Genomic DNA, 56,482 nt, shown 5'->3' with positions numbered 1-56,482 from the left:
TCGAGTTGTAATGAATTAAGTCTTTTCGTTTCTGACAAACTACTCATTCTCCTTGTTGGATAGGTATAGGTTGTGCAGATGCAATATTTTCAATTACTTGGTAGAGCATCGTTAGTTTAACTTTACCATTCGAGACGTTTTGTTGCCAAACTTTTTCACCATTAATTTTTGCGTCTTCTGGCAATTTTTTCGAAAGTTCCTTCTTCGCCATCTTTTTTCCTACTTCAATTGCTTCGGCTTTTGAATAAGAACGTTTTACTCCATCTGTTTCCCTGATCTCTTTTTTTATATAAGAAAACGGCATTTTCCATTTGGCTAGATAAAGAGGTGATTCATTTAGTGTTTCCGTTTTATCTTTAAATTCTCCTTCTGAAAAACCGTATACAGGAACATTCAGTCCAAAGAGTGAAACATAATGCCTGTTTTTATATTTACCGGTGTAGGTTTGAAATGAAGTATTTAATGGTACTTCAACTTCTGTTTGATACCAGACTTCTCCCCAAATTTCACCTTTCGCACTTACAAGCTGCGGCTTTTTTTCTTTTCCGATCAGACCTGAGACTAATAAAGATCCTTTTTTGACATAGTCGTTAACACCTACAATAGGTTGTCCCTTTTCAACGAATACGGAATGAATAACAGCCTCCTTTGTGGCAACAAGATGCCTCGGCCCTGTAACTTGCTTAGCTTCTGGAATCTCTTTTTCCACTACTTCAAACCGATAAGAAGTACCATGCTGAGTGACACCGATCCAAGTAACGTTATCCATCTTCTCTGTTAGATCTCGCTGTATCTCTCTAACATTCGGCAACAAGAAAATAAATTTACCTTTTGTTACTCCAAGTTCTACTGCTGCTTTTCTTAACTCGTATTCTGTCTTAGGATTTGCCCCCGTAACATTTATATTCCAAATCATATTAGATAATAAAAATAATAAAAAGATAAACGATAGCATACCAAGGATAAAACCGTTTCTCTTCCACATTCTTTTAAGAAGAAAAGGCGTCCCCTTCTTTTCTTTAATCCTAATCTTCAACTTGTTTTCTTTTAAGATCCCTCTTGCTTTTTGTACATCTGTGACAGATATGGAGACGAGCGCACGGTTGTTATCAAGAGGCTGGATATCCCATATGCTAATACCAGATTGAATACACGTATTGATAAATGAACTAGAATCTTGTCCAATAATCTCTACCCTTACATATCCTTTCAAATGGTTCCATTTCGTTTTCATCTTTTCCCTCCCTGTGCAATAAAGTCTTATTCGTTTTCGAAGTCGACAGAAGCGATCGTACCTTCTAATAAGATTTCTTCCGGTAAGATCGTTTTAATAACAAACTCGCTTCCTTTTATATGAAGCATGCCTTGTTTTAGCTTGAGTGTGAGTTGTTCATTCGAGAACGCTTTAACTCCTCTATGGTTCTCAATATATATGTGCAGCTGTCCGATCATCGTGATCCGGGGTAGATCCATCACTACATCTGCTGGTAGCTCAAGGTTTTGCATCATCCATTTATTCACTTGCTGCCGCAATTTGCCCATAAAAAAACCCCCTCTCTCCATTTTTATGAGAGAAGGGGGGAAACTATCACTCTAAATACAAGTATCTCTTTCTTTAAGAACGCTTTTGCAACGCTTTAGGCTTTGAAAGAATCTCTGACCATATGACTGCTTTTTGCAATTCTTGTTGATCTACTTTAAAATCGTTCATAATTTTATCTTCTTTATCTTGATATCGGTTAGAGACTTTTTCTGCCTGTTTAACCTGACGTTGATTGGTTCGGCGTTCATATACTTTGTCAGCCATTTTCGCTGTTCCTATTTCAATCGCCTTTTCCGCTTTTTTCATTTCGTTGGCTGTAGGTTCAGCTGGCAAACCAAAAGGAGAAACGGTTTGTTTTGGATTTTCTCTATTCCGTCGATTAGGTTCCGCACGTTTTGTTTCCTTCATTTCTTTTTGGCGTTTAAAGACACTATACAAGCCGCCTGCAATCAGAATAACAAAAGCGATATTTGCTAGTAAGAGTTCAATAATCGCTTCTATAATATTCATACTTACAACTTCCGTCCTTTATCATCATTCTCTTTATCAGGGTTTGATGATTTACTGATGGATTCACGCATCGTCGTGTCCGCCATTATGTTCTTCATGTTCATATAATCCATAAAACCCATGTTACCAGAACGAAGAGCTTCTGCTAATGCCATTGGAACCTCTGCTTCTGCTTCTACAACTTTTGCTCTCATCTCTTGTACTTTTGCCTTCATCTCTTGCTCTTTAGCTACCGCCATCGCACGTCTTTCTTCTGCTTTTGCCTGAGCGATATTTTTATCTGCCATCGCTTGATCTGTTTGAAGTTCCGCTCCGATGTTCTTGCCAATATCAATGTCTGCAATATCAATGGACAGAATCTCAAAAGCCGTTCCTGCATCTAATCCTTTTGATAAAACGGTCTGTGAGATCAGATCTGGATTTTCAAGCACTTTTTTGTGTGTCGCTGAAGAACCGATCGTACTAACAATCCCTTCACCAACACGGGCGATTATCGTTTCTTCACCAGCTCCACCTACTAGACGATCGATATTCGCACGAACTGTAATTCTGGCTTTTGCTTTCACTTCAATCCCATCTAATGCTACACCCGCAATAAAAGGTGTTTCAATTACTTTAGGGTTTACACTCATTTGAACGGCTTCGAGTACATCACGTCCCGCAAGATCAATGGCTGCTGCTCTCTCGAAGCTTAGTTCTATATTTGCTCGATGCGCTGCAATCAACGCATTTACTACTCTGTCAACATTCCCTCCAGCTAGGTAATGACTTTCAAGCTGGTTCGTACTTAAATCTAACCCCGCTTTTACCGCTTTAATCAATGGATTAACTACACGGTTTGGAATAACTCTTCTTAATCTCATCCCGACCAAAGTAAATATCCCTACTCTTACTCCTGCTGCTAATGCAGAAATCCATAACATAACGGGCACAAACGTAAATAATACAGCTAATGCGATTACAATCAACCCTATAACTACAATGCTGGCGATCGATCCGAATTCTAACATCTACACACTCTCCATTCGTTATTTATTCATTATTTTTTTCAATAGCTCTTACTACAACACGTCCACCAGAAACTTTAATGATTTTTACAGTCGTGCCTTTTTCAATATACGATCCTTCAGTTACTACATCTAAGAACTCATCATCAAGCTTTAAACTGCCAGAAGGGCGTAATGTTGTCGCTGTTACGCCAATCCTGCCTGTTAAATCTTCACGTTCTTTGTGAGATAGATAACCTTTTTCAGAGCTCGTTGAATCAAATAGTACGAGTTTCTTTAAAGAACCGTTATAACCAAATGATCGTAAGAAGAAGTAAGATCCGATGATTGTAACAACAATCGCAATTGCAATGGCGATTAAGATTCCTGTTAATGATCCACCTGCCATGATCAATCCTGTTAACACGGCCAACACCCCCAGTATACCGATAATACCACCTGGTAGAAACAACTCTAGGATCAGTAAGATCAGTCCAACACCAAATAAAATAATTGCTTCCCAACCGGCAAGACCGGCTATCATATGACCGTAAAAAAATAGCAATAATGATAATGCACCGATAGAACCTGCAATTCCAAAACCAGGTGTATAGAGCTCTAATACAAGACCTAGGCTTCCTAAAGATAAAAGAATAGGCACGACAACAGGATTTGTAACAAAACGTGCTATCTTATCCGCGAAACTAGGATTAGACTCTAAAATCTTAGCATCCTCCAAATTCAGATGTGCTAGCAGTTCTTGACGATCTTCTGCAATTTTTTCTGCATATCCTACTTTTAATGCTTCACTGGCTGTAAGAGTAAGCAGCTCACCTTTTTCTAAGCCAAGTTCAGGAATCTCAACGTCTGGGTCTACCATCGCCTCAGCATATATGGGAGTCCTCTCATTCAGCTCTGCTGCTGCGAGCATTTCCGCTTTCCAAGCAGACTCTGCTTTTTGTCCAGCGGTATTTCCTTGGCTATCGATCACAGCGGCAGATCCAATTGTTGTAGATGGCTTCATGACAATTTGGTCGGCATTTAAGGCGATATACGCTCCTGCTGAAAAAGCATTTTTAACCACGTAAGCTGTGATTGGAATTTCTGATTCTCTCATGACTTTTGCAATATGTAATGCTGCGTCTACTCGGCCACCAGGAGTATAGATCTCTAGAACGATATGATCCGTTCCATCTTTTTTTGCCTTTTGGATACTTCGATCTAAAAAAGCTTCAAGACCTCTTTCTACTTCATGTTCTACAGGTATGAAAGTAACCGTCTTTCCTTTACCTGCTGAGAATACTTGTGAAGTTGAAAGCACTCCATATATTCCCCAGATCAGACAAAGCATATAGATGAGCAGTCGAATCCTTTTCACAAACTAACACCCCCTCCACTCTATTTTACGTTAATTTGTGGAAAAAAGTTTCAAAAAATAAGAAAACGCCCTGTATAAATACAGAGCGTTTGTCATTTCAATTATGATAGTTGTTGCTGAACAATACGATTAACGAGTCCGCCATCGGCTTTCCCTTTAACTTTAGGCATGAGAGCCCCCATAACTTTACCCATATCAGCTTTTGAAGCAGCACCTATTTCAGAAATGGTTTGAGCAACGATTTCTTGAAGTTCTTCTTCTGTGAGCTGTTTTGGTAAATATGGCGTAAGAACAGCAATTTCATCTTGAAGTCCAGCGACTAAATCATCGCGGCCAGCTTTTTCGAATTCTTGGAGGGAGTCTTTTCTTTGTTTCATTTCGCGTACAAGAACGGTAAGCTCTTCTTCCTCATTTAATTCACGGCCTTGCTTGATGGCCTCATTTTGAAGTGATGCCTTAAGCATGCGAATTACAGAAAGCTTCTGCTTGTTCTTGTCCTTCATCGCTTGTTTCATATCTTGATTTAATTCATTAAGAAGACTCATATTACTAACTTACACCCCGCTTAGAACTTACGCTTTCTTGCTGCCTCAGCCTTCTTCTTACGCTTTACGCTTGGCTTTTCATAATGCTTGCGCTTTTTAACTTCAGCCAATGTTCCATCTTTGGAAACGGATCTTTTAAAACGACGAAGAGCATCATCAATGGATTCATTCTTGCGAATACGTGTTTCTGCCATTTGTATTTCCCTCCCTCCAGACCACCCTTACATAAAGTAAAGATGCGTCACATATCTTTTGCCATTATAATATATCCTTGCAATACGGTCAACTCAATTTAAACAAGTTGGTCGGAGAGAGCAGGTAATTATTCAAAAACAGATATTAATAGTCTGAAGTGGATGTTCCGCCTTCAACAATCGCGATTCCTGCACTAGCACCAATACGAGTCGCACCAGCTTCAATCATAGCTAAAGCTGTCTCACGGTCTCTAACTGCTCCAGATGCTTTTACACCAATATTTGGTCCAACAGTTTTACGCATTAATTTGATATCTTCTACAGTTGCTCCACCAGTAGAGAATCCTGTTGAAGTTTTAACAAAATCAATTCCAGCTTTTACAGCAATTTCACATGCTTTTACTTTTTCTTCATCCGTTAAAAGACACGTTTCAATAATGATTTTAGTAAGTGCTTTACCTTTAGCTGCTTCAACAACAGCACGAACATCTTGTTCAACTAGCTCATAGTTTCCATCTTTTAAAGCCCCAATGTTAATAACCATATCAACTTCAGTAGCACCATTTTCAATCGCATTCTTCGTTTCGAACGCTTTTACTTCTGGAGTGTTTGCACCTAATGGAAAACCAATTACAGTACAAACCGCTACATCTGAACCTTTTAATTGTTCGAATGCTGTATAAACCCAAGTTGGATTAACACAAACAGAAAAGAAATTATATTTTTTAGCTTCCTCACAAAGAGTTAAGATTTCTTTCTTTGAAGTTTCAGCTTTTAATGCTGTGTGGTCGATCATTCTTGCAACGTTTAAATTGCTCATTTCAACAAACCCTTTCTAAATAAAAAAATTAAACAACGTTAGTATCATAACAAATTTTTCGACATAAATCGAGCATCTAAAATATTTTTACAGAGAGGTACAATAAACACCCGAAACCCCTAGTATGTTTTTAAAAAAACATCCTGGTATGAACGCCAGGATGTTAGCTTGATACAGCTTGCTTTAGGATTTCTTCCATTTCTTGTTTTACAAAGACACCTTTATTATAAGGATACCCAGCTTCAGTAATTTTCACTTTTACTAATTTCCCAATCATCTCTTCGTTTCCTTCAAATAAAACTTTAAGATAGTTTGGTGTGTATCCTACGTATAGTTTGTTCGTAGTGTCTTCTTTAAAAGCCTCTTCAGGAATTACTTCAACAACTGTATCTTCATAGTTGGATGCATATTCTTTAGCTAATTGATCTGAAAGAGCGATCAGCTTGTGTACACGTTCGTTCTTAATATCCTCTGGGACCTGATCCTCCATCTTAGCAGCTGGTGTACCAGTACGCTTAGAATAAGGGAATACATGAAGTTCCATAAATTTATGTTTCTCAATGAATCGATACGTCTCCATGAACTCTTCCTCAGTCTCACCTGGAAAACCAACAATTACATCTGATGTAATCGCAAGTCCTGGAAGTGCTTCTTTAAGACGGTCTAATCTTTCACCGAACATTTCCATTGAATATTTTCTTCTCATTCGTTGGAGCACAGTGTTTGAACCGGATTGAAGTGGTATATGCAGATGAGGAACTACTTTGTCTGATCTGCCCATAACTTCAATCACTTCATCTGAGATCTGGCTCGCCTCAATCGATGAAATACGGATACGTTTTAATCCAGAGATGTTCTTATCAAGGTCATCTAACAGCTTCGCAAAAGAATAATCCTTCATATCTTCTCCGTATCCAGCTGTATGAATGCCTGTTAGAACGATCTCTTTGTAACCAGAATCTACAAGCTGCTGTGCTTGAGAAAGTACATCTTCAGGTTTACGAGAACGAAGGAGGCCTCTTGCCCAAGGAATAATGCAGAACGTACAAAAATTATTGCAGCCTTCCTGTATCTTAAGCGATGCTCTTGTTCGATCAGTAAATGCAGGAACATCTAGTTCCTCATATACACGTGCCTTCATGATGTTTGAAACTCCATTAATAGGCATACGTTCTTCTTTATATTGTTGAATGTAAGTGAGCATTTTAGAACGGTCTTGCGTGCCGACAACAACGTCAACTCCTGGAATCGCCATAATCTCAGCAGGCGACGTTTGAGCGTAACAACCTGTAACGCAAATAACAGCGTCCGGGTTCTTTCGAATGGCTCTCCGTATAACTTGTCTGCTTTTTTTATCTCCCGTATTCGTTACGGTACATGTATTGATCACATAGACGTCTGCTGTACTATCAAAATCTGTACGTTCGTATCCTTCAGCTTGAAAAAGCTGCCAGATCGCTTCTGTCTCATAGTGGTTTACTTTACAACCTAATGTATGAAATGCAACGGATGGCATATTGATCACCCCTTTAATTCAAAATGATAAGATATAGCTGATAATAGATACAACGGTGCTGTTTCCGTTCTTAATATCCTCGGACCCAGCCCGCACAATACAAATCCATGATCACTTAACAAGGTTACTTCTTTATCACTGATGCCACCTTCTGGACCGATCACACAAAGGATTGAGTCTCCTAAATCAGCTGAGCTTAAAGCTGAAGCAAATCTAGAGATTTCGTTCTGTTTTGCTTCTTCTTCAAATGCAACGATTTTTATCTTATACTGTTCTGCCATTTTTAGCAAATCAGAAAAAGAACCAGGATTCAAAATGACTGGAACCCGGTTTCTATGTGACTGTTCTGCTGCTTCTTTTGCGATTTTTTCGAGTCTTTCTTTTTTCTTAACTGCTTTTTTGTCATCCCACTTTACAACAGATCGGTCTGCAGAAAATGGAAAAAAGGATAAAGCACCAAGTTCGGTACCTTTTTGGATGATGTATTCTAACTTATCCCCTTTTGGCAGTCCTTGAGCAATGGTAACAGAGACAGGAAGCTCAGCACTCTTCTCAATATCATTGACGATCTTCGTCTCTACTTCGGTACCGTCGACCTCTATGATTTCACACAAAGATGTACGACCTTTGTTATCACAGCAGATGAAATGGTCTCCTACTTGCATTCTCATCACCTTTAAGATGTGCTTAGCATCGTCCCCTGTAATCGTAACGACGTCATCTTTCCAGTTTTCTGATGAAACAAAGTACCTTTGCATGAAATGCACTTCCTATCCTATTCCTTATTTTGAGCAACAATCGCAACCCAATCTTCCATCTCTAGTACTTCTACGATCTTGAATCCGTGCTCTTCCAATTTTGCTTTGACATCGCGTTTTTTCCCTTGAATAATTCCGGACGTTATAAAATAACCCCCTGGCTTTAACACTTTAGCTGTATCTTCAACAAACAAGAGTATGATTTCTGCTAAAAGGTTCCCTACTACAAGGTCAACTGGGCCTTCAATCCCTTTTAAGAGATCATTCTGATCAACCTGCACTTTTTGGTTTACTTTGTTCAATTTCACATTCAAACGGGCAGAATTTACTGCAACTTCATCCAGGTCATACGCCTCAACTTTGTTAGCACCTAACATAGCTGATGCAATGCTTAATACACCAGATCCTGTTCCCACATCAATCACTGAATCACCTTCAGCAATATATTTTTCAATAGCTTGTAAGCTCATAACAGTTGTTGGATGTGTTCCTGTACCAAACGCCATACCTGGATCAAGTTCAATAATAAGTTCATCAGAATGTACAGGTTTATAATCTTCCCATGTAGGAGTGATCGTGATCCGCTTTGAGATCTTTACTGGCTTATAATATTTTTTCCAAGCGGTCGCCCATTCTTCCTCATTCACTTCTGAAATGGAAATCGTGTTTGCCCCGATATCAATATCAAATTTCACAAGATTTGTGATCGATTGTTTGATTTCATCTACCGTTTCACCTAAAAAACTGTTAACAGGTAAGTAAGCTTTTAATATTACACCTTCAGAAGGATAATCTGAAGGGTTCAGCTGATAGATTTCGCCAAATACGGATTGACGCTCTTTTGAGAGGTCATCTACATCCTCAATCACAACTCCGCTAGCTCCTGCCTCATGTAAAATATTCGATACTGGTTCAACAGCTTCCTGAGTAGTGTGGATGCTAATCTCTGACCATTTCATCATATCAACTCCGTTTATTAGTTTGGCTTTTAAAAATTTCAAGCTATTCCTTTGGCACTATTGAGGGTGGTTGATTTCCACTCCAGGTTGCTCGCTTTCCGCGGGGCGTGCGGTGAGCCCCCTTGCCGCTCTGCGCCATAAGGGGTCTCACCTGGCCGCTCCTTCCGCAGGAGTCTCGCACCTTGCGTTCCAATCAACTTGTCAATGATGTTTATACACATAAAGCAACAATCTTTTAGAAAAAAACTTAAAGATTCCTTAATGCTTGTAGGAATATATTTAGGTATTTCATATGGGTTTTATTCGCCTTTAAATGCGCGTTTTACTTTGTCGAAAAATCCATCTTGTTGTTCATCTGGCATGCTTCCGCTGATTTCTGAGAAGTCGCGCAGAAGCTGTTTTTGTTTTTCTGTTAGATTTTTTGGTGTGATGACTTTAATTTGAATGTGCTGGTCACCTTGACCTCTTCCGTGAACGTTCTTAACACCTTTTCCTCTTAAGCGGAAATGAGTTCCTGTCTGTGTACCTGCTGGTATCTTCAGCTTAACTTTTCCATATAGTGTCGGAACTTCAATCTCATCACCTAATGCGGCTTGAGAGAACGTTAACGGCATCTCACAAAGGATATCGTCTCCATCACGTTCAAAGAACTCATGATCTGCTACTTGGAAGACCACATAAAGATCACCAGCAGGACCGCCGTTCACCCCTGCTTCACCGTGTCCAGACATACGAATCTGCTGGCCGTTATCTACACCAGCTGGCACTTTAACAGAAATCTTCTTGTTTTTGCGCACTTTCCCATTACCATGACACGTCTTACATTTGTCTTTTATGATTTTTCCTGTTCCACTACAGTGGTTACATACTCGGCGATTAACAATACGGCCAAACGGTGTGTTCTGTTCAACATTCAACTGACCGCTTCCGTTACAATGTGAACACGTCTCAGGCTTTGTTCCTGGCTTTGCACCCGATCCATGACACGTTTCACAAGATTCTTCTGTAGGAATCTGTATTTCGGTATCTTTACCGAATACCGCATCTTCAAAAGATAGTCTAAGACCATACTGAAGATCGTTTCCTTGACGAGGACCGTTTGGATTTCTTCGTCCTCCTCCACCAAAGAACATATCAAAAATATCGCCAAAGCCATCAAAACCAGCTCCGCCCCCACCGAATCCTTGGTTTGGATCGGTATGGCCAAATTGGTCATAATGAGCTTTCTTTTGAGGATCACTCAGTGTTTCATAAGCATCTTTTACTTCTTTAAATTTATTTTCCGCATCTGCCTCTTTATTTACATCTGGGTGATACTTTCTGGCAAGTTTACGGTATGCTTTTTTCACCTCATCGTTTGAGGCATTTTTATCTAATCCAAGTACTTCGTAATAATCTCGTTTACTCATATAGGACACTCCCGAATTCTCACATAAAAGTTATCTTACCATTGAATACCACCTGACTCAAGACGAAAACTGCAAAGGTTTTGTTACGTCTTAAGTCAAATTAACTAAAAAAGTCAACTCAGAAAAAAAGTCAAAGTCAAGATGACCTGACTTTGACTTTTATCTGCTAAGTGTTACTTTTTATCGTCGTTTACTTCTTCGTAATCAGCGTCTACGATGTTGTCATCGTTCTTCGTTGATTGTCCTTCTGCATCGCCCTGAGCTTGAGCTTGTTGAGCTGCTTGTTCATAAAGTTTTACAGAAAGTTGTTGAACGATTTCGCTCAATGCTTCTTTTTCTTTCTTAATCGCTTCGATATCGTCACCTTCAAGAGCTTTTTTCAAGCTCTCTTTTGCTTCTTCAGCTTTCTTCACTTCAGCTTCGTCTACTTTACCTTCAAGGTCTTTCAACGTTTTATCAACTGTGAAAACAAGTTGATCTGCTTCATTTCTAGTGTCGATCTCTTCACGTTTCTTCTTATCCGACTCTGCATTTTCTTCAGCATCTTTTACCATGCGATCGATTTCTTCATCAGAAAGTCCTGTAGAAGATTTAATCGTAATGGATTGTTCTTTGTTCGTACCTAGATCTTTAGCACGTACGTTTACAATACCGTTCGCATCGATGTCAAAGCTTACTTCGATTTGAGGCACTCCGCGTGGTGCTGGTGGGATCTCAGATAACTGGAATCTTCCAAGCGTCTTATTGTGTGCTGCCATTTCACGCTCTCCTTGAAGAACATGGATATCTACTGACGTCTGGTTATCAGCAGCCGTTGAGAACGTTTGAGATTTTGAAGTTGGAATCGTCGTGTTACGATCGATTAATCTTGTAAACACGCCGCCCATCGTTTCAATACCTAATGAAAGTGGTGTTACGTCAAGAAGAACAACATCTTTCACATCTCCTGCAAGTACTCCACCTTGAATTGCAGCACCAAGTGCAACAACTTCGTCAGGGTTTACGCCTTTATGTGGATCTTTACCTGTGAACTTCTTGATTGCTTCTTGTACAGCTGGAATACGAGTTGATCCACCAACAAGAATAACTTTATCAAGGTCAGATGGTGACATCCCAGCATCATTTAGCGCTTGACGAGTAGGTCCCATCGTACGTTCAACTAAGTCTGAAGATAGATCTTCAAATTTTGCACGTGATAAGTTTAATTCTAAGTGCTTAGGTCCAGAAGCATCAGCTGTGATGAACGGTAGTGAGATTTGTGTAGATGTTACACCAGAAAGGTCTTTCTTCGCTTTCTCTGCAGCATCTTTTAGGCGTTGTAGTGCCATTTTATCTTGAGAAAGATCGATACCGTTCTCTTTCTTAAATTCGCTTACTAGATAGTCGATGATCACTTGGTCAAAGTCATCTCCACCAAGCTTGTTATCACCAGATGTTGCTTTAACTTCGAAGAAGCCATCTCCTAGTTCAAGGATGGAAACGTCAAACGTACCACCACCAAGGTCAAATACTAAGATTGTTTGGTCTTCATCTTTTTCAAGTCCATATGCTAATGCAGCTGCTGTTGGCTCGTTTACAATACGCTCAACTTGAAGTCCAGCAATCTGCCCAGCATCTTTAGTAGCTTGACGCTGTGCATCATTGAAATATGCAGGAACTGTAATTACCGCTTTTTCAACTTTTTCTCCAAGATAATCTTCGGCATGAGATTTTAATTTTTGCAGGATGATCGCAGAGATCTCTTGTGGCGTATAATCTTTGCCTTCAACTGTTTCTTTATGATCAGTTCCCATGTAACGTTTGATCGACATGATTGTGTTCGGGTTCGTTACAGCTTGTCGTTTTGCTACTTCTCCAACTGAACGATCTCCATCTTTGAAAGCTACAACAGATGGTGTTGTACGGTTACCTTCCGGGTTTGGAATAACTACCGCTTCTCCACCTTCCATAACAGCTATACAAGAGTTTGTTGTACCTAAGTCAATACCGATGATTTTACTCATGTTTTTTCCCTCCATCATTCATATGTAGTTTTATCTACGCGTTTACTTTTACCATCGCAGGTCGAATAACTCGATCTTTTAACATATAACCTTTTTGCAGTTCCTCAATAACTGTATTGGATTCTGTTTCAGAATCTTCCACTTGCATAACTGCTTGATGCAGGTTGGGGTCAAACGTTTGACCGACTGACGGAATTTCTGTCAGACCTTCTTGTTTAAGTGCATCCGCTAGTTGACGATAAACCATTTCCATTCCTTGAATAAGGGTTTTGGTCTGATCGTTTGTAGCTTCAGTCTTCAAAGCACGCTCAAAGTTATCGAGTGCAGGTAATAACTGTTCAAGAAGACTTTGAGATTTATATTTAAGGCTCGCTGCCTGTTCTTCTCTTGTTCTGCGGCGGAAATTATCATAATCCGCTTGAAGGCGAAGATTTTTTTGGCTGGCTTCCTCAAGCTTTGCTTCTAGCTCTGAAATACGTTGTTGTTCTTCAGTTAGAGGTTCTTCCGTAGTAGATTCCACTTCTTCAACAACAACTTCTTCTGTTTCTGTTACTTCTTCATTCACATCAGTTTGTGTTTGATCTTGAGTGATGTCCTCTTTGTTCATGCTTTCACCTCCCTAAAGTAATCCACTAATTTGAAAAATCGTTTAATATGTTGGTCATTTCCTTTGACAATGAATCTAATAATGAGATGACCTTTTGATATTCCATTCGGGTTGGACCGATTAATGAGATCGTACCTATATGTTTACCATGCATCGTGTAAGAGGCATTGATAACACTACAATTCTTCATCGCTTCATGCTCATTTTCTGTTCCGATCCTTATGGTAAGCCCTTTTTCTGTAGATGACACGAGCTTCTCCATTAAGTCACGCGTTTCTAAAAAATCTAGAAGCGGTCTAACTTTATCTAAATCTCGAAATTCAGGCTGAGAAAGCATATTTGTTTTCCCGCCATAAAAAAGCTTTTCCTTCTTGCTCCATAAAAGAAGCTGATCTAAGAATACGCCCATGTTTTGATAATCTTTAAGGTGTTTTTTAAACACCGCCGAAAGTTCTTTTTGTATGCGTGTGTTCAATTCTATCAATCGAACACCTGCAAGCCTTTCGTTTAGAATATTCACGAGCTTTTCTAGTTCTGAAGGTTCGATCGTATCAGGCAGTACAATCTGTCTGTTCTCAACATGTCCCGTGTTCGTCACAAAGATTGCCACTGCGACTTGGGAAGAGATCGGAATGATCTGCATGTGCTTTAACTTCATGTCTAATGCGTTAGGTCCTAACACTACAGATGTATAGTTTGTCAGATCTGATAGAATCTTAGCTGATTGATCAAATAATGCCTCTGCCTCCTGGACCTTTTCTGTAAATAAAAATTCTGAATGACCTATCTCACTCTCTTTCATAGAAAGAGAAGGAAGCAGGTGGTCCACGTAAAATCGATATCCTTTTTCAGATGGTATTCTACCAGATGATGTATGGGTTTTCTCTAGAAAGCCAAGATCCTCCAAGTCCGCAAGTTCGTTTCGAATCGTTGCGGGACTGTAGGTAATGTCCTCTCGTTTAGAGATCGTACGGGAACCCACAGGCTCAACATGCTTAATATAGTCATCTATTAAAACACGAAGAATAAAGAGTTGTCGTTCCGTTAACATACCATCACCCCACTTGTTAGCACTCTTAAAGAGCGAGTGCTAAATCTATAATATAAGTTACCAAAAGGTACTCTCCGTTGTCAATCTAAAACTACACCAATAAATTCTTGGAAGACTTCGTTGCCTAATGGTCTTCCATCCTTGGTTAAAACGAGCGTGTCTTCTCGCTGTTCTAGCCAGCCTTTTTGAATGAGTCTTTGAATAGGTTCTTTATAAATATCAAACATGGATCTGCCATATCGACTCATAAACGTCTTATCAGAAACACCTTCCTGTTTCCGAAGGCCCATGAACATTTCTTCTTCCATCTTTTCAGATAGTGGAACCTGATGTTCTTCGATATACGGAAAACCATGTTCCGCGACCAAGTTCATATATTGTTTTAGTGGACCCGCATTTCTTCTTCTTGTTCCTTCAACATAACTGTGAGCCCCAGCACCTATACCAAAATATTCGTTATTGTTCCAGTATTGGAGATTATGCTTGCTCTCAAACCCTGGAATTGCAAAATTGCTGATCTCATATTGTTTGAAACCTTTTTTATCAAGTGCCTCAATTAAATATTCATACATGGCAGCTTCAAGCTCTTGCTCCGGAAGAGTCAACTTTCCTTTTTGAGCCAAGTTATAAAAAACGGTTTTCTTTTCGATCTGCAGCGAATAAGAAGAAATGTGAGGAACATCTAATGCTAATGCTTCATCTACCGATTCCTTAAACATATCCATCGTTTGGCCTGGTAATCCAAACATGAGGTCGATCGACATGTTATCAATACCTGCTTTTTTTGCCTCTCTAACCGTAGAATAGATATCTTCTTTGTTATGTGTTCTGCCTAATTTTTTTAACAAAGAAGACTGGAAAGCTTGAACGCCAACACTTAGCCTGTTAACTCCATTCTCTTTTAAAACTGCAATTTTTTCTTTTGTTGTCTGCTCTGGGTTCGCTTCAACAGTGAATTCTTTTAGAGATCTGTTACCTAGCACTTCATTCACATCACTCAAGAACGTCTGCAGCTGCTGTTCGCTCAAAGAAGTTGGTGTTCCACCACCTACGAAGATGGTTTCCATCTCATAATCCTTGAATCTCGTCGTTGTATGAATCATCTCTTTTTTCATAGATTGTAGATATTCATCCACTGGCTGCTGATGAATAAATATCTTGTTAAAATCGCAATAATGACAAATTTGTACACAGAATGGAATATGCAGATACGCCGCTTTTAGCAAGATGTTCACCGCCTTTTTGTCTCATAAATTAGGAAAGACCGCTAGAATTGCCTTCGCGGTCTTAAGTTGCTTTTTATTTGTTGTTATTATTTGTATCATCCATACGAAGAACCGCCATGAACGCTTCTTGCGGAACGTCTACTCGACCGATGGTCTTCATACGCTTCTTGCCTTCTTTTTGCTTATCTAAAAGCTTACGCTTACGAGAGATATCTCCACCGTAACATTTAGCCAAAACGTTCTTACGTAATGCTTTAATGTTTGAACGAGCCACAATCTTCTGTCCGATTGCCGCTTGGATCGGCACTTCGAACTGCTGACGCGGAATAAGCTCTTTCAGCTTTTCAACGACTACCTTTCCACGCTCATATGCAAAATCTTTATGAACGATTACAGACAGTGCATCGATCTTCTCGTTGTTCAGTAATATTTCCATTTTAACCAGCTTAGATGGTTTATAACCAATCAATTCATAGTCAAGAGATGCATATCCCTTCGTACTCGATTTCAACTGATCAAAGAAATCATACACGATCTCTGAAAGAGGAATCTCATATAAGACATTTACACGGTTGTTTTCTAAATAATCCATCGTCATGAAGATACCGCGTTTCTTTTGACAGATCTCCATAATCGTACCAACATAATCGTTCGGCGTCATGATAGATGCTTTAACATAAGGTTCTTCAACTACAGAAATCTTCTGTGCTTCTGGCATGTTCGCCGGGTTATCAACAATGATCTTCTCTCCATCCGTCATCGTAACATTGTAGATAACACTCGGAGCTGTCGCGATCAAGTCGATGTTAAACTCACGCTCGATACGCTCTTGGATGATCTCCATGTGAAGCAGTCCTAAGAATCCGCAACGGAAACCAAAACCAAGTGCTTGAGATGTTTCTGGCTCATATTGAAGAGCAGAATCATTTAACACTAAACGTTCTAACGCTTCACGAAGATCGTTATATTTCGCTGTGTCTACTGGATATAATCCGCAGTAAACCATCGGGTTCATCTTTCTATAACCAGGCAGAGGTTCAGAGGCGCCTTTTACTGCACTCGTTATCGTATCCCCGACTTGTGTATCTCCAACATTTTTGATCGAAGCGGTTAAGAATCCTACATCACCAACCGTTAAAAAGTCTTTTTGAACCGCTTTTGGTGTAAACACCCCAAGCTCAAGTACTTCAAACTCTTTACCTGTCGCCATCATCTTAATCTTATCGCCGACTTTCACTGTACCTTCAGCTACTCGAATATACGTAACAACACCTCTATATGGATCATAAAGAGAGTCAAAGATAAGTGCTTTTAACGGCCCTTCCGGATCACCAGGTGGCGCCGGTACTTTTGCTACGATCTGTTCAAGAATATCTTGAATACCGATACCCGCTTTAGCTGAAGCAAGTACTGCCTCTGACGCATCCAGTCCGATAACATCCTCAATCTCCTGACGCACACGTTCAGGCTCTGCACTTGGCAGATCGATCTTGTTGATAACCGGTAATATCTCTAGATCGTTCTCAAGTGCGAGATACACGTTTGCGAGCGTCTGTGCTTCAATCCCTTGAGCAGCATCCACGATAAGCAGTGCTCCTTCGCAGGCTGCTAAGCTTCTAGACACTTCGTATGTAAAATCTACATGTCCTGGGGTATCAATTAAGTGGAACGTATAAATCTCGCCATCTTTAGCTTTATATTGAAGCTGAACGGCATTCAATTTAATCGTTATTCCACGTTCACGTTCAAGATCCATCGAGTCTAACAGCTGCTCTTTCATCTCACGCTGTGTTAGTGCACTCGTTTCTTCCAAAATTCTGTCCGCTAAAGTGGATTTCCCATGGTCAATATGTGCAATTATGGAGAAATTCCTGATCTTAGCTTGTCTTTTTAATTTTTCTTCTCTATTCATTATACGTTCACTCCTACAATTTTAGGAAAAGTCACTAGCTTTGATTATAGCAATACAAAGTATCTGTTTCAATCACAACCTAAAAAAATAGGGTGAAGGCGCGTTTTACGTTCATAGTAACTTTTTACAAAATTTTATTCTGTTCATTTTGATCATTTTTAAATTCTATGGTGAATGGTGAAAGTCATTTAAACAAAAAGAACCGATAAAGGATAGAATCCTTTATGGTTCTAGGGTGAAAATACAGCTAGCATCTCACTAATGATAACACCAAATATAGAGATCATGACACCAAAAGCTGATGAAATCCACGATGTAAGTCTTTGTCCAAGTGCTGAAAACACATTGAACGAATCTATTTTACTTAACGTTTCTTGTTTCGCTTTTATATCATGACTTGTTGCTGAGGCAGGGTTTTGTTTCGTTTCTTCTTGTTTGATTGAAGGATTTGAACTTGATTCAACACTTTCTTGTGAAGAGCCTTTTAGCTCATCCATTTCAAAGTGTGCTTTTTGAATACCAAATAAAACCCCAAATAAAAGAATAGTTACCAGTCCGAAACACTTTAACATAAATTTTGTCATGATCATTCCTCCACGTGGGATATACGATTTCAATTTATGCACAAGCTTGTCCAAACATGACTAAAACTTAATGTGTATAAGCAGAAGTATTTCCTTGATCGATTCCACCATGAAGAGCTGTATTTAAACCATTCGCCAAAACATTAGCCATGTCCTCAATAAACACATCAACTTCTTTAGGTGTGACCATCAAGTTATGTCCGATCGGCGCGAGCACTTCACGAATCAATCGAAGCTTTTCATCTTCTTCTAAGACACCAACAATTCCTAAGAACGATTTACGATGATCTTCCTCTGGCAAATCATCGTCAGTAAGTACTTTCTTTTCCCCAAACGTCATACCCGCTGGCAAGAGGGATTTAGAAGGTTTATCCTTCTCATTCATCTCACGCCCAAAGTGCTTGAGGATAAAATCGATCGTATCACTTGTGATCGTTGCCGCATCAACAACTGTGGGAATGCCTATAGAGATAACCGGTATACCTAACGTTTCTTTGCTAAGCTCTTTACGCTTGTTTCCAACACCCGATCCCGGATGGATACCTGTATTTGAAACCTGAATCGTAGCATTCACTCTTTCAATCGAACGAGAAGCTAGCGCATCGATTGCAATGACAAAGTCCGGATTTGCCTTTTTTACGATACCATCGATGATATCACTCGTTTCTATACCAGTAATGCCCATTACTCCAGGCGAAATCGCACAGACCGGTCGAAAGCCCTCTTCAACGTTTTCGGGAGCTAACTCGAACAGGTGCTTTGTGATCGTCAAATTTTCAACAACTAAAGGTCCCAAAGAATCTGGCGTTACATTCCAATTCCCTAACCCCACAACGAGACAAGTGTCATCCTGTTTGATGCCTTGTTCTTTTAAGAATGAATTAAAATCATGCGCAAATACTTCTTGTACGCGTTCTTGAAGTTTTGAATCTTTTTCACGAATTCCTTGAACTTCAAAAGTGACATACACGCCTGCCTTTTTCCCGGTAGTCTCTGCTCCCTTTTCGTCGATCTCTACTCTAACGATCTTGATACCATCTCTATCTTTTTCATGTATAATGACACCCTCTAGCGTGCTTTTATTAACAACTTCATCTTCTTTTAATAGCATATCGTGCGCTTCAATAGCCAAATCCGTTCGCACTGAATAGGCTGACAAGTCTAAATCCTTACCCATAATCTACCACCTTCCTTTGTATTATTTTTGCCGCAACTCTTCCTTTTCATTCTTGTATTGCATTTAGAGGGCGATTTTGATAGAATACTTTGTGTCCTATTTTTTGCAACGGAAAGTAATTTTGTTGCTCATGGTTCATTTAGGGAGGTGAATGGATTGGCTAATATTAAATCAGCGATTAAACGTGTAAAAACTAACGAAAAGCGTCGTGCACACAACGCTTCACTAAAGTCTGGCATGCGTACTGCTATCAAAAACTTTGAAGCACTTGCAGCTTCAAACAATGCAGAAGGTGCTCAAGCAGCTTTTGTTACTGCTTCTAAGAAGATTGACAAAGCAGCAAACAAAGGACTTATCCACAAAAATGCAGCTTCTCGCCAAAAGTCTCGTCTTGCTAAGGCTTTAAACGGTGTTAACGCATAAATTGAAGGATGAAACCCGAAAAACGGCCTTACACCAATAGGTCGTTTTTTTATTTTGCAGAACTTTTTATAAAAGCCAGCTCATCTTAAGCAGATGAGCTGGCTTTTAGTATGTTTGTACATCGAAACTGTTACATTATGGAGTTCATTCATGTGCCACTTATAACTCATTAATTCTAGATTTTTCAGTATCAATTTTAGAAATTCAGGCGTTAATATGGCGAGTTTTTATGGTATTCCAGCGAGTTTTTTTAGCTTAATTCGGCGAGTCGTCATATCTAGTCAAATATTCAGCTTTTTATACCCTCACCCCTCACCTACAAAGTATGCAAAAATTTCTTATTCATAAAAAAAACCTCTTTTTCAACGTCCGAAAAGAGGTTTTGAGACACACTCATGAGCCTTGTGAGAGTTTTACGATTTCCAACTCCAGTAAAAGTACTTTGTCCATCTGGCCTGTTTTTAATTTATAATCGGTTTCTGCAAATTCATTCAGACAGTTACGAAGAAAAACTTCATGAAATCGATTGGCATGCTTTGCAGCCAACTTTACTGCGTAAGGATGTAATTTTAGTGAAGAAGCAATTTGCTTTTCTCCATATCCTTTCTTCTGCAGTTCTTTAACACCGTTAATCATTCTAAATTGCCTCGTAATCAAAGCGTGGATTTGAATCGGCTCTTGATTTTGTTTCATAAGATCATAAAAGCTTCTAAGAGCTTGTTCTGTTCTTTTATGCACCACATGATCAACTAATGCAAACACATCATCTTCAAGAGTTCTAGCCACTAATGAATCCACGGTTTCCTTTGTGATAACTCCATTCACACCTACAAAGAGTGCCATCTTTTCCATTTCTTTCGCTAATACAGCCATATGTGTACCTAGCCTTGATAGAAGCAGTTGTATCGCTTCTCCATCGATGGAGACCTCTAAATTCACAGCTTCTTTTTGAAGCCATTTTTCAGCGGTATCATTACTAAGCCCTGAAACCTGAATCACTTCGGCTTGCGCTTTTACCTGTTTTACTATCTTCTTTCTTTCATCGAGCTTTTCGTGAGGAACTACAATGACTAACGTTGTATAATCTGCAGGATTTTGTATGTATTGTTCAAAAACTTTGAAATCGTGTTCGATTTTTGTTTTTTCTTTAGCAGCAGTTAAAAATGTTGCGTTCTTTATAACGACAACGCGACGTTCTCCCAAGAACGGCATTGTTTCTGCGTCTTCCATTATTTCTTGAACCGAGATTTCATCCAAATTATGTACACTTAAGTTAAAGTCCTTTTCATCAGGAGACAAAAGGCTTGATATGGTTTGTATAGCTTCTTCCGCTAAATATGTTTCCGTGCCCCAAATCAGATAGATCGGAGATGTCTCTTTGTTCTTAATCTTCTTTTTTAACGTTTCTACTGTAAGCACCTTTTTCACCTCTATCTCTTATCCTATGAGGAACTAAGGGCATTTGCAAGCAAAAGAAGGAACAGCGCATATGTCTGTTCCTTCATTTATGATAAACACTAACACCAAAACGATATAATCGTTCGAGGCTAGCTTTAATAGGATATCCTATGCGTTTTTAAAATATTGGTGACAACGAATCTCATCTTTGGTAAGTTTTAGATAAAACACATAAAAGAAAGCATTTTCAGTATGGATTTTTTAAAAATGATAACGTATACTAAGGATGGATTAGGAGGGTTGTCACATGAACCATTTCGAAAAAGATGTACAGAGTAAGCGTAACGACCTTATTGATTCCGGCATGGGCTTTGTTGTATCATTTGGATTCTTTACGGTAATCTTCGCCATCGGAGTCATTCTAAAAGCAATCGCATAATACATAAAAAAAAGACCGAATTGTTTCGGTCCTTTTTTTATTGTGCAGTTATAACTTTTAACCCTGCTTTATCTACCACAAATGAAATATCACCATGTTGATCTGTCCGAAGAATGAAAATACCTCTTTCCCTTAACCTCTTCAAAACTTCTAGAGCAGGATGGCCATACATGTTATTTTCGCCTGCAGATATAATTCCATATCGAGGAGAAACACTGTCTAAGAAAGATTCAGTTGAAGATGTCATACTTCCATGATGACCGACCTTGAGGACATCCGACTTTATTCTTGGAAAACTATTTATTACCTCAGTCTCAGCTTCTTCTTCTATATCACCTGTAAATAAAAATGTACGACCGTACACCTTCACCCAGAGAACGATAGAGTTATTATTTGAGGTACTTTCTTTGACTCCAGGATGTAAAACTAAAAATAGCGTGTGTGCCGATTCCCACTGCATACCTTTTGCCAGCTTTACCACATTTATATTGTTTCTTGTTGCAGCGGCTTGAATAAGTGTCTCAATATTATTTTCTGTTTGTTTAAGGGGTAAAAAAACATTGTTAACTTTAATATTATCGAGCAAAAACTCTCCTCCACCAGCATGATCCAAATCTCCATGAGTAATTATCAATCCATCTAAATGTCGAATACCTCTCGCTTTTAAGAACGGATATACTACCTCTTTCGTAACGTCATATCCTACCTCTCTTTTTTCCCAATCCTCCTGATCGAAGGAGACAGAGCCGCCAGTATCAATCAAATATACTGCTCTTCTGTAGGGTAGCTCAACGAGAATACTATCGCCTTGTCCTACATTAATAAAAGATACCGTTGCTTTTGGATTCACATATGGCAGTCCCCAATGAATGAAACAGATCAAGAGAAACGGAATAGTGATCACTATGCTGATACGCTTACTTATTTCCCACTTATATAGAAAGTAGAATATCGCAACAAAATACAGTACAAATATCCAATGATCTGGTCTTCCTAAAACAATAGACATCTTAAGAAATTGTGCCTTTTCCATGAACAAGACTGAAAAATTAAACAAGTATTCTATAATCTCTTTAACAATCAGAATAGCTTTTGGTACAGACAGAGAAAGTATCAGAATAAAAAAAGAAATAGGAAACAAAACCATCGATACGAAAGGAATGTATATGACATTGAATGGAATCGACAATAAGGAAAACTCAAAAAAGTGATAAAGAATAATCGGAAAGGAAAATAAGGAACAGATAAAAGAAGTCATGATAAGCAATACAATAGCTGAAGAGTTTTCAAGAACGTATACAGAAGTGATCAAAACGAAGGTCATTAAAAAAGAAAGTTGAAATCCAAGGTCTAAAGCAAATGAAGGATCGTAGCTCAGCATCCCGATACATACAAATGACAAGAGGGTCACAGGGTGCACTCTTCTTCTAAACATCATGATTACTATTACAATCATGCCCATCATACCCGCTCTTATAATGGAGCTCTCAGCTCCTGTTAGAACAATGTAGATCGGCAAGAAGAGAATGATTAGGGTGTAGGCTACTTCTATTATCACCCCTAGCCGAACAAGCAATAAATACAAGAAGTAAGTTACAATTCCAACATTGAATCCTGAGACTGCTAATAGATGCGTCAGTCCTAGTCCTTGATAATGCTGAAGTGTTTCTGCTTCTATTCCATCTCTATAACCAAAAAGTAAGGCGTTCATCAACCCTGCTGTATTTTTAGAGAAATGACTTTCTAACTCTTTAATACTCTTGCTTCTCCAAGTATTTATTTGTTCAAGAACACTTGGATCATCTGCTTCTTTACAGTGATCCAAATCAAACTCAGTCGTTCTTAAGGTCCAATAGATATTGTTGTTCCTCAAATACTCACGATAATCCATTCCATAAAAATGGCTATTCCTCCTGGGTTCCTGAAGTTTCCCCTTTAAAGTGCACGTCAAATTTATACGTAGATTTCTGAGCTGGTCCTTTTCATCTGCTGATTTAATTTTATGATGAACAACAATCGTTTCATCAAAGGTTACAAGTTCAAAACTTAGTAGGTTTCCGTCTATTTTTGGGATTGATTTTACCTTGCCTGAGAATATCATTTGTTCCTCTGGAAGCTTTGAGAAACTTTTAGTGTTATCGTACTGAGAATAAATAAAGAAGATTGGGAGAAAAACGAGGATGTATACTGATTTTTTTCTGATCTGTAAAACCATAACGATAACCAGGAAAGCCGTAACAACTAACCCGGTTATCGAAGGGTTCTGAGAAAGCCAGATCCCATAAAATGCAGAGCATGCACTCAGGACAGCATGTCTAGGGTTCATGCTTTATGAGTAAGAAATGTTGAAGGTAAGAAGTTCATCTCCACTTTCTCAACGATTACTCCCGCTTCTTTAAACTGTTCAATGCTATAGGGATGATTTTTATAGTCCTGACCATAATAGATTTTTTTTATACCGCTTTGAATGATTGATCTGCAACAATGCAAACAAGGAAAGTGCGTCACGTACATTTCGGCACCTTCTGTCGGTACACCAAACTTCGCGCATTGCAGTAGAGCGTTCATCTCTGCATGAATGGTCCTTACACAATGACCATCTATTACATAGCAGCCTTCATCAATACAATGAACACCACCTGAGATCGAGCCATTATACCCTCCAGCGATAATCCGTTTATCTCTTACGATCGTTGCTCCTACAGCTAATCTGGTGCACGTACTTCTAAGTGCAAGCAATTGGCTCTGTGCCATATAATATTCGTTCCACGATATTCGCTGCAACGCTAAACGCCTCCTCTATTTCTATATCCTAAGTGTAGTATTCGTATTTTAATGGGTCAATAAAAACCCTTAATCAAAACGAATTTGATCTTTCCATTGTTCAATCGTCTTCTCTCCTATTCCTCTTACTTCTAATAACTGTTCTAAGGAGGTAAAAGGACCATTCTCTTCACGATAGGAGATAATGCTTTGCGCTTTTGCAGGACCCACTCCATTTAGAGTTTGGAGCACCGTTTCATCAGCAGAATTGATGTTAACTAGCGTGCTGTTTTCTTCCACAGGATTACTTGATGCTGGCTGCAACTCATACTTTTCACCTTTCTCAGCTACATACACGATCATCTCATCGGAAATTTTTAACGCTTGATTGACCGAACGAACCTCCGCTCCATCTTTAAAGCCCCCTGCCATCTGTATAGCATCCAACACTCGGTCTCCTTCTTTCAACTCGTATACGCCTGGACGCTTTACACTTCCCTGAACATCGACCATAATTTCAGCCTCTTTTTGGATCTTATCTTCCTTCTTTCGTTTAGGCTTATCAGTGTGAATTGGCGATTCCGGTTCCATTTGTATAGGTGTTTGTGAAGTTATAGGCATATTTGGTTCACTTTGAAAATAATTGAATAGAGATACAATTATTGCAAGGATGAGCAGTATACCACCACCAATAATCCAGTTCATATGTTGCTTTAACTTTTCCATAAATTCACCTTCTTAACTAGGCTTGAACTTGCAAAAAAACATATTTGATACACTGCGTGCATAAATTTGAACGTAGAGGAAGGAGGTTCAGATATGAAGGTTGGAATTATCGGAACCGGAAATATGGGAAGCGTTCTTGCTTCTTCTTTTATCGAATCTTCAGCCATTTCGCCATCAAGGCTCATGGTCACTAACCGCACTCTGTCTAAAGCTGAGAGGCTGCAGAATGTCTATCCAAAAATGAAGGTTGGAAATAATCCTGAAGAAGTTTTCCGTTTTGCTGAAATTGTGTTCATATGTGTGAAGCCACACGAGTTTTATTCGTTGCTATCCAGCAATAAAAGCTCCATCTCTAAACATCAGTTGCTCGTTTCTATTACGAGTCCTATTTCCTGTGAACAGTTGGAAGATCTACTAGATTGCAATATTGCAAGAGCTATTCCGAGCATCAATAACCGGGCACTAGCTGGATCATCACTTGTATCATTCGGAAAAAGATGCCACGCTGATTACAAAGAAAAGCTGCTTTCTTTAATGAGCTATATCTCTACACCTCTTGTTATCGATGAAAATATCACTCGTATCTCTTCTGATATCGCAAGCTGCGGTCCTGCGTTTATCGGTTATGTCCTGCAATGCTTTATTAACTCAGCAGTCGATCAAACTGAAATCACTAAAGCTCAGGCCACTCAACTGGCAAGCGATATGATCATCGGAATGGGGAAACTACTTGAGAAAGATATTTATACGTTGCCTACACTCATTCAAAAGGTATGCGTAAAAGGCGGTATTACAGGAGAAGGCATTAAGATTCTGAGCAATGAGGTCGATGAAGTATTCGATCATGTCATTAAACGTACACATGAAAAATATCATGAAGAATGTGATAAAGTGAGTCAGCAGTTTGAAGTGAAAGAAGAGCTTAAGTAATTTCTATCGTCATTATAAAACATCTAAAAAAAGAAAGCCGGGACCTAGATCCCGGCTTTCTAAAGTTCATCGAAACCATTTTCATCAGAAACTTTAGTATATTGTCTCGATTTCTGTTCAAAAAAATCACTTTTTCCAGAATTCACATCAGAATAAGCCTTTATCCAAGGAAGTGGATTTTTATTGTATTCTGGATAAAGCTTGTTAAATCCTAATTCGTTCAATCGTTTATTCGCCATGAATTTAATATAAGCTTCTAAATCGGATTCATGGATGCCTTCAAATGAATTTCCTATTATATACTTACTCCATTTGATCTCGAGCTCCGCCGCTCGCTGAAACGTGTTTTTCGCAAACATCTCCAGCTCTTCATCTCTTAAATGCGGATCTTCTTCTATTACGGCTTTAAAAATTTGCGTAAACAGATAAACATGCAGCTGCTCATCCCTATTAATATAGTTGATCATCGTTGAAGTCGAGACCATCTTTTGATTTCTGGCCAAATTATAGAAGAAGCTAAAACCAGAATAAAAATTTAATCCTTCAAGAATCACGTCGTAAATAATAGATTTCAAAAAGGATTGAGGCGTAGGATTATGAAGGAACTCCTCATAGCCTTCAACAATGAAATCATTCCTCTCTCTTAGCACAGCATCTGTTTTCCAGTATTCAAATATCTCATCCTGCTTGGACTTCGGTACTAAAGAGGACAACACATATGAATATGACTGATTATGAACGACTTCTTGAAACGATAGCGTGGCCATGAGTGCAGCAAGACTTGAATCTGTTAAGTAGGCTGCTACTTTGCTTGAATAATCCGTTTGAACACTATCTAAGAATGCCAATAACCCTATGATTTTATTAAATGTATCTTGTTCTTTTTCGCTCAAGCTAACATATTGTTTGCTGTCACTCGACATATTTATTTCAAACGGTGTCCAAAAATTGGCTAACATGTTCTTATATAAAGGGTAAGCCCATTTATATCTCACATCGTCCCAGTTTAGAATATTAGAACTCTTACCATTTATGATACCTGTAGATCGATTAGGAGCTTCCACATCATAGATTTTTCTCTCTTTGAGTAGTTCAACCTCTTTAACTTTCACAGCTTTCACATCCTTCTAACTCAATCGATGTAGATCGGGTATAATACGTAGTCTTCAATCCTTTTTTAAAGCTGAGCATATGCAAGTGCAACAGATCCTTTGCCTTTATGTTGTGATTGACATAAAGATTAAACGAAATGGACTGATCCACGTGTCTCTGTCTAGCTGCGTTCTGTTCAATACTCCATGTTTGATCGATTAAGAACGCAGATTTATAAAACCAAGTTGTGTCTGCATTCAAGTCAGGAGCGGTTACAGGTATTTTGTAATTCTTTTTTTCTTCAGAATAGAATTTTTTAAATATAGGATCTACACTCGGTGTCGAATTTGCGATGATAGACGTTGATGAATTCGGTGCAACCGCAATGAGGTATCCATTCCTTAAGCCGTGAATATTAACTCGTTTTTTTAGACTACTCCATTCTTCAGAGGAATAGTTACGCTTCGAAAAGTAGTTTCCTGTCTCCCAATCTGAACCTGAAAATGCCGGATATCTTCCCTTTTCTCCCGCAAGCTCACAACTAGCGTTGATTACATGAAAATTAATAATTTCATAAAGGTTATCAGCGTACGAAACGGCTTCTTCACTTTCCCACTTGATTCCCTCTTTTGCTAAAAGGTGGTGCCATCCAAACGTACCTACACCGACCGCACGATATTTCTTATTTGTAAGTTCTGCTTGAGGTACATCTATACGATTTAGATCAATAACGTTATCTAGCATTCGGATTTGAATATCAATGACTCTCTTTAACACTTGATCATTGATCACTTTAGCAAGAGAAAGAGATGACAGATTACAGACGACAAAGTCTCCTGGCGTTTTTCTGATGACAATTTCTCCATCCTCTGCCTCCTCTGAAGTGACAACCGTTGCAGACATGTTTTGCATAATCTCTGTGCACAGATTAGATGCATAGACCATCCCTTTGTGAGAATTCGGATTTAATCGGTTTACAGTATCTCGATAGAACATGAACGGTGTTCCGGTTTCAAGTTGCGACTTCATGATCCGTTTCATGATCTCAATAGCAGGAATGGATTTTTTTGAAAGTCTCTCATCCTCTACACAATCAGCATATTTTTCTCTAAAGCTTCCTGACCCAACCGTTTCATCATAGAAATCTTCTAACGAATAGCCTTTGATTTTTCTTACCTCATGAGGATCGAACAGATACCAATCCTCGCGTTTTTCCACGCGCTCCATGAAAAGATCTGGCAGACACACACCTGTAAAAAGGTCATGCGTTCTCATTCGTTCATCACCATTGTTTAACTTTGCATCTAAAAACTCCAAGATGTCTTTATGCCAAATATCCAGGTAGACTGCAATCGCGCCTTGTCTCTGTCCAAGCTGATCTACAGAAACGGCCGTGTTATTTAACTGCTTCATCCATGGTATTACACCTGATGAGTTTCCTTTGAATCCTTTTATGTCAGAACCTCTTGCTCTAATCTTACCAAGATAGATACCAAGTCCGCCGCCACCTTTCGAAACAGTTGCAGCATCTGTATTAGAATCAAAGATCCCTCTTAAACTATCGTCGATCGTATCAATAAAACAAGAACTAAGCTGCCCATAACTCTTGCCTGCATTCGCTAAAGTCGGGGTGGCAACCGTCATATAAAGGTTCGAGAGCGCCCAGTATGCTTCTTCGACTAATTGAAGTCTATTTGTTGGATTCTCGTCTCTCATTAAAAACAACGCGATCAGCATCCAGCGTTCTTGTGGCAATTCATAAATTTCGTGATTGAACCCTTTTGCCAAATATCGATCAGCAAGCGTTTTGAGTCCGATGTATGTAAATAGCTTATCTCTCGTAGGGTCTATCATGTTTTCAGCATTCTCCAACTCTTCCTTAGAGTACGCAGATAGAATGGTATCATCATAGATATTCAAACTTACTAACTTAGAGATCAAGCCATAAAGGTTCGTATATGGACGTTTTTCTGCTTCAGCACGATTGATCATGACTTCTTCATATAATTGCTTTAAATAGATTTGCGATGCCACAAATGTCCACTGTGGCTCTTCTGCATTTAATCCATTTAAAGCTTCCATGATTAACTGTCTGTAAAGTGAACTTGACACTCCTGTATGAGTTTCCATTTTCTCAGCATTTTTTAGAAAAGTTTCAGCTTGTATGTTCGGAAAATTGTCGACACAACTCCTTAACCACTCCCCGAGTAAAGAGTTTTCAGTTGTCATTTTCATATTAAATACACTCCCTAGTCATAATAAAAACCCTCTTCCATCAGGAAGAGGGTGAAAGAATGACGTGTATTTCGACGGACAATCGTCCGCATAAAACAGCCGCTGTTCTTTCTCCCAATCCCCGAGGAAAAGAAAATAGGAGTCTTCAGGCAGGTCTACTGGCTTTTGCTTCTTCCTACTTTGGGCCTTCCCATACAGCAGTCATTATAAATAACTGATCCGTACAGTGGCTATTCCATTTCGTCCACAATTACAGTTGCGGGGACAGCTTCGGCATTGCACCGAATTCCCTTTTCAGCCGGATATTCCGGCACCTGAATTCTCCATATATAGGTTTGTACTATATACTTTGACACTAAATATAGTGAATGTCAATAAATTATCTATCGTTTATTGTGCGACATATCCTCCGTCGATTACAATCGCTTGCCCCGTAACACCTTTCGCATTCTCACTTGAAAGAAAGAGTGCATAATCTGCAATTTCCTGAACATCTAACAATCTTTTTTGTGGAACAAGAGGATAGATTACTTCTTCCAAAACTTTTTCTAACTCTACGTTTCTCGTTTTCGCCAGATCTTCTAATTGCCCTCTTACAAGAGGTGTGTCAACATATCCCGGACAAACCGCATTTACCGTTATTCCATGTGATGCACCTTCTAAGGCAGCCACCTTTGTTAAACCAATAACTCCATGCTTGGCACTGTTGTAAGCAGATTTCCCCGCAAAACCTACAAGCCCATTTATGGATGCCATGTTGATGATGCGTCCGAACCGTTGTTTCTTCATGATTGGAAACACATGTTTAGTTGCTATAAATGGAGCGGTAAGCATGACACTGATCAATTGCTGGAATTTCTCAGTCGGGAATTCTTCAAGTGGAGATACATACTGCAATCCTGCATTGTTGATGAGCACATCGATGCGTCCGAATTGTTGCAGTGTTTCGTCCAACGCTTTTGTTATATCTTCCTCCGTGGTCACATTACAGCCAAGTCCGATTGCTTCAAGACCATCTTGAGCCAACAGTTGTGCAGATTCCTTTGCTTTCTCATCATTCAAATCACTGATCACGACTTTTGCTCCTTGTTCAGCAAAAGCCTTTGCTAACTGCAAACCGATTCCACTAGCTGCTCCTGTAATAAAAACAACTTTCCCCTCAACAAACGCTCTCATGGAATTAATACTCCTTTTTTAGAATAATGGTTTAAACGATACCAAATCCGTAATACAAACCAATGATTACAAACACGGCTATCGTTTTAATGATCGTCATAGCAAAAATATCGATATATGCCTGTTTGTGAGTTAAACCTGTAACGGCTAACAACGTAATAACAGCACCGTTGTGAGGGAGTGTATCCATTCCACCACTCGCCATAGAAGCAACACGGTGAAGTACTTCTGTATCAATTCCTAGTTTGTCTGCTTGTGCGATATACGTTTCACTCATCGTTGCGAGTGCAATACTCATCCCGCCAGACGCAGATCCTGTAATACCTGCTAACGTCGTAGTCGTAACCGCTTCATTGATCAACGGGTCTTTAATCGTATTCGACATCGCTGAGTTTACTGCAGTAAAGCCAGGAAGTGCTGCGATCACACCACCAAATCCATACTCTGATGCTGTATTTAATGTTGCCAGTAACGCTCCGCCAATGGATAGATTAATTCCTTTATTAAAGTTGTTTTTAATTCTCTTGAAAGAGAACAAAAGAACTGTAACGATACCAATGATCAAAGCTCCTTCAACTGCCCATACAGCAGCAAGTGATGGGATCTGAATCTCAGGCACGTTCTTCATACCAATAGCAGAAAAATCAAACGTCTTACCGTAATACTGTGGAATTAAGACGGTGAACCATTTATTGAACACTCCTACTAGAATAAGCGGAAGAATCGCTATGAAAGCATTTGGTAGATTTTCAGAATCTAGCTTTTCAGGCTCATTGGTATGTCCTGTTCCGTATCCTTCACCTTTTGCAGCCGCTTGTCTACGTCTCCACTCAAGGTAGATCATACCCAATATGAAAACAAACATTCCTCCGATAAACCCGAGCCACGGTGCAGCCCATGTTGTTGTTCCGAAGAAAGATGTAGGAATTATATTTTGAATTTGCGGACTCCCTGGAAAAGCGTCCATTGTAAAAGTAAAAGCACCTAACGCAATCGTACCCGGTATGAGTCTTTTAGGAATATCAGCAAGTTTAAAAAGTTCAGATGCAAACGGGTAGAGAGCAAAAGCAACAACAAACAGAGAGACCCCACCATACGTTAAAATTGCCCCAACAAGTACGATTGCAAGCATTGCTCTAGCAGGTCCGATCAGTTTGATGACAAACTGAGTGATTGATTTTGCAAATCCTGACATTTCAATAACTTTCCCGAAAATCGCCCCTAGTAAGAAGACCGGGAAATAGAGTTTAATAAAACCAACCATTTTCTCCATGAACACTCCTGAGAAAAAAGGCAATACGTGACCAGGTTCAGTAAGCAATACAGCAAACAACGCAGCGATCGGCGCGAATAAGATAACGCTGAATCCTCTGTAAGCTACGAACATTAAGAAGAATAAAGCTAATAAAATAATAATAATGTCCATTTTCAAATTCCCCCATTCTATCCATTTAACATTTTTGAAGCGCTTTCATTTTTTTAGCATCATCACCTTTCCATATCATTTACACCCTATAATTCATTTGCAAGTTTCATGCCAACATCAGAACGTATAAGGGGTATACATCATCCTATTGTTTTTCCGGAAAAACGGAAAAATAATATCGATACTTAAACTTTGTGATTATAGAAAGTTAGAATATAACATAGATGACACTTGGAAATCTCATTTAATTAATAAAATGAATCATTCCGAAAATCCGGAAGGGTGTTCCGTTTTTTCGGAATAGAAGATTAGATTAACGAATGTTATATTTTTTAATCTTATCATATAGGTTTGTCTTTCCAATGCCTAGATGTTTAGCGACTTGCATAATATCCCCGTTCATCTTCTCTAAATAGTAAGCGATCACATTTTTTTCTGTTTCTTGAAGATGTTCTTTGAGTGTCATCTGCTTCTTATTGATTCCGAGCTTTTCTTTTAGAAAATCCGGAAAAACATCTAACGATAATCTATCACTATGGGTAAGTTGGATGCCTGCCTCAACAAAATTTTTAAGTTCTCTCGCATTGCCTGGCCAGCTGTATTCTAAGAATGCTTCTTTTACATCTTGATCAATACTAAGGATTCTTTTACCTGTTTCAGCACAGTTCAATCGGATAAAATTTTCTGCGAGAGGCCATATATCTTCTTTTCTCTCACGAAGCGGAGGTATTTGGATTTGAAGGACATTTATCCGATAAAACAAGTCTTCACGAAACTTATTCTCATTGATCAATCCTTCTAATGAGCGATTTGTAGCAGCGATCACTCGCACGTTTACTTTTTGGGGTTGAACAGCTCCTACAGGCTCTACTTCTTTTTCCTGAAGTACACGCAGCAATTTTATTTGCATACTTTGAGGAAGGTCCCCAATCTCATCCAAAAATAGAGTGCCTCCGTCTGCAAGTTGAAACTTACCTAATTTCCCGCCTTTTTTTGCTCCTGTAAATGCTCCTTCGGAATAGCCGAATAGCTCAGATTCAAACAAATGCTCTGGCACTGCACCACAATTCAGTTTTATAAAGGGCTTTCCACTTCTTTCACTTAATTGATGAATGCTATGGGCAAGCAACTCTTTTCCTGTTCCGCTCTCTCCGCGGATCAATACGGATAGATCTCCACTGGCAATATTTTTCACATGTTTTTTTACTTTTTGAACTTCTGCTGAAGTTCCCGCAAAATCATTTAGCGTATAAGTGGCACCATTTATTTCTTCCCACTCTTTTTTATAAAAATTGAGTTCATGAAGAAGCGCTTTAATATGAGAGTTCATCCTTTTCCATTGCTCTGTATCCCTAAATATTACAGTTCCTACAGCTCCGATTACTTTTCCTTCATTTAGGATTGGAATACGGTTTGCTATCATGTAGTTCCCTCTAATAAATTGTAGATCCGCAATTTCAACTTTTCCTTGTAAAACATCTTTGTGCATTCTTGTGTTTTCAATAACTTTTGTAACATGCTTTCCTACCACATACTTAGGATTTTCATCTAAAAACTCGCAGTATGTTTTATTCATATACCGGACGATCCCTTCTTGATCAACAACGACAATCCATTCATAAGCGCTGTCAATGATCGTCTCTAAAATGTTGTTCTTAAACAATGGATCTTGATCCAACATACACATCACCTAATTCTGTAGAAAAGTAGTAAATCTTTATGGATAATTGTACCGTTTCCTAAAAGAAAAGACAGCACATTGGCTGTCTTTTCATCATTTTTATCTTTTTCTCGCAACGAATAAAATCCGTTCACTTTCCTCAGTCGGTCCATTTTCATTAAAATCAGCTGTGACATCTAAGTGTTCGAATCCGCATTCTTTTAACCAATTACAATAGTCCTCAATAGAAAAAGTTCTTTGTGTATGAAGTTCATCATATCGTTCGTAATGATCCCCATTTTGAATAAAAAATGATAAGTCATGTTCTACACTATTTTGAAGGTCGCCTTGGTAGCACTGCCATATGTAAGAAAGCTTCTCTTCGTTACTTCCGAAGGTTTGTCCAATAAAGATTTCATTGATCTTATGTAAAGAATGTACATCAAAAAGGAGAAGTCCTCCTGTTTTCAGGTGACTACCCGCTGAAAGAAAAGTACGTTTCACATCTTCCTCAGTTAAGATGTAATTAAGCGAATCACATAATATCGTGACGCAATCATATACTCCTAATCCTTCTAACTCTCGCATATCTTGCTGAAAAAGGGAAAGGTTTACCTTTTCAGCTTCAGCTTTTTCCTTAGCGACCATCAACATGTCTGAAGAAAGATCAACCCCGGTAACATCAAAGCCTTCTTTCGCGAGTAGAATCGTCATTGAACCCGTACCACAACCCACATCTAAAAAACGCTTTCCACTTTCTAAATGTTTTGAGGCGGATGTTTTAACAAAGTTAAGCCATTCATCGTATGGAGCATCCTCCATCAACTCATCATATAGATAGGCAAATCGCTGATAACTCATCTATAAGTTTTGTTGTGGGGCAATGATAGGATCTACATCTATCTTATTGGCATCTCCCCATAATTTCTCAAGGTTATAATAACTGCGGTCATCACGATGAAATACATGAACTACGATATTTGCTAAATCGATTAAAACCCATCTTGCATGGTCATAGCCTTCCATTCGGCGAATCTGAATATCATTCTCTATGGCAACATCTTTCAGTTCCCTTGCAATGGCTTGGACTTGTTTCTCAGAATTACCATGACAGATAACAAAGTAATCTGCTACAAGCGAGATTCCTTCCATATCTAACACGGCAATGTTCTCTGCTCTTTTATCATCAGCGGTCTTTACGACCAATTCCATAAGCTCTTTTACGTTCATCCAGTGCACTCCTTCTTATTTTTGTAGTTTAATCTCTTGAAGCAATCCGTTATACGCTTCAAACGTGAGTGGATAGATTTTTTGATTCTGTTTCATTAAAAAAGTGATCGTGTTTTTAACAGCCATCAAACAAGCTTGATCAAGATTATTTTCTGCCATCTCTCTAACACTTTCCACTCCTGGGAACTGACGGTTCGGTTCGATGTAATCTGCTAAAAATATCACTTTTTCAAGCTCAGTCATCGCTCCGTGACCTGTTGTATGGTAATAGATAGCACTTAAAACGTCGCTGTCTGTTACTCCAACTTCTTTTTCAACTAAAAACGCTCCAACAGGTGCATGCAATACTTCATTTCCATAGTACAACAAATCTTGTGAAAGTCCTTCGTTTCGTACGATATCTCTCATTTCTTCTTTTGGCCGAAATTTAGCATAATCATGAAATATGGCGGCGGTTTCTGCTTTTTTAGGATCCACTCCATATTTCTTCGCGAGGGCAAGACTTGTTTCTTCCACTCCTAACGTATGGATAAAACGGTGCTCTGTAAGCTGTTTTTTCACTATTTCAAGTGCTTTAGTTCGTTCCATAAAGGTGGTTCTCCTTTATATGATTCCAGACCTCATCTGAGACATAGTAACGAATATTATGACCCGCACGTGATCGATTACGGATAAATGAGGAAGAGATCTCGATAATAGGTACTTCTACATGCTTTACTCGATACCTCTCCCAATGATGATCAACGGCATATCCCGCACGAGCAACACCCGCAAAATCAATAAGGTCTTTCAACTCTTCAATTTTATGCCAGCTGCTTAATGAATGAACCATATCTCCACCCATTATAAAAGTGAAGTTTTCTTGTGGATATTTATCCTTCAAGAGGCGTATCGTATCAATAGTATATGAAGGTCCACTTCTCTCAAACTCAAGCAAAGAAAGGGAAAATTGCTCATTGTTACCAATAGCTTTCTGAACCATTTCGATTCGCTGCATATCAGAGACTTCATTGTCTTTTTCCTTATGAGGGGGCGTAGAGGATGGCATCCACCACACTTCATCTAAATGCAATTGAGTTAATGCCTCTTGAGCAATAAGCAGATGTCCGATATGTGGTGGATTAAACGTGCCTCCAAAAAGTCCAATATGTCTATTCATACCAATGTCACTCCTTAAGGGAGTTGGATGCGTTTTTGATTGACCGATTCTTTGTAGAGTACGATCGTGCTTCCGATCACTTGTACTAACTGAGATTTTGAACCAGAAGAAAGTTGTGACGCTACTGTATCCTTATCATCTTCACAGTTTTGAAGGACGCTAACTTTTATTAGCTCTCTCGCTTCGAGTGCTTCGTCAACCTGCTTGACTAGATTTGAATTAACTCCACCTTTACCAACCTGAAAGATAGGTTGAATATGGTGTGCCTTTGATCGTAAAAAACGTTTTTGTTTACCTGTAAGCATAGTTACCTCCTAAGTTGTTCCATAACGACTTGTTTCATATTATTTGTATCTGGAAAAGTACCTGTCCACTTTTCAAATGCCATAGCTCCTTGCATAACGAGCATAGATACACCATTATCAGTAGTAGCGCCTTTTTCCTCAGCTTCTTTAAGCCATCTTGTTGTTAGCGGATTATATACGATATCACTCACTACTGCGCCTGTCTTCAGCAAGTTAAGGTTAAGCGGAACCGACTCAGTATCTGGGTGCATACCTGCGTTAGTCGTGTTGATTAACACATCAAAACGAGCAAGATTTTCTTCAGCTCTTTGTAAAGACATACCTTCTATACGCTCATCCTTCAAATCTTTTAATAAAGAACGAAGACGTCCTTCTGAACGATTCGCTATCGCCATATATTTTGGCCCTTCTTTACTTAGAGCATAAGCGATAGATCGAGCAGCTCCGCCAGCACCGATCAACAGAACGTTTAGATCTGAAAGCGGCTTTCTAGTCTTTTCTTTTAAACTCAGTAAGAATCCCTTACCGTCTGTGTTATATCCAATCAATTTTCCATCTTTATTTACGACTGTGTTAACAGCGCCTATCTCTTTTGCTTCCTCATCAATCTCATCCAAAAATGGAAGAATCGATACTTTGTGAGGGATGGTAATGTTGCATCCTGCATAGTGACTATCTTTCAAAAAATTAACGAACGCCTCTAATTCATCAGAAGGCACACGTTTTTTTTCATATGCTCCAGAAATACCTGTTTGCTGAAATGCGGCCTCTTGCATGACAGGTGATAAGGAATGATCGATTGGGTCTCCGATGACAAGTGCTTTAATCATGATGAAAATCTCTCCTTAGATTAAGGATTTTCGAACCGTTACTGCTACACCCTCTGGTGCATAAAAAGCGACCTTCGCACCTGCTTCTGGGAAGGTTACCCAGCCTAATCCAGAGATCACAATATCTGTTTTGCTTTCCTTTATAACAAATTCATAGCGTTTTAGCTTTGGAAAGTTCTCGGTATCTTCAGGTGGTGCTAACATGTCACCAAGATGTTTCTCATAAAGTTCGTCCGCTTTGTCGGTCTTTGTTCGATGAATATTCAAGTGGTTTGAAAAATGGCACACAAATGACTGTTTGCCGCCTTTTATATAATCCATTCTTCCGAGTCCGCCAAAATACAGAGTCTGCAACTCATTCAACTGAAACACCATAGGTTTAATTTCCTTTTTAGGCATGATGATATTCAGTTCTTTTTTAGAAACATAATGTGCCATCTGATGGTGATTTATAATTCCAGGCGTATCGTACATGTGACTTCTTCCATCGAGTGGAATATCAATGAGATCTAAGGTTGTTCCTGGAAAATGAGAAGTTGTGATCAAATCAGCAGCTTCTTCGCCAAATTGTTTGATCAAACGGTTAATGAACGTTGACTTTCCTGTATTTGTACAGCCAACCACGTATACATCTTTTCCTTGGCGATAATAATCAATTGACTCTGCCAACTCTTCAATACCATATCCTTTATCAGCAGAGATCAATTTAACATCAATCGGTTTTAAGCCTAGCTCTTTTGCTTCCTTCTTCATCCAATGAATCACCTTATTCGGATTCACTGATTTTGGAAGCAAATCAAGCTTATTTCCGACAAGAAGGATTGTGTTGTTCCCCGCATAACGGTGGAGTCCCGGCAGCCAGCTTCCATTAAAATCAAAAATATCAACGATCTTTACAACTAACGCATCTTCATCTCCAATACTTGAGACGATTTTACGATAATCATCATCTGTTAAACTCACGTCATGAATTTCGTTATAGTGTTTTAAACGAAAACAGCGCTGGCAAATAGGCAGCTCTTTCGTCAGTGCCGAAAGAGGTGCGTATCCAAGCGCTTCTTTGTCTTCTGTTTGTATGGAAACTCCACAACCCACACATTTAATTTGTTCCAATCCTATTCCTCCCAATGCAGCATGCCTTTTCTTTTCATCCAAGACAATATGATGCGTTCGATCTTTCTGTTAAACCTTGTCCAAAAACCGTCACTGCTAGCCACTGGTACAACGAGTATAGTATGCAAACCTAATCGATTTCCGCCAAGTACGTCAGTAAGAAGCTGATCTCCGATAACAACAACTTGTTCATTTTTCAGCTTCATATCTTTCAAAGCGCGCTTGAAGGCTTTAGTCATTGGCTTTCTCGCACTATAGATAAACGGAATGCCCACTGGGTCTGAGAAGCTCTTCACTCTATGTTGTGTATTGTTTGAAACAATTGTGATCAAAATACCTTTTTCTTTAATAGAAGTAAACCACTCGATCAATTCTGGAGTCGCTTCAGGTCTATCCCATTCCACAAGCGTATTATCCAAATCTGTGATAATACCTTTTACTCCTCGTTCAACTAACATTTCCGGTGTGATGTCCACTATATTTTGAACATGTTGATCCGGTAAAAAATGTTTTAACATTCTAGCACCTCTTCACGTTTCCTTTTCAACGTATCTATTTTACCAGTAATGAAAGGAAGTACAAACGATTTTTCTACAATAACTGTCATTATAGATCAATTTCAAGAGCTTTCCATGAGGTTTTTCTTCTAAATTGATCAATTAAAACCAGTAACGTTTATAAATTGTTAAAAATAGACTAGTGTAGAAAAAATAAAAAGTTTTCGACAATTTGTTCCCCTACCCAACAGTGTGGATAATCTTATTCACATTATTCACCTAAGTATCCGCTATCTTTCTTAAAGATGTTAACATTTTACCCACAACTTATCCACCAAACACTGTGGATAAACGAACGGTTGTTCCTTTTTACAATACATGGTAAGCTTCAAAGTACATAAAGCAAGTACATAAAAACATGAACTTATCATCATATTCACTTTATATGAATTTAGAATACGGTTTCACCATTTTTTATAAAAAACAGGAGGTGACCATGCCGCTCATATAGGGCTATATTATGGAAAAACTTTCAGACGACCTGTTGATTGAATCTTATCTAAAAGCTAGAGAACTGAAACTTAGTAAGGACTTTATACTACTCATAAAGAAAGAGATCGACAGAAGATCTCTTCATGCTAGATTACAGCAAGTTCTAATGTAGAGCGTAAACATACGCTCTATTTTTTTGTGGCCAACTCTCTTTCAACTTTTCGATATTCTCCTGGATTAAAGGTTATTTCAATTGGAATTCTCCACTGCTCTTCCCACGCTTGCTTGTATTTTTTACTCAAAGATTCTGCTTTTTTGTAGTGGTAAGACTTCATCTGAATCGCCACTACGTATTTGCCACCTTCTTTAACCACAACTGCACGTTTAATAAATTTATCTTTCTTAATCTCCCTTTTCATTTCTTCTGCTAATGAAGAGGCGTTTGAAACGCCTGCTTCAGAGAAGCTAACGTGCTTCCTGTAGTATTCTCTCGGTTGAAACTTTGGACTCGTCTCATCTCTTTTATAAATAGAATCATTAAAACAGCCAGTTAGTTGAAACAAAATCAAGAGTATTCCGTATGTATGTAGTAGTCTCATTTTCAATCACCTCTCAAATAGGTTAGGTATTTTTTGGGAAGGATATTCAAGAGATGCAAAATCAATCTGATTAAAGAGTTTCTCTTTGGTAAAGTATTTGCTAAAAAGGAAAGGTTTTGCTTACAATGTAATGGACTATGACGATTATTTTTGGGTTTTAAGGAGGTTTACCGGTATTCATGTTGCACATCTACATACTCATTCCTTTTTTAGCAGCATTGCTCATTGGACTTGCCGCTAAGAAAGTAGACCGGATACATACTGGTTGGTTTGTTCTGCCTGTTCCAGCAGTGCTTTTTATTCTGTTTATTTCAAAACTGCCTACATTGGCTGAAGGGAAGATCGTTCAAAGCATCGCGAATTGGATTCCATCACTCGACATCCAATTAAGTTTTTACTTGGATGGACTTAGCATGCTTTTTTCGCTATTAATCACCGGAATTGGAACACTTGTTGTACTCTATTCGATCTTTTATTTATCGAAAAAAGAACAGCTCGTCCATTTCTATGTTTATTTATTATTATTTATGGGATCGATGCTTGGCGTCGTTCTATCTGACAACGTTTTCGTACTTTATACCTTTTGGGAGTTCACGAGTATCTCATCCTTTCTATTAATTGGATTTTGGTTTTATCGTGAACGTTCCACATATGGTGCACAAAAATCAATGCTCGTAACTGTTTTTGGCGGACTGTCCATGCTAGGTGCTCTCATACTCCTATCCATTACAGCCGAGACGAACAGTATACGAGAGATGATCGCGAATCGATCTGACATTATTGAGAGCGATCTGTTTATTCCGATATTGATATTGCTACTAATCGGAGCTTTTACAAAATCGGCACAGTTTCCATTTCACAGCTGGCTTCCTGATGCGATGGAAGCACCAACTCCGGTTAGTGCATACCTTCACTCTGCAACAATGGTTAAAGCAGGGATCTATCTTGTAGCCAGATTTTCACTCATCTTTAGTGGGACGGATGTATTTTTCATTATCGTTTCTGGTGTTGGTCTGATCACACTCTGTTTGGGATCGATACTTGCTTCTCGACAGACTGATCTGAAGGGTATTTTAGCTTATTCAACGATTAGCCAGCTTGGTATGATCATGACAATGCTTGGCTTTGGTACTGGTATTGCTACTCTCGCTGCAATCTTTCATATCTTTAACCACGCTACCTTTAAAGGCAGCTTGTTTATGATAGCGGGTATTGTTGATCATGAGACAGGAACGAGAGATATCAGAAGACTTGGCGGACTCTATACTTTTATGCCGATCTCCGCCACTTTAGCATTCTTTGGAGCTTTCTCTATGGCTGGAGTACCACTTCCGATTTTCAATGGTTTCTTAAGTAAGGAAATGTTCTTTGATTCTTCATTGAAATTAGAGCAAACGAGCGGTTTTGCTGGAATGTTTGCTGAGTGGATCCCATTACTTGCTGTAGTTGGAAGTATCTTTACATTTGTTTATTCCATGTATTTAGTATTTGGCACATTCACAGGTAAAGCCAAGTTAGATCAACTTGAGAAAAAACCTCACGAAGCGCCAATTGGCATGTTGATTTCTCCGATTATACTCATTGGATTTGTCGTTTTGATCGGATTATTTCCAAATCCATTGAATGAGGCATTACTTGCACCAGCAGTCGGGTCAGTAACAGGAGATTTTGCTCTAACCCACTTAGCATTTTGGCATGGTTTTGATAATACGCCTTTGCATATGTCGCTTGTTGTAGTAGCAGTCGGAACCATTCTCGCTTTAACTTTAAAAAGGTGGCAACCGATCTACAATAGAGTACCTGGAAAGTTTTCTACAGATCGTATATATCAGTCTATCGTAAACGGTCTATTGAGTTTCTCGAGTAAATTCACGAAATTTTATATGACTGGTTCATTGAGATTGTACACATCCATCATTCTTGTATTCTTGGTTGTGTCTACATCGATCTTTATCTATGTCACAGACGGTTTTAAAATTGCGTTCGATGACTTAGCACCGGTTACGTGGCCAGAGGTATTAGTCGGTTTTGTTATGGCTGTTGCTGCCATTGCAACGATCTGGATGACACAGAGAATAGCTGCGATTATTGTAATCGGAGTTGTAGGATATGGTCTTTCATTATTGTTCGTTTTCTTCCGTGCACCAGATCTCGCACTTACACAGCTTATCGTTGAGACCATAACTGTTGCTCTCTTCTTGCTATGTTTTGCGCATCTTCCAAAATTGAAGAAATCGGATAAAAAACCTTCTGAAAAGCTTGTAGATTTTATTATTGCAGCTTCGACGGGAGCACTCTTAACTGTAGTAGCGATCTCCGCTCATAGCTCTAAATATTTTGAGAGCATTTCAAAATATTTTGTAGATAACTCTTATAAGCTTGGCGGTGGAGATAATATCGTCAACGTCATCCTTGTTGACTTCCGTGGCTTGGATACTTTATTTGAAATAGCAGTGCTTGGTCTAGCTGCTTTAGGCATTTTCGCCATGATAAAATACCGGGATAAAGGAGACATGAACCACTAATGGAAATAATTATGTCTATACTTGCCGGAACGTTATTTGCAGCCGGCGTATATCTAATACTTCAAAAACAGTTATTAAAAATTGTACTTGGTACGGCGCTTTTATCACATGGAGCTCACCTGTTTATTTTAACGATGGGAAAATTAAACCGTGGAAAACCTCCTATATTAATTGAGGGGATCAAGGACTATACCGATCCCCTTCCTCAAGCGCTAATACTGACATCTATTGTTATAAGTTTTGGGGTTACGAGCTTTCTACTTGTACTAGCTTATCGAACCTATCAAAGCAACAAGACAGATATGATGGATCAGCTAAGGGGAACAGATGATGAGTAATTTAGTATTCTTGCCAATATTTATACCTTTGTTTTTCGGAGCTTTACTTGTTTTCTTTAATAAGAAACAAAAAGTAACGGTAAACATTTCATTTCTAGTGGTCTTGTTAAGTTTAGGCGTATCGATTTTCTTAAGTTACCATGTATTTTCCACCGGACCATTAACCTTAGAAACAGGTGGTTGGAAAGCGCCTTACGGAATCATTCTTGTTGCAGACAAGCTGTCCGTCATCATGATACTCGCAGTGAATGTGATCGCATTCACTGCAGCTATCTTCGCGCTATCATCCGTTACAGAAAAGATGGTACAGCACTACTTTTACCCTTTGTTCTTTTTACTGATCGCAGGGGTGAGTGGCGCTTTCTTAACAGGAGATCTCTTCAACCTGTTCGTGTTTTTTGAAGTGTTGTTAATGGCATCCTATGGATTGATCATTATCGGGGGTTCCAAGCATCAATTTCGGGAATCTGTAAAATACATCTTACTCAATCTGTTTTCGTCCATTCTATTCGTTACAACGGTAGCTTTTCTCTATTCTGTTACCGGTACAGTTAACATGGCCCAACTCGGGGAACGTGTTGCCCAAGTAGAACAGCAAGGTATCTTAACAGGAATTGGGATTTTACTATTTATCGTTTTCGCGACAAAAGGTGCTCTGTTTCCTTTGTATTTTTGGCTTCCTAAATCGTATATCGTGCCATCACCTATCGTCTCTGCATTGTTTGGAGCACTGTTAACTAAAGTAGGTGTGTACTCTATGCTAAGAGTCTTTACACTCATTTTTTCTCATAAACTTGAGCTCACACACACCTTTTTTATTTGGGTAGCAACTCTAACCATGATCATCGGAGTCATTGGTGCCCTTTCTACATCTAATGTGAAATTGATTATCGCTTATAATATCATGCCAGCGATCGGCTTTATGCTTCTCGGTATAGGAACGTTCTCAGCAGAATCGCTTGCAGGTACGATCTACTACCTTGTTCATGATATGGCGATTAAAGCGGCTTTATTTTTCCTTGCTGGCCTACTTGTTTGGCATGCTGGAACGTCAAACCTAAAAAAGATGGGTGGATATATAAAAACCGCACCACTTATGGGTTGGATGTTCTTTATCGCATCTCTCATATTAGCCGGGATCCCGCCTTTTAGTGGTTTTATCGGGAAATACCTCCTCTTAAGAGGTGCAATGGATGAAGGACATTATATAGCTGCTGGAGTCGGATTATTATCAAGTCTGTTAATCTTATTTTCTGTGATTCGCATCTTTATCGGCGCATTCTGGGGTGAGCTAAAAGAAGAGCCGAAACAAGCTGTGAAAACCTCAGGATTAGCAGCATCAGCTGTATTGATCGCAATCTCTATCTTGCTAGGTGTTGGAGCAGAATGGTTCTATCCATATGTTCAGGCAGCAGCAGACAGTCTGATCGATCCGCAAATCTATATCGATTATGTATTAAAGGAGTAATTCCATGACATTTCAACTTATTCTAAATTTGCTGATCGGCGTTATTTGGATGTTTTTATCTGAGAGCTACTCTTTCGCAAGTTTTATAGTTGGATTTGTGATTGGGTCAGCACTTCTCTTCTTGCTGAATCGATTCATTCCTGATTCGTACTATTTTAAACATGTGAGAGCGATTCTTTATCTCATTTTTTTGTTCATAAAAGAACTTCTTCTAGCAAATATTGAAGTTTTAAAATGGATTTATAAACCGAAGCTCGATTTTCAACCGGGTATACTCGCACTTCCAATTGATGTTAAGAAGAATTGGGAGATCACCTTACTTGCTAACTTAATCACCTTAACTCCTGGAACTTTGTCTGTGGATGTCTCGAGAGATCAACGATATATCTATATCCATGCGCTCGATCTTCCAGATGTCAATGAAACCATCGTTAGCATTAAGGAATCATTTGAAAAAGCAATAAGGGAGGTAACACGATGACAGATTGGTTCACGGTCGTTGTTCATGTTTGTTTATTCGTAACAACCATCTCGATTCTGCTTCTTCTCTATCGAGCGGTAACGGGTCCTTCAAATCCAGATCGCGTTGTAGCTCTTGATACGATCGGTATTAACTTGATCGCCATCACTGGTATTATGGCAATTATCTTGGATACTGTTCAGCTGAACGATATTATCTTATTGATCGGAATATTGACGTTTATTGCGACTGTCGCTGTTGCAAAATTTCTAGAAAAGGGTGTTATCATTGATCAAGATCGTGATTAGCTTCTTCCTCATCGCTGGCACCTTTATCATCTTTTCAGGAACACTTGGGGTACTCCGTTTTCCTGATGTTTATTCAAGACTTCACGCTGCCAGTAAAGCTTCGACTTTGGGGGTATCTGGAATCCTGATCGGTTCCTTCATCTATGTGTTGTCTGAGATGCATGTGTTTAGCGGTAAATTGATACTTGGTATCCTTTTCGTTCTGATGACTGCTCCAGTAGCAGGGCATATGATTTCAAGAGCAGCATACAGAACAGGAGTACCACTTTCAGATAAAACGGTATTCAATGAATTAGAAAAGAAAGATAGTTCCAACCTTGAATAATATCTACTATTAATCACTTTCTCGTTGTCATATAATGATTAGAATGGGTATATAATTTTAAGCAACGAACAAGGATAAGTTTATTTTTCAAAGGATCATTGTTTATCTCTTTGGAAGATGCGCACTTACTGCGTTTTAGCCGGTTACCCGTTTGAGGAGTGATTGTATGTTCATGCTCGAAAGAGAGCGTATTGATTCAACGTTTAAGAAAGTGAAGGGACAAACCGCTAACTTCTTAACATTGATCAATTTATCACTAGGAACTTTGGCGTTATTAATTATGATCTCAGGAGATTTGAAATTAGGATTCATCTTAATCTTCTTAGCCGGTTTGTTTGATCGTTTTGATGGAATGGTTGCCCGAAAGTTAAATATCGAATCCGAGTTTGGGAAACAATTAGACTCTCTTTGTGACCTTATCTCATTTGGAATTGCGCCTGCATTTTTAATCTATCAGGTCGCCCTTCATCAGTTTGGTGTATCAGGCATGATCTTCACCATTATCTTTATTGTCTGCGGTGCGATACGGTTAGCTCGGTTTAACATCACAGAGTTTACGGGTTCATTTGTGGGTATGCCGATCACTTTAGCTGGTTGTTTGATGGCTGCTGGTTATCTGACGGTTGAACTAGTCCCAGGATTTCTTTATATGTTTCTGACGTTCGGGTTATCTGTACTTATGATTAGTACCATTACGATTGAAAAAAGATGAATAGTCGGTCATTAAGAAAGCTTGGCATGGTGTTGCCAAGCTTTTTATTTTGCGTTCCATTGTCCAAACGAATACCCCGTTAGGTATACACCTTTGTAATCCCAAAACTTTTTAAAATAATTCTAGAAATTTCAGTGTTCATTCAGCGAGTTTCTCCAATAATACGGCGAGATTTGCTCATAAATCGGCAAGTCGACAAAGTTTGATACAAATAATCCATTCAATCCCCCCCTTCCTCCATATGCAACTGTGCATAGGTTTACAATTCATGCTCAATAACAGCCAAAGTTTCCATGTTCTATAAACTCCAAAAAAGCAAAAAATCGGCAATTCCTATTCAAGGAACTGCCGATTCTATTTTATTCTTCTGTTAATGCTAAAAACTCTTCTACATCGGCTGCAGCAAGCTCAATACCTTTTAACCAGAAATCTTGTTTCGTAACATCTATGCCAAGATGTTTTTGTGCGAGCTCTTCCACTTCCATCTTTCCTGTATCTTGTAGGAGTGCAATATATTTTTCTTCGAAAGAAGGGCCTTCTTCTTTCGCTTTTGCATAGATCCCTGCAGAGAACAGATAACCGAATGTATACGGGAAGTTATAGAACGGTACGTCTGTAATATAGAAATGAAGCTTAGACGCCCAGAAGTAAGGATGATACTCATCGAGTGCACCGTTAAATGCTTCTTTTTGAGCCTCTTCCATCAGTTCACATAGACGTTCAACTGATAACTGACCCGCTTTTCTTTCTTCGTACATTCTCGTTTCAAACAGAAAACGAGCATGAATATTCATAAAGAAGGCTACGGAACGTTGAGCTTTATCTTCTAAAAGCGCAATTTTCTCTTCTTTCGATTTTGCGTTTGAAACGGCTGCATCAGCAACGATCATCTCAGCAAAAGTGGAAGCTGTTTCAGCAACGTTCATCGCATAATTTGTTGCATAGTATGGCATCTCTTTTAACACATCCGTATGGAACGCATGACCAAGCTCATGTGCTAACGTAGAAACATTGCTTGGTGTTCCTGAGAACGTCATAAAGATTCTTGTTTCTTTCTTAGTTGGGAACCCGGTACAAAATCCTCCTGGTCTTTTACCAGAACGATCTTCTGCTTCAATCCAGCCGTCTAGGAATGCCTTTTCAGAGAAACTAGCCATCTTAGGTGCGAGCGTACGGAAATGCTCTACGATAAATTGAGCCGCTTCGTCATAACTCATCTTGCTGTTTGCAGAAGATAATGGTGCATCAACATCATACCAGCTTAATTTATCTAGACCTAAAAGTTTAGCTTTTCGATCTAAGTATTTAACGAAGATCTCTTTTTGAGAAGAGATCGCGTTCCACATCGCTGAAAGAGTCTCTTCCTTCATACGATTGATCGCAAGAGGCTCTTTTAATGTTTCTTCCCAGCCTCTGTGCTTATAGATCTCGTTTCTAAATCCTGCGATGTGATTTAGAGAAGCCGCACAAAACTCACCTTCGTGATCCCAAGCTTGAACAAATTTTTCAAACGTATCTTTTCTTACGTTGCGGTCAGGACTTGAAAACTTATTCTCCGCTTGCCCTACAGAGAGTTCTTCTTCCTTTCCATCAATCTCAACTTTGATCGAGATTCTACCCACCACTAGATCGTATAACGTTGACCAAGCATGATAGCCGTCTACAGCTAGATCATTGATCAATGATTCTTCTGAGATACCAAGCTTTTCTTTTGCATTCATTCTTCTCTCGTTCAAAGAGAACGCAATATGTTCGTACTCAGGAAGACTCATCAGATCTTTCCATGCATCTTCAGAGATATCCATTAGCTTTTGATCGATAACTGAACCCACGTTAGAGAATGCTGCGTATACCGATTCTAATCTACCACGAAGAGCCATCGCCTTCTTGTCTTTTACATCTTGAGCGATCAAACAGCCAATGAAAGCTCCAGCAGTTGATAATCTTTCAGAAAAGCTTTGAAGCTCTTTGATCAATGATAAGAAAGTTTCGTTTGAAAACGTGAAGGAATCTGCTTTTTTTGCTAATTCTTTCGCTTCGTTCTCCGTCCAATTTATTTCAGCTAATAATTCTTTCGATTCACTACCACCAGGAAAAACGGAATCAAGTTCCCATGTTTGTCTTAAATCTTGTAATAACATTATTTCTCCCCCATATGTACATATTTCCACTCTTTTCTTATTATAAAAAATATTCAAACAAAAATCGACCATGAAGTTTATTTTTTTGATTTATTTTTTTATGTAAATCTTACGAACATAAAAAATGAAGCTCTCCTTAGCAAGGAGAGCTTCACATTATTCTGCGATTGAAACATAGACAAAATAGGCAAGCATTACTACGAATGATCCATAAAGTACAGCGTCTTGCATAAGAACCCCTCCTGGTTTTTTACCTATTCTATTCCCTATTTTGTATATCTAAACACCAAGTTAACGTACTTGCTTGCCTAAATTCGCTTTTGCCTGCTGAATGAGTTCTTTTACCATTCTCCCGCCAATCTGTCCGCCTACTTTTCCGGCATCTTTTGACGTGATCGTACCGTTATATCCTTTTTGTAAGTTCACACCCATGTCTCTTGCTACTTCATACTTCACATCATCTGGTGACTGATCTGAAACGTTGTAACCTGCTTCTCTCATCACTTTCGCTTTTAACCGATCAAGCCCTTCTCTAGCTTCTGGGACGATAGGCTGTCGTTTTCTTCTTGCCATATATAAAAACTCCTTTTTTTCTTTAGTTTGTCCGATTAAAAAAATAAAAAGACTGTAATTGTTACCAGTCTTCTTAAAGATAAGTATTTATCGTTCTGATTGCTGTCGGCTGCGGTAGAATTCATGAAAAAGCTTCATGAGCGCTCGCTTTTCGATCCTTGAGACATAACTTCTAGAAATCCCTAGCTGTTTTGCGATCTCACGCTGTGTTTTTTCTTTTTGAAGATCGAGTCCAAATCGTCCTACGATCACTTCTTTTTCTCGGTCATCTAATACATGAATGTAGTCGTATATTTTCTTTTTCTGCATCTTTAATTGGATGGCATCAACAACATCTTCAGTTTCCGCTTTTAACACATCAATCAATGTGATCTCATTCACACTAATAGGTTATCAGTTAATTATTTTCAAAATGTTAAATCCCGACTGCGAGAGTTCCTAAGCTTTTTAATATCTTGATAAAGATTGGCGACATTTGAATCAATACATAGACCAAACCTATCTTACCTATCCCTTCCCAAACTTCAGCTTGATCTTTGAAGAACATCATGAATAACTTAAATACAATCATTGCCGAAGCAACCGGAAAGGATATAGCAATCATTAAATCAATAAGTGGATCAAATAGATGTGCAAATGCTGAAATTACATCCCCCATTACTTTATCTGTAACCGCATTTACTGGTACAGCAGCAGGTGCGGTTACAGCTAGCACTTGACCGCATTGATTTGCTGATTCTGCAGCAAATGCTTTTGAAGAAAGGGCCAGTGGAATCATACTCCCAGCTGCAACGGCTTTAAATTTTTTAAAATCCCTCAATTTGGTTTCTTGTATGTTATGCTTACCTTTCATAAAGTCGCTAATTGTTCCAACAGATTCGATCTTCTTATGTCTGAACATGGTGAACACACGCTCCTCATTTAATATCATCAATCATAAATACATTGCATGGTAGCCCGCGACATAGTTCCAGTAACTTTTTTTGTCTAAAATCATTTGTTGTTAACCACAGTAAAGTCGGAAAGTATCCATAGTCTTTATGATTTTGGAACATCTTACTTTCATATAACTTTTTATACTTTTCAATCTTTTTTTTATTTGCGGTCATGGTTGCATTGTTATCAACTTCAAGGAAGTGCCATTTCCCACCCTGTTTAAACGCTGCATCACAGACTATCTGACCACCGATTTTTTGTTCTATCTTCCATTCCTTTGGGCATTGTGCGAAAAGGTAAAACTGATTCCTCATGATAAAGTGATTTATCTGTGGAGTTTTCTTGCAGATCCTCTCGCACCCAACCATTTCACGCCCTTCTTTTGATAGATAGTAAATAGTATCAAAACCTTCTCGAAATGAAGAAATATAAGGTTTCATGCATTTTAAAACTTTGTTTGTATTACCTTTAGATTTTAAGTCGTGCAACTTCATTATCTGATCGCGATTAAGAAAGTGGTGTGTCTTCAAAGAGATTAAAATCATTTCTTGACGTTTGTTCATCTTCAACTACACTCTCCTTTGCGTCAGAATCCGAATTTATTTTAATGATTTGATCTGCTTCGACATCAGATAACCATGGTGTTTGCAAAATAAATTTATCTGCGCCTTTTTTATAAATTGCTCTGCCTGGATTGATTGGTAACTGGTCAGCTCCAGAGCTATCTAATACCACCATCGAAGCGCTAACAGTATCAACTTTGTAACAAACTCTAGCGTCACAGTTTCTTTTCACTTGAATTGGCACAACATCAGCTGTGGGATGTTGAGTCGCAACAATTACCCGTACTCCCATCGCTCGACCAAGACGACAAATATTTGAGAGTAGATACTCACATTCTTCTTTTAACTTTTTGGTTTCTTTGTCTACTTCTTTATGACTAGCTAGCTCGCCAATCTCATCAATTACAATAAAATGCCTACGTTTTAAATTAGCTTCAATTACATTTCTCAATCTCTTCACTTTTAGTAAAGCTAATGTTTGTTTCATCTCACTAACGACATTTTCCAGTGCGTTTTTTGCTTGTGCTACTTCTTCTGCATAGCCTACTACCTGATAACAATCTTTAAATCGGTTAAACTCCACACCGCCTTTTAAATCAATCAACGTTAACCAAACATTTTCAGGCTGGGTTTGTAACAAATGACATATCGCCATAACCAAGAATGCCGATTTCCCACCCCCAACTGCACCTCCTACAAGCATGTTATAGATGCTGTCAAAGTCATGAAATATGGCTTCAGTCCTAGTTACTCCAATAGGAACTTTCCAGTCATCTTTTATTTCAATCTCCTTATAGTTCTTTTTTTCTGGCATAGGTTGATTGTAGATTTTAATCTTCAGCATCCCATCATAAGACATTTCAATTTCCTTTTGTGCAGCCTTCTCTTTTTTCATGATGTTTTTAATATCAAACTTAATAAGCGCTTGGAAATCAAATGTTTTGTTTCTTTTCTTTGTGTTTAGTCCATCTTGAATAGAGTTAATTTTTTTATGATAATCTTCAAAAGAACGACCAAGAGGAATTCTGAAAACAAGTTCCCTTCCCCACTTTCTTTTATTGTTCCTAATCAATTGAGCAGTTAATATTTTTTCACCTTCCTTCACGTTTAGACCCGTGTTAGAAAAAATACGTTGAATCTTTTGGCCATCACTCATTCCGGTTCCTCCTGATTGTTTTGTTTTTGCATAAAGAGCCATTGAACCAAATAGTAGGGAAGATGCAACTTCAAAAAGCATTCTCATCATCAACTCCAATCTCAATCTAATATTGTTAATGAGCACACCACCGTCTTTAAAATTCTTGAGAGAGAATAAGTTAAGCAATCGATAACTTTAATAAGCACAGTGGACAATAGAATATGTCTTGCTGGACAAGTTAACTGATTATAGTTACAGCTGAGTAGCATTTCGGAGTGCTCAATCGGTTAGTTAATTGAGTATACTTAGCGATTACATAAAACTTGCCTGTCCCTTTCAAAAAAAATGTTGAAGGGATTCTACATAAAAAAACGGAATAAATTACTTGGGTGATGAATATGGAGTATGAGTGTAGATTAGAAGAAATAATCAAAGCAGGTGGGTGGAAGAAGGGGTATATTGCTGATAGGGCAGGAATACACCGTTCTACATTGACCTTAATTTTAAAAGGACAAATGCCTTATCTTCATGTTGCGTTAATGATTTCTGATGTTGTTGGAATTCCAGTTCAAGACATTTGGGTAAAAAAAGAACCCCCAACTTAAATGAGTTGGGAGTGGGGTAAGTATCAAAGAAACAAAGATAGTGTGGTGTTTTCACCTACCTTTGTTAATAGTGGTAATCTCATTATACCAAATTAATTTAACTTAATAGGCATATTCAAACAGTATTGATAATCTGGTGCGATCCTCTTCTGTTACGACTTTCAAAATTTTCAACGTCCTTGGCTGCCCGTCTTCCCAATGGATATAACCAGAAGCTTTTAAATTCATTAAATGTCTATGAACAGTGCTCTTTGACTTTAGCCCAGAAATGTCACAGATTTCTTGAACGGACGGAGGATATTTATTTCGCTTAAAGTTTTTAGTGATTGCATCTAAAACGTTTAACTGAGCTCTCGTTAATTTTTTCATGATTATCCCCTTTAGCTTGCAGCTCTTTTATAGTTAATTGAAAGAATGTTTTCAAGCTTAAATACCCTCAGTGTTCTTCTAAGATGGCAGTATCCTTTAATTTTTGTATTTTCAATCTCTCGAATTGTGATGGTTCGTTGACTGATTTTTCCTGAATCAGATATGTACATAATTTCTACTGGCTTCTGGTTAATATGGCATCGAAGTAAAAAATTTTCCATACTGCCATCCTCCTTTTTCCTCATTATACCGAACATATGTTTTTATTTCTAGTATAATTCGAACAAATATTCGTATATAATTACCAAAGAGGAGTGATAACTATATGAGATACGGTATTATGTTCGCAGTAAAAAGTCCCACACTTGGTCGGAAAGTGACAGTTATGGATTTTAAGAAGGCTAGAACAATTACCTTTACGGTAAATGAAATTAATGAAAATGAGATGGAAGAAGATTTGAAGGAGTTTATGAAAGAGAACATTGAGAAGTTGAACAATGGTTATTGGGATTACTCTGGAAAACATACTAAAGGGCATAAATCCTTAAATGAGTAACAAAAAGCCCCTCCATTTAGGAAGGGCTTCATAAGTTTTATTTATTCGGTCTATATAATCCTCTTTGAATAAGAACTTGTTTTTGCTTCTTCCCTCTTGGTGTTAAATAGTTGTTCTTATGTCCCACGTATGCAGAACAAATTAAGAAGACACCATCTGCAATAATTGGTGCCCAGAAGTCGGAAGATATTAAACTTTTTCCATAATGAGCTAAGATCATGTTTACAGCAGCTATCAACCATATGACTACTCGTAAAATTGAAGGTTTATCCATTGTTAAATTCATTATTAATCCTCCTTCACGAAAGGCTTATAACCCTTCGCCTCTAATTCTTTTACTAAACGATCAGCATTTGTTTTTTCTGCGAATGCTCCAACTTGAACTCGAAACAATTTCTTTTTGGTCGTATCCTTCACAACAGGCTTTTGAGCTGCGATAGGTTGATACTTAACTCCCTCTTCACGACAGACAGCTCGAACAACACACTCATACATGCCTTCGCGGTACTTCTTATCCTTAATCTTTTCAGATTGTGGACCATCAACAAAATCATATTCGATGATGTTGGTTTCAACAGCTCCAGTTGATCTGTGCATGTAGTAATAATCTTTTCCTTTTGAACCCTTTCTCGAAAAAGTAGCACGCGGACGCACAGGATAACCTGCTTTCTTAAATTCATCAGCAATCAATTTCGCTAATGCCCCGTTGGAAAAAATACTGTGAATTACCTCCACACCTGAACCACCACCTGCATTGAAATGGTGGGAAAGACATTTCTTAGCTCCTGATCTCTTTACAGCTGCCACTCGTGAACCCTCATCCAAATTAACATCAGAAGACCTGGTCATATTGCTTGAAATACCATGATCGGCTAGTCGTTTATCTACATACAAACCGGCTTCCAATGTATATACTTTTTCAATGTTTCCATGTGATACAGCTCCCGGATCGTCACCACCATGACCTGGATCTTGAATGTATTCATCAGACACATGAATCCCTCCTTAGTTTTTCGCAAAATAAAACAACAATCCAATGGCTCCTAGAAAAACTCCACCAATAATTGTTGTTCCTGCCCAAAATATGATTTTATCGATTTTCTTCAATTGTGAGTCATATCCATCAATACGCTCGATTCTTAATTCGTCAATCTTGTCTAACCGGTGATGAGCACTTTTGGCACTTTGAAGGGCTTCTGCAGATACCTCTTTCACATTTCCCAGATTGTCCATCTTTGTTTCCAATCTCGCTAAACTCATCAGGATCTCTTTTTCTGTATTCACTTGAGTTGCCTCCATTTCTTGACCCTCCTTTACCCCATTGACTATTTTCTGATTTCAGCTGCTGCTTGCCCGATTTCTTGTTTTACTTTATCAATAAAAGTCGGTCTTGATACTCCGAACGTTGCTTCTAATTGAAATCCAGATACCTCGTATATCTCTTTAATCTCGGTGATACGTGAGTTTTGTGTGATATTCCAATCCTTATTTTGAATGGTCACTATATCCCCTAAATCGTAATCAATTTCATATTTAAAAGGTGAACTTGTTAATATCTGACCTTCTAAATATACCTCTTGTTCATACTCAGTTAACTTCTGTTGACCTCTAATAGTCAGGTCACTCTCAATATCTTGTACAGGTCTAGGTTGTGGACTATCGGAAACAACAAGTGATAACATTTGCATTTCCATAACAGTACACCATAGCGAATTTTTGGAAGAAGTCACATACAATCTATAATATCGGAATGGTGTTGTATTATCTAAGGCATACTCTTTCCAACCGTCAGAATCCCAACCTTGACCTGTTTGAGTATCTAACGTTGTCCAACTCGCGTTATCATTACTCCCTTGAAATTCCCATATACTTGGTGAATAATCGTAAGAGTCCCACCCAGATACCCCATACTCGTAATATATACGGTATTTAGCAATTGTCTTACCAGTACCGAAATCATATTGTAACCACGATGGCATTGAGCTTGTGTTGCCCCATGTGGTTCCTAAATTACCATCAAAGGCGCTACTAGGTGGGTAACCAGAAGTATAAGCATTGGCACTCGCTGTACCTGCTCCTATCTCGTTCGTGTATGTGGGTTCATCACCTTCAGTTTCTTCTGGTACATCACGAGCATCAACAAAGATTTCATGCCGGTTCAAACCTGAGTTAGTGTCGTTTAACTCAATAACCCTTCTCTGAATCCCCTCGCCCTGTCCTGCTACGTATGCGGTATTTTTATAATTTAATTCACTCTCGGTGTAGTGTAATGATTTTAATGAGTCAAACTGAGGACTAAATATAACAGGTGGTAAAATGGATTGATTGACAGTTAAATCTCGCCCTTCGTGACAATCGAATACCCACTTCTTTAATGAGTAATCTAAATTAATTCCCCATCCTAAACCACTCACTAAAGATATACTTGTCATTTCCTCGGCTAGATTCTTAAAACGTGATTGCCAGCTAACCGTTGAACCCCTATTTTGATTGGTTGCTATGATTAGTTGAGATATATCCCTTGTCGGGTCTAAGGCATTAACTGCGTTACCATCTACATAATGCTTCATCACCGTTTCAGCATTACCCTGTTTGTTGTCGTAAGCTGTTGTCAAAGGCGGTACCGTGATACGCTGCCCTAAAATAGATTTAAGTGAAAATCCTCTGATTAACCAATTCTCTGTTATCTTCCCATCTTGATCTAGTTCGATTTCACGATGTTTGATGATATAAGCTTTATTTAATGACGAACCTACGATAAAGAGGTTACCTTTTACCAGTAGGTTCGTGTGTTTCTTATACCGATTGATTCTAACTTCAATTTCCCCTATACCATGAAATCTGCGGATTAGATACATTGATTCATAATTATCTATTTCCGCTAATAAATCCACGTTAGGAGAAAGTATTCTAATTGGTTTCATGTTTTTACTCCTTTCAGAGTATAAAAAAGAACACCCCTTTATGTGAGGTGTTCACTGCAAGAGCGACATTATTCCGTTACGATCGGGTCTCCATTTCCATCTAATCCGAGCACATTTAAGTCAGTTAGAACAGGTTCCTTAAACTGCGTTGGTACCTGGTCAATCGTTCTTCTTTTGTTTAAGATCAAAGCAACGTATAAATCTACCATAATAGTAATCCCTCCGAATATTAGTTTAAATAACAGCTTCAGCATCAAGTTTAGCCTGCACTTCTGCACGATACTTTTCTGGTACTTCTTCGATTGTTCTTTTGTCTTCTTTTACAAGGCGATAATATAAATCAACCATTTATGGTGTACCTCCTAATTGAGCTTTGAGGTTTAGGACTTCTTCAAAGGTAACGGCAAGAGCATCCATCAGAATGAGGTTATCTTGTTGTAACTGTTCAATTTTTTCTTCCAAAGGAGTTGGTTCTTTTATTGGATTTTCAGAGAACGCTAAAAAATTACCCTCAGTTATGTTAGAGATTTGTATCAAAATTAATCCTTCAGCATTTTTTTCACTAATGATTTTCTGTTTTTCTTCTTCAGAATTATAAATAAAAATCTGCATTTCTCATCACCCCAATTAATTTATATTTAAGTCGCAGTAACTAACGTTTCGATTTTCAACTTGATAAATCCAATTTCACGAGTACCAACCGAGCCATTTGTTTTTGACCAGAATTCAATGTTATCTCCTACATCAAAAAACAGGTCTTCATTATAAGTCATGTTAGCTGCTGTGCCATCTGGATTGGTGAGCGACCTTTCAATTCCATAGGGGACACCATTCTTATATATTCGCCCCCATATTGTTTGCGAAGGACTA

General features: G+C 38.6%; 66 protein-coding genes, 1 pseudogene and 1 riboswitch (2 of these 68 cut by a window edge). Of the genes and pseudogenes, 13 read left to right on the top strand and 54 right to left on the bottom strand.

What is annotated here, in order from left to right:
- From IHV12_RS15600 to gpr, 20 genes are all read right to left on the bottom strand, one after another.
- Positions 1–38, bottom strand: partial view of a PhoH family protein gene (locus tag IHV12_RS15600; protein WP_144698989.1) — the 5' end (the start) only. 925 nt of this gene lie to the left of the window's left edge; only the first 38 of its 963 coding nucleotides appear in the window; its start codon is at positions 36–38; its stop codon lies beyond the left edge, outside the window.
- A gap of 5 nt (positions 39–43) precedes the next feature.
- A complete protein-coding gene (gene yqfD, locus IHV12_RS15595) occupies positions 44–1,234 on the bottom strand; it encodes a sporulation protein YqfD (protein ID WP_197191448.1) in 1,191 nt (396 codons plus the stop codon).
- 26 nt (positions 1,235–1,260) lie between these two features.
- Entirely contained in the window at positions 1,261–1,542 is a 282-nt protein-coding gene (gene yqfC / locus IHV12_RS15590) for a sporulation protein YqfC (protein ID WP_197133196.1), read from the bottom strand.
- Positions 1,543–1,615: 73 nt separating this feature from the next.
- Entirely contained in the window at positions 1,616–2,053 is a 438-nt protein-coding gene (locus IHV12_RS15585) for a hypothetical protein (RefSeq protein WP_197191447.1), read from the bottom strand.
- A gap of 2 nt (positions 2,054–2,055) precedes the next feature.
- Positions 2,056–3,063, bottom strand: a complete 1,008-nt coding sequence (gene floA / locus IHV12_RS15580) for a flotillin-like protein FloA (protein WP_197133214.1) — start codon at positions 3,061–3,063, stop codon at positions 2,056–2,058.
- Between the two features lie 22 nt (positions 3,064–3,085).
- Positions 3,086–4,417, bottom strand: coding sequence for an NfeD family protein (locus IHV12_RS15575; RefSeq protein WP_370568821.1), 1,332 nt, complete (start codon positions 4,415–4,417; stop codon positions 3,086–3,088).
- 101 nt (positions 4,418–4,518) lie between these two features.
- Entirely contained in the window at positions 4,519–4,962 is a 444-nt protein-coding gene (locus tag IHV12_RS15570) for a GatB/YqeY domain-containing protein (protein ID WP_197133216.1), read from the bottom strand.
- A 20-nt stretch (positions 4,963–4,982) separates the two neighbouring features.
- On the bottom strand, positions 4,983–5,156 hold the full coding sequence (rpsU, locus tag IHV12_RS15565; RefSeq protein WP_066237650.1) for a 30S ribosomal protein S21: 174 nt from the start codon (positions 5,154–5,156) through the stop codon (positions 4,983–4,985).
- Positions 5,157–5,301: 145 nt separating this feature from the next.
- Entirely contained in the window at positions 5,302–5,976 is a 675-nt protein-coding gene (gene deoC / locus IHV12_RS15560; protein WP_197133218.1) for a deoxyribose-phosphate aldolase, read from the bottom strand.
- Positions 5,977–6,139: 163 nt separating this feature from the next.
- Positions 6,140–7,492, bottom strand: a complete 1,353-nt coding sequence (gene mtaB / locus IHV12_RS15555; protein WP_197133219.1) for a tRNA (N(6)-L-threonylcarbamoyladenosine(37)-C(2))-methylthiotransferase MtaB — start codon at positions 7,490–7,492, stop codon at positions 6,140–6,142.
- Positions 7,493–7,497: 5 nt separating this feature from the next.
- Positions 7,498–8,250 (bottom strand): 16S rRNA (uracil(1498)-N(3))-methyltransferase, encoded by a 753-nt coding sequence (locus IHV12_RS15550; RefSeq protein ID WP_197191446.1) that lies wholly within the window; start codon positions 8,248–8,250, stop codon positions 7,498–7,500.
- Between the two features lie 17 nt (positions 8,251–8,267).
- Positions 8,268–9,209, bottom strand: coding sequence for a 50S ribosomal protein L11 methyltransferase (gene prmA, locus IHV12_RS15545; RefSeq protein ID WP_197191793.1), 942 nt, complete (start codon positions 9,207–9,209; stop codon positions 8,268–8,270).
- A 299-nt stretch (positions 9,210–9,508) separates the two neighbouring features.
- On the bottom strand, positions 9,509–10,618 hold the full coding sequence (dnaJ, locus tag IHV12_RS15540; protein WP_197191445.1) for a molecular chaperone DnaJ: 1,110 nt from the start codon (positions 10,616–10,618) through the stop codon (positions 9,509–9,511).
- 173 nt (positions 10,619–10,791) lie between these two features.
- The gene (gene dnaK / locus IHV12_RS15535; protein ID WP_197191444.1) at positions 10,792–12,621 is read right to left on the bottom strand and encodes a molecular chaperone DnaK; all 1,830 of its coding nucleotides are present in this window, start codon (positions 12,619–12,621) and stop codon (positions 10,792–10,794) included.
- Between the two features lie 34 nt (positions 12,622–12,655).
- Complete coding sequence (grpE, locus tag IHV12_RS15530) at positions 12,656–13,228, bottom strand: nucleotide exchange factor GrpE (RefSeq protein WP_197191443.1); 573 nt, start codon at positions 13,226–13,228, stop codon at positions 12,656–12,658.
- Between the two features lie 25 nt (positions 13,229–13,253).
- Positions 13,254–14,279, bottom strand: coding sequence for a heat-inducible transcriptional repressor HrcA (gene hrcA / locus IHV12_RS15525; protein ID WP_197133243.1), 1,026 nt, complete (start codon positions 14,277–14,279; stop codon positions 13,254–13,256).
- Positions 14,280–14,359: 80 nt separating this feature from the next.
- Positions 14,360–15,505, bottom strand: a complete 1,146-nt coding sequence (gene hemW / locus IHV12_RS15520) for a radical SAM family heme chaperone HemW (protein ID WP_197191442.1) — start codon at positions 15,503–15,505, stop codon at positions 14,360–14,362.
- Positions 15,506–15,578: 73 nt separating this feature from the next.
- Entirely contained in the window at positions 15,579–17,417 is a 1,839-nt protein-coding gene (gene lepA / locus IHV12_RS15515; protein ID WP_066396318.1) for a translation elongation factor 4, read from the bottom strand.
- A gap of 230 nt (positions 17,418–17,647) precedes the next feature.
- Positions 17,648–18,001, bottom strand: a complete 354-nt coding sequence (locus tag IHV12_RS15510) for a DUF3679 domain-containing protein (RefSeq protein WP_197133250.1) — start codon at positions 17,999–18,001, stop codon at positions 17,648–17,650.
- Positions 18,002–18,068: 67 nt separating this feature from the next.
- Complete coding sequence (gene gpr / locus IHV12_RS15505) at positions 18,069–19,178, bottom strand: GPR endopeptidase (protein WP_197191441.1); 1,110 nt, start codon at positions 19,176–19,178, stop codon at positions 18,069–18,071.
- 156 nt (positions 19,179–19,334) lie between these two features.
- Here gpr and rpsT point away from each other — a divergent pair, with 156 nt between their 5' ends.
- Positions 19,335–19,601, top strand: coding sequence for a 30S ribosomal protein S20 (rpsT, locus tag IHV12_RS15500; RefSeq protein ID WP_066291124.1), 267 nt, complete (start codon positions 19,335–19,337; stop codon positions 19,599–19,601).
- A gap of 393 nt (positions 19,602–19,994) precedes the next feature.
- Here the strand turns inward: rpsT and holA are convergent, their stop codons facing one another.
- A complete protein-coding gene (gene holA / locus IHV12_RS15495) occupies positions 19,995–21,020 on the bottom strand; it encodes a DNA polymerase III subunit delta (RefSeq protein ID WP_197191440.1) in 1,026 nt (341 codons plus the stop codon).
- A 286-nt stretch (positions 21,021–21,306) separates the two neighbouring features.
- On the opposite strand from holA, the gene IHV12_RS15490 reads away from it, so the two are divergent.
- Entirely contained in the window at positions 21,307–21,438 is a 132-nt protein-coding gene (locus tag IHV12_RS15490; RefSeq protein ID WP_082820577.1) for a YqzM family protein, read from the top strand.
- A gap of 37 nt (positions 21,439–21,475) precedes the next feature.
- On the opposite strand, the gene IHV12_RS15485 is transcribed toward IHV12_RS15490, so the two are convergent.
- The 3 genes from IHV12_RS15485 to IHV12_RS15475 all read right to left on the bottom strand — a co-directional run bounded on the left by IHV12_RS15485 (position 21,476) and on the right by IHV12_RS15475 (position 24,927).
- Entirely contained in the window at positions 21,476–23,764 is a 2,289-nt protein-coding gene (locus IHV12_RS15485) for a DNA internalization-related competence protein ComEC/Rec2 (RefSeq protein ID WP_197191439.1), read from the bottom strand.
- Positions 23,761–24,222, bottom strand: coding sequence for a ComE operon protein 2 (locus IHV12_RS15480; RefSeq protein ID WP_066396327.1), 462 nt, complete (start codon positions 24,220–24,222; stop codon positions 23,761–23,763). Before IHV12_RS15480 ends, IHV12_RS15485 begins: the two co-directional genes overlap by 4 nt.
- Positions 24,223–24,291: 69 nt before the next feature.
- A complete protein-coding gene (locus IHV12_RS15475) occupies positions 24,292–24,927 on the bottom strand; it encodes a helix-hairpin-helix domain-containing protein (protein WP_197191438.1) in 636 nt (211 codons plus the stop codon).
- A gap of 93 nt (positions 24,928–25,020) precedes the next feature.
- Here IHV12_RS15475 and comER point away from each other — a divergent pair, with 93 nt between their 5' ends.
- A complete protein-coding gene (gene comER / locus IHV12_RS15470) occupies positions 25,021–25,857 on the top strand; it encodes a late competence protein ComER (protein ID WP_197133265.1) in 837 nt (278 codons plus the stop codon).
- Between the two features lie 59 nt (positions 25,858–25,916).
- Here the strand turns inward: comER and IHV12_RS15465 are convergent, their stop codons facing one another.
- The 13 genes from IHV12_RS15465 to IHV12_RS15405 form a co-directional block, all read right to left on the bottom strand.
- Positions 25,917–26,969, bottom strand: coding sequence for a ribonucleotide-diphosphate reductase subunit beta (locus IHV12_RS15465; protein ID WP_197133268.1), 1,053 nt, complete (start codon positions 26,967–26,969; stop codon positions 25,917–25,919).
- Positions 26,959–29,184, bottom strand: a complete 2,226-nt coding sequence (locus tag IHV12_RS15460; protein WP_197191437.1) for a ribonucleoside-diphosphate reductase subunit alpha — start codon at positions 29,182–29,184, stop codon at positions 26,959–26,961. The genes IHV12_RS15465 and IHV12_RS15460 overlap by 11 nt, the downstream gene beginning before the upstream one ends.
- Before the next feature lie 131 nt (positions 29,185–29,315).
- Positions 29,316–29,517, bottom strand: a riboswitch (cobalamin riboswitch).
- Positions 29,518–29,574: 57 nt separating this feature from the next.
- On the bottom strand, positions 29,575–30,360 hold the full coding sequence (locus IHV12_RS15455; protein WP_197191436.1) for a 3-hydroxybutyrate dehydrogenase: 786 nt from the start codon (positions 30,358–30,360) through the stop codon (positions 29,575–29,577).
- Positions 30,361–30,391: 31 nt separating this feature from the next.
- On the bottom strand, positions 30,392–31,786 hold the full coding sequence (locus IHV12_RS15450; RefSeq protein WP_197133277.1) for a GntP family permease: 1,395 nt from the start codon (positions 31,784–31,786) through the stop codon (positions 30,392–30,394).
- 313 nt (positions 31,787–32,099) lie between these two features.
- Positions 32,100–33,467, bottom strand: a complete 1,368-nt coding sequence (locus tag IHV12_RS15445; protein ID WP_197191435.1) for a sigma-54 interaction domain-containing protein — start codon at positions 33,465–33,467, stop codon at positions 32,100–32,102.
- Positions 33,468–33,566: 99 nt separating this feature from the next.
- The gene (locus tag IHV12_RS15440; protein ID WP_197191434.1) at positions 33,567–34,307 is read right to left on the bottom strand and encodes a class I SAM-dependent DNA methyltransferase; all 741 of its coding nucleotides are present in this window, start codon (positions 34,305–34,307) and stop codon (positions 33,567–33,569) included.
- A complete protein-coding gene (rsfS, locus tag IHV12_RS15435; RefSeq protein WP_197133299.1) occupies positions 34,308–34,676 on the bottom strand; it encodes a ribosome silencing factor in 369 nt (122 codons plus the stop codon). It abuts the gene before it with no gap.
- 15 nt (positions 34,677–34,691) lie between these two features.
- Positions 34,692–35,264: a bis(5'-nucleosyl)-tetraphosphatase (symmetrical) YqeK gene (yqeK, locus tag IHV12_RS15430; RefSeq protein ID WP_197133317.1), complete on the bottom strand. Its 573-nt coding sequence runs from the start codon at positions 35,262–35,264 to the stop codon at positions 34,692–34,694.
- A complete protein-coding gene (locus IHV12_RS15425) occupies positions 35,251–35,835 on the bottom strand; it encodes a nicotinate-nucleotide adenylyltransferase (RefSeq protein WP_197191433.1) in 585 nt (194 codons plus the stop codon). The genes yqeK and IHV12_RS15425 overlap by 14 nt, the downstream gene beginning before the upstream one ends.
- Before the next feature lie 14 nt (positions 35,836–35,849).
- A complete protein-coding gene (yhbY, locus tag IHV12_RS15420; protein ID WP_197133323.1) occupies positions 35,850–36,140 on the bottom strand; it encodes a ribosome assembly RNA-binding protein YhbY in 291 nt (96 codons plus the stop codon).
- 2 nt (positions 36,141–36,142) lie between these two features.
- Positions 36,143–36,970, bottom strand: a complete 828-nt coding sequence (gene aroE, locus IHV12_RS15415; protein WP_197191432.1) for a shikimate dehydrogenase — start codon at positions 36,968–36,970, stop codon at positions 36,143–36,145.
- Between the two features lie 15 nt (positions 36,971–36,985).
- Positions 36,986–38,089 carry a ribosome biogenesis GTPase YqeH gene (yqeH, locus tag IHV12_RS15410; protein ID WP_197191792.1) on the bottom strand — a complete coding sequence of 368 codons (1,104 nt, stop codon included), beginning with the start codon at positions 38,087–38,089 and terminating at the stop codon, positions 36,986–36,988.
- Positions 38,086–38,601: a YqeG family HAD IIIA-type phosphatase gene (locus IHV12_RS15405; protein WP_191753756.1), complete on the bottom strand. Its 516-nt coding sequence runs from the start codon at positions 38,599–38,601 to the stop codon at positions 38,086–38,088. Before IHV12_RS15405 ends, yqeH begins: the two co-directional genes overlap by 4 nt.
- Before the next feature lie 499 nt (positions 38,602–39,100).
- On the opposite strand from IHV12_RS15405, the gene IHV12_RS15400 reads away from it, so the two are divergent.
- Entirely contained in the window at positions 39,101–39,244 is a 144-nt protein-coding gene (locus IHV12_RS15400; RefSeq protein ID WP_197133330.1) for a sporulation histidine kinase inhibitor Sda, read from the top strand.
- Positions 39,245–39,260: 16 nt separating this feature from the next.
- Here IHV12_RS15400 and IHV12_RS15395 read toward each other — a convergent pair whose 3' ends face one another.
- The gene (locus IHV12_RS15395; RefSeq protein ID WP_197191431.1) at positions 39,261–39,671 is read right to left on the bottom strand and encodes a hypothetical protein; all 411 of its coding nucleotides are present in this window, start codon (positions 39,669–39,671) and stop codon (positions 39,261–39,263) included.
- 179 nt (positions 39,672–39,850) lie between these two features.
- On the opposite strand from IHV12_RS15395, the gene IHV12_RS15390 reads away from it, so the two are divergent.
- The 7 genes from IHV12_RS15390 to pssA all read left to right on the top strand — a co-directional run bounded on the left by IHV12_RS15390 (position 39,851) and on the right by pssA (position 45,807).
- Entirely contained in the window at positions 39,851–42,196 is a 2,346-nt protein-coding gene (locus IHV12_RS15390; protein WP_197191430.1) for a Na+/H+ antiporter subunit A, read from the top strand.
- Positions 42,196–42,534 (top strand): Na(+)/H(+) antiporter subunit C, encoded by a 339-nt coding sequence (locus IHV12_RS15385; RefSeq protein WP_197133339.1) that lies wholly within the window; start codon positions 42,196–42,198, stop codon positions 42,532–42,534. Before IHV12_RS15390 ends, IHV12_RS15385 begins: the two co-directional genes overlap by 1 nt.
- Positions 42,524–44,002 (top strand): Na+/H+ antiporter subunit D, encoded by a 1,479-nt coding sequence (locus IHV12_RS15380; RefSeq protein ID WP_370568820.1) that lies wholly within the window; start codon positions 42,524–42,526, stop codon positions 44,000–44,002. Before IHV12_RS15385 ends, IHV12_RS15380 begins: the two co-directional genes overlap by 11 nt.
- Before the next feature lie 4 nt (positions 44,003–44,006).
- Positions 44,007–44,483 carry a Na+/H+ antiporter subunit E gene (locus tag IHV12_RS15375; protein WP_197133345.1) on the top strand — a complete coding sequence of 159 codons (477 nt, stop codon included), beginning with the start codon at positions 44,007–44,009 and terminating at the stop codon, positions 44,481–44,483.
- On the top strand, positions 44,480–44,770 hold the full coding sequence (locus IHV12_RS15370) for a Na(+)/H(+) antiporter subunit F1 (RefSeq protein ID WP_197191429.1): 291 nt from the start codon (positions 44,480–44,482) through the stop codon (positions 44,768–44,770). Before IHV12_RS15375 ends, IHV12_RS15370 begins: the two co-directional genes overlap by 4 nt.
- Positions 44,742–45,095 carry a monovalent cation/H(+) antiporter subunit G gene (gene mnhG / locus IHV12_RS15365; RefSeq protein ID WP_312035221.1) on the top strand — a complete coding sequence of 118 codons (354 nt, stop codon included), beginning with the start codon at positions 44,742–44,744 and terminating at the stop codon, positions 45,093–45,095. Before IHV12_RS15370 ends, mnhG begins: the two co-directional genes overlap by 29 nt.
- A 166-nt stretch (positions 45,096–45,261) precedes the next feature.
- On the top strand, positions 45,262–45,807 hold the full coding sequence (gene pssA, locus IHV12_RS15360; RefSeq protein ID WP_197191428.1) for a CDP-diacylglycerol--serine O-phosphatidyltransferase: 546 nt from the start codon (positions 45,262–45,264) through the stop codon (positions 45,805–45,807).
- Positions 45,808–46,166: 359 nt separating this feature from the next.
- Here the strand turns inward: pssA and IHV12_RS15355 are convergent, their stop codons facing one another.
- The 6 genes and pseudogenes from IHV12_RS15355 to IHV12_RS15330 form a co-directional block, all read right to left on the bottom strand.
- A complete protein-coding gene (locus IHV12_RS15355) occupies positions 46,167–47,948 on the bottom strand; it encodes a M3 family oligoendopeptidase (protein WP_197191427.1) in 1,782 nt (593 codons plus the stop codon).
- Between the two features lie 291 nt (positions 47,949–48,239).
- A complete protein-coding gene (locus IHV12_RS15350; RefSeq protein ID WP_197191426.1) occupies positions 48,240–48,521 on the bottom strand; it encodes an alpha/beta-type small acid-soluble spore protein in 282 nt (93 codons plus the stop codon).
- An 87-nt stretch (positions 48,522–48,608) separates the two neighbouring features.
- Positions 48,609–48,899 (bottom strand): annotated as a pseudogene (locus IHV12_RS15345) (sigma-70 family RNA polymerase sigma factor); the annotation flags it as partial.
- Between the two features lie 37 nt (positions 48,900–48,936).
- Positions 48,937–49,422, bottom strand: coding sequence for a hypothetical protein (locus tag IHV12_RS15340; protein WP_197191425.1), 486 nt, complete (start codon positions 49,420–49,422; stop codon positions 48,937–48,939).
- Between the two features lie 16 nt (positions 49,423–49,438).
- The gene (locus IHV12_RS15335) at positions 49,439–50,020 is read right to left on the bottom strand and encodes a replication-relaxation family protein (protein WP_197191424.1); all 582 of its coding nucleotides are present in this window, start codon (positions 50,018–50,020) and stop codon (positions 49,439–49,441) included.
- Entirely contained in the window at positions 49,965–51,257 is a 1,293-nt protein-coding gene (locus tag IHV12_RS15330) for an FtsK/SpoIIIE domain-containing protein (protein WP_197191423.1), read from the bottom strand. The genes IHV12_RS15335 and IHV12_RS15330 overlap by 56 nt, the downstream gene beginning before the upstream one ends.
- 293 nt (positions 51,258–51,550) lie before the next feature.
- Between IHV12_RS15330 and IHV12_RS15325 the strand changes: the two genes are divergently transcribed.
- The gene (locus IHV12_RS15325; protein WP_197191422.1) at positions 51,551–51,763 is read left to right on the top strand and encodes a helix-turn-helix transcriptional regulator; all 213 of its coding nucleotides are present in this window, start codon (positions 51,551–51,553) and stop codon (positions 51,761–51,763) included.
- A 102-nt stretch (positions 51,764–51,865) separates the two neighbouring features.
- Here IHV12_RS15325 and IHV12_RS15320 read toward each other — a convergent pair whose 3' ends face one another.
- Complete coding sequence (locus tag IHV12_RS15320) at positions 51,866–52,132, bottom strand: MarR family transcriptional regulator (protein WP_197191421.1); 267 nt, start codon at positions 52,130–52,132, stop codon at positions 51,866–51,868.
- Positions 52,133–52,143: 11 nt separating this feature from the next.
- Entirely contained in the window at positions 52,144–52,353 is a 210-nt protein-coding gene (locus tag IHV12_RS15315) for a hypothetical protein (RefSeq protein WP_197191420.1), read from the bottom strand.
- 104 nt (positions 52,354–52,457) lie between these two features.
- Between IHV12_RS15315 and IHV12_RS15310 the strand changes: the two genes are divergently transcribed.
- The gene (locus tag IHV12_RS15310) at positions 52,458–52,688 is read left to right on the top strand and encodes a hypothetical protein (protein WP_197191419.1); all 231 of its coding nucleotides are present in this window, start codon (positions 52,458–52,460) and stop codon (positions 52,686–52,688) included.
- A 37-nt stretch (positions 52,689–52,725) separates the two neighbouring features.
- Here the strand turns inward: IHV12_RS15310 and IHV12_RS15305 are convergent, their stop codons facing one another.
- The 8 genes from IHV12_RS15305 to IHV12_RS15270 all read right to left on the bottom strand — a co-directional run.
- On the bottom strand, positions 52,726–52,974 hold the full coding sequence (locus IHV12_RS15305) for a phage holin (protein WP_197191418.1): 249 nt from the start codon (positions 52,972–52,974) through the stop codon (positions 52,726–52,728).
- 2 nt (positions 52,975–52,976) lie between these two features.
- Positions 52,977–53,681, bottom strand: coding sequence for an N-acetylmuramoyl-L-alanine amidase (locus IHV12_RS22715; RefSeq protein ID WP_197191417.1), 705 nt, complete (start codon positions 53,679–53,681; stop codon positions 52,977–52,979).
- A gap of 12 nt (positions 53,682–53,693) precedes the next feature.
- Positions 53,694–53,987, bottom strand: a complete 294-nt coding sequence (locus IHV12_RS15295) for a hemolysin XhlA family protein (protein WP_197191416.1) — start codon at positions 53,985–53,987, stop codon at positions 53,694–53,696.
- A 26-nt stretch (positions 53,988–54,013) separates the two neighbouring features.
- Positions 54,014–55,612 carry a Gp37-like protein gene (locus IHV12_RS15290; RefSeq protein WP_197191415.1) on the bottom strand — a complete coding sequence of 533 codons (1,599 nt, stop codon included), beginning with the start codon at positions 55,610–55,612 and terminating at the stop codon, positions 54,014–54,016.
- 68 nt (positions 55,613–55,680) lie between these two features.
- Positions 55,681–55,821: a CD1375 family protein gene (locus IHV12_RS15285; RefSeq protein ID WP_197191414.1), complete on the bottom strand. Its 141-nt coding sequence runs from the start codon at positions 55,819–55,821 to the stop codon at positions 55,681–55,683.
- A gap of 25 nt (positions 55,822–55,846) precedes the next feature.
- A complete protein-coding gene (locus IHV12_RS15280; RefSeq protein ID WP_197191413.1) occupies positions 55,847–55,960 on the bottom strand; it encodes a CD1375 family protein in 114 nt (37 codons plus the stop codon).
- The gene (locus IHV12_RS15275; protein WP_197191412.1) at positions 55,961–56,224 is read right to left on the bottom strand and encodes a hypothetical protein; all 264 of its coding nucleotides are present in this window, start codon (positions 56,222–56,224) and stop codon (positions 55,961–55,963) included.
- Between the two features lie 26 nt (positions 56,225–56,250).
- Positions 56,251–56,482, bottom strand: the 3' end of a protein-coding gene (locus IHV12_RS15270; protein ID WP_197191411.1) for a hypothetical protein. Its footprint extends 1,289 nt past the window's final position; 232 of the gene's 1,521 nt are visible here — the last part of the coding sequence; the start codon falls outside the window, past its right edge; its stop codon occupies positions 56,251–56,253.

Origin of the sequence: Fictibacillus sp. 7GRE50 (genome assembly GCF_015903875.1) — a bacterium.
In the GTDB taxonomy this organism is placed as follows: domain Bacteria; phylum Bacillota; class Bacilli; order Bacillales; family Fictibacillaceae; genus Fictibacillus; species Fictibacillus phosphorivorans.
The sequence above is the reverse complement of the archived record's forward strand: the minus strand, read 5'-3'. Positions and strand labels throughout refer to the sequence as shown.

Excerpts from the sequence above, each read along its gene's own strand:
- IHV12_RS15460 (WP_197191437.1), bottom strand. The coding sequence starts at position 29,184 with ATGAAAATGACAACTGAAAACTCTTTACTCGGGGAGTGGTTAAGGAGT.
- IHV12_RS15475 (WP_197191438.1), bottom strand. The coding sequence starts at position 24,927 with ATGGAAAAGTTAAAGCAACATATGAACTGGATTATTGGTGGTGGTATA.
- hrcA (WP_197133243.1), bottom strand. The coding sequence starts at position 14,279 with ATGTTAACGGAACGACAACTCTTTATTCTTCGTGTTTTAATAGATGAC.
- IHV12_RS15315 (WP_197191420.1), bottom strand. The coding sequence starts at position 52,353 with ATGGAAAATTTTTTACTTCGATGCCATATTAACCAGAAGCCAGTAGAA.
- IHV12_RS15335 (WP_197191424.1), bottom strand. The coding sequence starts at position 50,020 with ATGAACAAACGTCAAGAAATGATTTTAATCTCTTTGAAGACACACCAC.
- IHV12_RS15380 (WP_370568820.1), top strand. The coding sequence starts at position 42,524 with ATGATGAGTAATTTAGTATTCTTGCCAATATTTATACCTTTGTTTTTC.
- IHV12_RS15400 (WP_197133330.1), top strand. The coding sequence starts at position 39,101 with ATGGAAAAACTTTCAGACGACCTGTTGATTGAATCTTATCTAAAAGCT.
- grpE (WP_197191443.1), bottom strand. The coding sequence starts at position 13,228 with ATGAACAAAGAGGACATCACTCAAGATCAAACACAAACTGATGTGAAT.
- yqfD (WP_197191448.1), bottom strand. The coding sequence starts at position 1,234 with ATGAAAACGAAATGGAACCATTTGAAAGGATATGTAAGGGTAGAGATT.
- IHV12_RS15275 (WP_197191412.1), bottom strand. The coding sequence starts at position 56,224 with ATGCAGATTTTTATTTATAATTCTGAAGAAGAAAAACAGAAAATCATT.
- IHV12_RS15370 (WP_197191429.1), top strand. The coding sequence starts at position 44,480 with ATGACAGATTGGTTCACGGTCGTTGTTCATGTTTGTTTATTCGTAACA.
- comER (WP_197133265.1), top strand. The coding sequence starts at position 25,021 with ATGAAGGTTGGAATTATCGGAACCGGAAATATGGGAAGCGTTCTTGCT.
- prmA (WP_197191793.1), bottom strand. The coding sequence starts at position 9,209 with ATGAAATGGTCAGAGATTAGCATCCACACTACTCAGGAAGCTGTTGAA.
- IHV12_RS15320 (WP_197191421.1), bottom strand. The coding sequence starts at position 52,132 with ATGAAAAAATTAACGAGAGCTCAGTTAAACGTTTTAGATGCAATCACT.
- aroE (WP_197191432.1), bottom strand. The coding sequence starts at position 36,970 with ATGATTAAAGCACTTGTCATCGGAGACCCAATCGATCATTCCTTATCA.
- IHV12_RS15340 (WP_197191425.1), bottom strand. The coding sequence starts at position 49,422 with ATGTTCAGACATAAGAAGATCGAATCTGTTGGAACAATTAGCGACTTT.
- IHV12_RS15305 (WP_197191418.1), bottom strand. The coding sequence starts at position 52,974 with ATGAATTTAACAATGGATAAACCTTCAATTTTACGAGTAGTCATATGG.
- IHV12_RS15330 (WP_197191423.1), bottom strand. The coding sequence starts at position 51,257 with ATGCTTTTTGAAGTTGCATCTTCCCTACTATTTGGTTCAATGGCTCTT.
- IHV12_RS15550 (WP_197191446.1), bottom strand. The coding sequence starts at position 8,250 with ATGCAAAGGTACTTTGTTTCATCAGAAAACTGGAAAGATGACGTCGTT.
- gpr (WP_197191441.1), bottom strand. The coding sequence starts at position 19,178 with ATGGGTAAGGATTTAGACTTGTCAGCCTATTCAGTGCGAACGGATTTG.
- yhbY (WP_197133323.1), bottom strand. The coding sequence starts at position 36,140 with ATGCTTACAGGTAAACAAAAACGTTTTTTACGATCAAAGGCACACCAT.
- IHV12_RS15290 (WP_197191415.1), bottom strand. The coding sequence starts at position 55,612 with ATGAAACCAATTAGAATACTTTCTCCTAACGTGGATTTATTAGCGGAA.
- IHV12_RS15510 (WP_197133250.1), bottom strand. The coding sequence starts at position 18,001 with ATGACAAAATTTATGTTAAAGTGTTTCGGACTGGTAACTATTCTTTTA.
- IHV12_RS15395 (WP_197191431.1), bottom strand. The coding sequence starts at position 39,671 with ATGAGACTACTACATACATACGGAATACTCTTGATTTTGTTTCAACTA.
- floA (WP_197133214.1), bottom strand. The coding sequence starts at position 3,063 with ATGTTAGAATTCGGATCGATCGCCAGCATTGTAGTTATAGGGTTGATT.
- IHV12_RS15310 (WP_197191419.1), top strand. The coding sequence starts at position 52,458 with ATGAGATACGGTATTATGTTCGCAGTAAAAAGTCCCACACTTGGTCGG.
- IHV12_RS15445 (WP_197191435.1), bottom strand. The coding sequence starts at position 33,467 with ATGTTGGATCAAGATCCATTGTTTAAGAACAACATTTTAGAGACGATC.
- dnaJ (WP_197191445.1), bottom strand. The coding sequence starts at position 10,618 with ATGAGTAAACGAGATTATTACGAAGTACTTGGATTAGATAAAAATGCC.
- IHV12_RS15485 (WP_197191439.1), bottom strand. The coding sequence starts at position 23,764 with ATGAACCCTAGACATGCTGTCCTGAGTGCATGCTCTGCATTTTATGGG.
- pssA (WP_197191428.1), top strand. The coding sequence starts at position 45,262 with ATGTTCATGCTCGAAAGAGAGCGTATTGATTCAACGTTTAAGAAAGTG.
- IHV12_RS15425 (WP_197191433.1), bottom strand. The coding sequence starts at position 35,835 with ATGAATAGACATATTGGACTTTTTGGAGGCACGTTTAATCCACCACAT.
- dnaK (WP_197191444.1), bottom strand. The coding sequence starts at position 12,621 with ATGAGTAAAATCATCGGTATTGACTTAGGTACAACAAACTCTTGTATA.
- IHV12_RS15390 (WP_197191430.1), top strand. The coding sequence starts at position 39,851 with ATGTTGCACATCTACATACTCATTCCTTTTTTAGCAGCATTGCTCATT.
- IHV12_RS15585 (WP_197191447.1), bottom strand. The coding sequence starts at position 2,053 with ATGAATATTATAGAAGCGATTATTGAACTCTTACTAGCAAATATCGCT.
- rpsU (WP_066237650.1), bottom strand. The coding sequence starts at position 5,156 with ATGGCAGAAACACGTATTCGCAAGAATGAATCCATTGATGATGCTCTT.
- yqeK (WP_197133317.1), bottom strand. The coding sequence starts at position 35,264 with ATGGAACGAACTAAAGCACTTGAAATAGTGAAAAAACAGCTTACAGAG.
- IHV12_RS15455 (WP_197191436.1), bottom strand. The coding sequence starts at position 30,360 with ATGAGAGCGTTTGTTGAGGGGAAAGTTGTTTTTATTACAGGAGCAGCT.
- IHV12_RS15355 (WP_197191427.1), bottom strand. The coding sequence starts at position 47,948 with ATGTTATTACAAGATTTAAGACAAACATGGGAACTTGATTCCGTTTTT.
- IHV12_RS15385 (WP_197133339.1), top strand. The coding sequence starts at position 42,196 with ATGGAAATAATTATGTCTATACTTGCCGGAACGTTATTTGCAGCCGGC.
- IHV12_RS15375 (WP_197133345.1), top strand. The coding sequence starts at position 44,007 with ATGACATTTCAACTTATTCTAAATTTGCTGATCGGCGTTATTTGGATG.
- deoC (WP_197133218.1), bottom strand. The coding sequence starts at position 5,976 with ATGAGCAATTTAAACGTTGCAAGAATGATCGACCACACAGCATTAAAA.
- IHV12_RS15490 (WP_082820577.1), top strand. The coding sequence starts at position 21,307 with ATGAACCATTTCGAAAAAGATGTACAGAGTAAGCGTAACGACCTTATT.
- IHV12_RS15405 (WP_191753756.1), bottom strand. The coding sequence starts at position 38,601 with ATGTTAAAACATTTTTTACCGGATCAACATGTTCAAAATATAGTGGAC.
- mtaB (WP_197133219.1), bottom strand. The coding sequence starts at position 7,492 with ATGCCATCCGTTGCATTTCATACATTAGGTTGTAAAGTAAACCACTAT.
- IHV12_RS15295 (WP_197191416.1), bottom strand. The coding sequence starts at position 53,987 with ATGGAGGCAACTCAAGTGAATACAGAAAAAGAGATCCTGATGAGTTTA.
- IHV12_RS15570 (WP_197133216.1), bottom strand. The coding sequence starts at position 4,962 with ATGAGTCTTCTTAATGAATTAAATCAAGATATGAAACAAGCGATGAAG.
- lepA (WP_066396318.1), bottom strand. The coding sequence starts at position 17,417 with ATGAATAGAGAAGAAAAATTAAAAAGACAAGCTAAGATCAGGAATTTC.
- IHV12_RS15350 (WP_197191426.1), bottom strand. The coding sequence starts at position 48,521 with ATGGCAAGAAGAAAACGACAGCCTATCGTCCCAGAAGCTAGAGAAGGG.
- IHV12_RS15285 (WP_197191414.1), bottom strand. The coding sequence starts at position 55,821 with ATGGTAGATTTATACGTTGCTTTGATCTTAAACAAAAGAAGAACGATT.
- IHV12_RS15280 (WP_197191413.1), bottom strand. The coding sequence starts at position 55,960 with ATGGTTGATTTATATTATCGCCTTGTAAAAGAAGACAAAAGAACAATC.
- IHV12_RS15325 (WP_197191422.1), top strand. The coding sequence starts at position 51,551 with ATGAATATGGAGTATGAGTGTAGATTAGAAGAAATAATCAAAGCAGGT.
- IHV12_RS15450 (WP_197133277.1), bottom strand. The coding sequence starts at position 31,786 with ATGGACATTATTATTATTTTATTAGCTTTATTCTTCTTAATGTTCGTA.
- rsfS (WP_197133299.1), bottom strand. The coding sequence starts at position 34,676 with ATGAACGTAAAAGAGCTTATGGAATTGGTCGTAAAGACCGCTGATGAT.
- yqfC (WP_197133196.1), bottom strand. The coding sequence starts at position 1,542 with ATGGGCAAATTGCGGCAGCAAGTGAATAAATGGATGATGCAAAACCTT.
- IHV12_RS15440 (WP_197191434.1), bottom strand. The coding sequence starts at position 34,307 with ATGAGTTATCAGCGATTTGCCTATCTATATGATGAGTTGATGGAGGAT.